The organism is Streptomyces scabichelini (assembly GCF_011045015.1).
Lineage (GTDB): Bacteria > Actinomycetota > Actinomycetes > Streptomycetales > Streptomycetaceae > Streptomyces > Streptomyces scabichelini.
The window spans coordinates 1-53,897 of the sequence record NZ_JAAKZY010000052.1 but is presented as its reverse complement, the minus strand read 5'-3'; the positions used below and the strand labels follow the sequence as shown (position 1 = coordinate 53,897).

The window sequence follows — 53,897 nt, the reverse complement described above, 5'->3', positions numbered from 1 at the left end:
GCGCGGAAGGACGGGGCGCGGTCGGAGCGGCGGTGCCCCCGGAGCCGTAACCACCGCCGAATCCGGACCCGGTCGACCCGGTCGACCCGGTCGATGGGGGCGGCGGCGCCGAACCCCCCGACGTGTCGACGACCGCCTCGATCTTCCACTGCGCGTTGAACTGCTCGATCAATGCCTGCCGCAGTACGTCCTCACTGCCGCTGCTCGCGAAGTTGTCCCGCGCCCCCGCGTTCACGAAGCCGATCTGGAGGGTCGTACCGTCGAAACCCGCCACGTGCGCATTCTGACTGAGCAGGATCCAGGTGAAACGGCGCCGGTTCTTCACCGCCTCAAGGATGTTCGGCCACAGCATGCGGGGATCGAGCCCACCGCTCGCGGAAGCCGGAGGGTTGGCAGGAGCAGCAGAGCCGGCAGGAGCCGGTGGAACCGCGGGAGCGGATGAAACCGCAGGCGTCGGGCCGGTCGAGGCCGGAGCAGTGGGGGATGCGGACGCGGCCGGGGTCTGGCCCCCGCCCGCGGGCGCCGCTGTCGGCCAGCCACCGGGTCGGCGACCGCTGCCCGCAGTCGTCGTGGTGGGCCAGGCGCCGGGTGTTCCCCCGTTGGCAGGAGCGGGCGCAGATGCCGGTGGCGGCTGCTCGGGGGGCGGTGCGGCGGGCGCGGCCTGAGTCGAGGCCGGAGCCGGTCCCGGTCCGGGTCCTGCCTCCCGTGACCCGCCGGCACCAGGAGCAGAAGGTCCCGGCCCCCTCACCGCCGCCCGAGCCGCCTCCGGTCCGCCACCCGGCGGAACAGGCGGAACAGGCGGAACAGAAGGCGCCGCCGCGGAGGCCCCCTGTGCACCACCATGAACATCAGGTCCAGGCACGTAGCCCATGGCAGGCCCGGCCCCGGCCCCCGTGAAGTTGACCCCTCGCTCCAGGCGATCGAGCCGGGCCATGACCGACCGCTCATCGCCGTACGCCGCGGGCAACAGCACCCGCGCACAGATCAACTCGAGCTGAAGCCGGGGCGAGGTGGCCCCCCTCATCTCCGTAAGGCCGTCATTGACGATGTCGGCGGCCCGGCTCAACTCGGCCGCACCGAAGACACCGGCCTGAGTCCGCATCCGGTCCACGACGTCGGCGGGAGCGTCGATGAGCCCCTTCTCACCGGCGTCGGGCACCGCCGCCAGAATCACCAGGTCCCTGAGCCGCTCCAGCAGATCCGCGACGAACCGCCGCGGATCGTTACCCCCCTCGATGACCTGGTCCACGACCTCGAAGGCAGCGGCCCCGTCCCCCGCCGCGAAGGCTTCCACGACGGCGTCGAGCAGCGACCCGTCCGTGTACCCGAGCAGCGAGGTCGCCATGGCATACGTCACACCGTCCGCACCGACCGCGGCCAGCAACTGATCCATGACGGACATGGAGTCACGTACGGACCCGGCTCCGGCCCGCACAACAAGCGGAAGCACCCCGTCCGCGACGGGGATGCCCTCGCGCCCGCAGACCTCGCCCAGGTACTCCCGCAAGGTCCCCGGCGGCACGAGCCGGAACGGGTAGTGGTGGGTCCGCGACCGGATGGTCCCGATGACTTTCTCGGGCTCGGTCGTGGCGAAGATGAACTTGAGGTGCTCCGGCGGCTCCTCGACCACCTTCAGCAGGGCGTTGAACCCCGCCGAGGTGACCATGTGCGCCTCGTCGATGATGTAGATCTTGTACCGACTGCTGGCCGGCCCGAAGAAGGCCTTCTCCCGCAGGTCACGCGCGTCGTCCACACCACCGTGCGAGGCGGCGTCGATCTCGATGACGTCGATGGACCCCGGCCCGTTCCTCGCCAGGTCCCGGCAGGACTGGCACTCCCCGCACGGCGTGGGCGTCGGACCCTGCTCGCAGTTCAGACAACGCGCCAGGATCCGCGCACTGGTCGTCTTTCCGCACCCGCGCGGCCCGCTGAACAGGTACGCGTGATTGACCCGGTTGTTCCGTAGCGCCTGCTGCAGCGGGTCGGTGACATGCTCCTGCCCGATGACCTCGGCGAACGACTCCGGGCGATAACGGCGGTACAGCGCGAGAGACGACACGCATACGAGGTTATAGGCGCCCACTGACAACCCGAACCGCCCGCAGGACAAACCCTGGGAAGCTCCCCCGAAGCGCCTGCCCGTACGGCCACCGGGGGGCGGCCCCAGCCCCCCGGGAACGCCTGCCCCGTACGACCACCCGGGGGGCGCCCCGGGCCCCCGGGAACGCAAGCGCCCCCCACGCACCCGCCAGAGCCGACCTACCCTTGCTGCCTTCCGGCCCTGGGGGAGTTCAGTCAGATAGCGCCGCGTGAGGGGCTCCGCACAGGGTACAGGATCTGACCGGCACGAACGAGTTCGCGACCACTCCCCACCGTCCTGTAATGTTTCCGGCGGAGGATTCGCCTAGAGGCCTAGGGCGCACGCTTGGAAAGCGTGTTGGGGGCAACCCCTCACGAGTTCGAATCTCGTATCCTCCGCCATTGCTCTCACCGGGCAATACGTCGAAGGGCCCCACCGCGAGGTGGGGCCCTTCGACGTTGGAGAAGCTCCTCGCGGACACCATCGTCGCCAGGAGGGTATGACCAACCTGCACCCTCGGGCCCTGGCCGGCGCACAGGCGGCAGAGACGGTCGGCAGACGGAGCGCCGCCGGCCGGTCGGGCCGGACGCCACCTCGTCCGTCATCCCCCGCACTCCTTGATCACCCGGATGAGTGCGTGTCCCGATTCCGCTGTTGCCTCTATTGCGTCTGTTGCGTTTCGTTGCGCCGAGCGCTTGATCGGGCGACGTCAGCCCTGAGCAGCTGTTTTCTCCTCACCCTGCCCTGTCGACGATCAGACGACGGGTCACACGATCGGGTCGAGTTGCCTGTGCAAGGGGCTGTCAGCCTTCCTCCCGGAGTTCACTCCGCTCACAGTGTGATCATGAAGACTTCGCGATCGCACTCTCTGCACCGGTCCCTCGCGCACTCGGCTGCTGCAGCCGTCATCGGCCTCACAGCAGCCGTGGCCTCCGCCTCAGCTGCCACGGCGCACGCCGCGGCAGCGTCTGACCGGGACAGATGCGCAGTGTCCGTCAAGACGAACCATGGCCTTGACAGCATCCTTTGGTCTGTCCTGCTCGGGCCTGTGAAGCCCACCAAGGAGCAGGACCACTGCAATTCCCAGGGTGAGGGCTCCCACAAGCCCGGCTCTCACACGGAGGGCTACATGAAGGGCCACATGAAGGGCCACATGGAGGGCTCTCCGAGAGAGGGATCCCAGAGTGAGGGCGAGGGGTCCCGAAGTGAGGATTCCCAGACCGAGGGATCTCAGGATGAGGGATCTGAGACTGAAGGATCTGAGGCTGAGGGGTCTGAGACTCAGGGATCTGAGACTCAGGGATCTGAAACTGAGGGGTCTGAGACTGAGGGCGCAGGCTGACGGTCGCCGCACCCGCCCTCGAACGCTGTCTGTGCGTGTGGGGGGTGAGGGCCAGTCACTGGCACCGTGGGCACCAAAGCGTGCTGCGGCCCGCCATGCGGGACCGGTGCAGGGGGCTGCCGCAGCGTGGGCAGGTCGGGGACGGGTCGTCGCGGTGGCCGGTGAGCCAGGAGTTGTGGGGTGGTACGCAGCCGGCGGCGACCGCGGAACGCAAGGTGCGCCGCATGTGGGCGTACAGGCGGCGGCGTTCGGCCTCGGTGAGGTCGCTCGCGCGGCTGGCCGGGCTCAGCCTCGCCCGCCACAGGATCTCGTCGGCGAGCAGGTTGCCGAGTCCGGCGAGGACGGACTGGTCGGTGAGGACGGTCTTGACGCGGCCGCGGCGTACGGCGAGCGCGGCCTCGAACTCTTTGCGGTCCACGGACAGCGCGTCGGGGCCCTGTCGGTCCAGCAGCCGTACGACGGCGGAGTCGTCGTCGGCCAGCCAGAGTCCCTGGAGCTTGCGCTGGTCGCGGTAGCGGAGTTGGCGGTCGTCGCCGACGGTGAACAGGACGCGGTCGTGGGGAGCGGGCGCCTCGTCGGGAGGGGCGCAGACCAGCCGGCCGGTCATGCCGAAGTGCAGCAGGAGGGTGGGGCCGTCGCCGGTGCGGGCGAGCAGCCACTTCCCGTGCCGCTCCGGCCTGGTGAAGCGCCGGCCTTCCAGCGCGTCGCGCAGCCGCCATGCGCTCACTCCGTGCAACACACCTGCGTCACGCACGTCGACGCGTTGGATGAGCCTGTCCGTCGCGCATGACTCGAGCACCTTCCGGAATCCCTCGACGTCTGGCAGCTCGGGCATGAGCTGTCAGGGGGATTGGCCGGGCGGGGGCGGCTCGAGGGTCTGTTCCGCCCAGATGGTCTTGCCGTTGGTGGTCTGGCGGGTGCCCCAGTGCTGGGTCAGCTGGGCGACGAGGAGGAGGCCGCGGCCGCCCTCGTCGTACGTGCGGGCGCGGCGCAGGTGGGGAGCGGTGCTGCCGCCGTCGGAGACCTCGCAGATGAGGGTGTTTTCGTGGATCAGGCGGAGTTGGATGGGGGGCTCGGCGTGGCGGATGGCGTTCGTCACGAGTTCGCTGACGACCAGCTCGGTGACGAAGGCGGCGTCGTCCAGCCCCCAGGCCTCGATCTGTGCCACCGCGTCCTTGCGGGTCTGGGCGACGGCGGAGGGATCGGCCGGTACGTCCCAGGTGGCGACCTGGGAGGCGTCGAGTGCGCGGGTGCGGGCGAGGAGAAGTGCGACGTCGTCGGCCGGGCGCTGGGGCAGGAGATCGGCGAGCACCGTGTCGCACAAGGCGTCCAGGGAGGGCGCCTGCCGGGTGAGCAGTTGGCCGAGCCGGTGGACGCCGTCGTCGATGTCGCGGTCACGGGATTCGACCAGGCCGTCGGTGTAGAGGGCTAGCAGGCTGCCCTCGGCCAAGTCGATCTCGGCCGCCTCGAAGGGCAGGCCGCCCAGGCCCAGCGGAGGGCCCGCCGGGAGGTCGACGAGTTCGGCGGTGCCGTCGGGGCTCACCACGAGCGGTACCGGGTGTCCCGCCCGGGCCAGTGAGCAGCGGCGGGAGATCGGGTCGTACACGGCGTAGAGGCAGGTCGCGCCGACCTCGCCGCCGGTCTCCGGGTACCAGCCGGCCGGCTGGTCGCTCCCCGACTCGGTGGAGAGGCGGGCGACCAGGTCGTCGAGGTGGGTGAGCAGTTCGTCGGGGGGCAGGTCGATGTCGGCGAGGGTGCGTACGGCCGTACGCAGGCGGCCCATGGTCGCGGAGGCGTGGAGGCCGTGGCCGACGATGTCGCCTACGACCAGTGCCACCCGGGCCCCGGACAGCGGGATCACGTCGAACCAGTCGCCGCCCACGCCTGCGTGTGCGCCGGCCGGGAGGTAGCGGGAGGCGACCTGCACCGCCGCCTGTTCGGGCAGCCGCTGGGGCAGCAGGCTGCGCTGCAGCATCACCGCCGTACCGCGTTCGCGGGTGTAGCGGCGGGCGTTGTCGATGCAGACGGCCGCACGGGCCACCAGTTCCTCGGCCAGTACCAGGTCGTCCTGCTGGAAGACCTCGGGATGCCGGTAGCGCACGAAGACGGCGACGCCCAGAGTGGTTCCGCGTGCCGACAGGGGCACCGCCATCACCGAGTGGATCCCGAGTTCGCGGACCCGGGCGGACCGGACCGGATCGCGGGCGGTCACCTTGGCGATCTCGGCGTCGTTCATCTCGCGCAGCGTGGCCCGTCCCGACCGGAGAGTCTCGACCGGTGCGGAACCCTCCGGGTACTCGTCCACGTCGCCCAGGGCGACGACCGTCTCCGGGACGCCCGGAGTCAGGGACTGGTGGGCGACACGCCGCAGCAGGACAGGGCCGGCCGTCGTCACGCCGTCCGGGGGCGGCTCATGCAGATCGTGCAGATCATCCAGATCGTCGAGGGAGGTCAGGAGGTCGACGCTGGCGAAGTCGGCGAGTTCCGGGACCATCACGTCCGTCAGTTCCTGCGCCGTACGCATCACATCGAGGGTGCTGCCGATGCGCCGGCCCGCTTCGGCGATCAGCTGGAGCCGCTTGCGGGCCCAGTGCTGTTCCGTCATGTCGTGGGCGGAGAGACAGACACCGTGCAGCTCGCCCGCCCGGTCCCGCAGCGGCGACAGAAAGACAGACCAGGCGTGCTCGCGCTTCTCACCGGGGGCGCGCAGAAAGTTCTCGTTGTACTGCGGCTCACCGGTCTCCAGTACGCGCGTCATGCTCTGTTCCGCCAGCTCACCGGCCGGGTTATCCACGATCTCGTTGACGCGCAGTCCGCGCATGTCGTCCTCGGTGAGGGCCACGGACCGTTCCATCTCCTCGTTGGCCCGCCGCAGCCGGAGCCCGGTGTCGTAGAGCGCCAGCGCGCAGCAAGGAGACTGGGCGAAGCTCCAGCTCACGAGGGCTTCGTCATCCGGCAGGGGCTTCTGCCCGGTCAGCGGGGAGACCAGGAACCACTCGCGGGTGCCGGTCTCCGGTGTCCTGTGGTGCGCGATGACCTTGATCTCGAGGCGTCGGCCGTCGCGGTGCCGGACGGAGACCTTCCCGTGCCATCTCGGCAGGTCCGCAAAAGGTGGCAGGTCCTCCGCGGGGATCGCCTCGGCCAGCAGATCGGCCGCCGGTCGCCCCAGGATCTGGGCCGCCGAGTACCCGAGCAACTGCTCTGCCCCCGCGTTCCACCCGGTCACCGCGCCGCCTTCATCGACGGTGACGCGCGCCGTGAGCGCCTCGCCGACCACATCTCCGAGCGGCCGCGTCGCCCGGCCGGCGGCGATGCGCTGGTCCATGATCGCTCATCTCGCTCTCGCGGAGGTCCACCGGTCTGCGGCCCGCGGTCCGCTCACCTCGGGCCGCCGCTCCCAGGACGTAAGCCATTATCGCCGTATCGTGCGGCTCGGCGCCGGGTGGGACGGGGGGTGCCGTGTCGGCGGAGCCCTGGCCGTGCCGTGCCGTGTCAGCGGTGCCCGGCGGCCGCGGCATCGTCCAGAGGGTCGCCGCGAAGATCGTCCAGGGGGTCGCCGCGAAGAGGCCGCCATGAAGAGCGGGGCCCTCGATGGTCAGGGCTGCAGGCCAACGCCGATCACTCTCCCGCCCCCGCCTCCCACGGCCCCTTCACCGGCGATGACTGGCACTCCACCTTCGCTCTGGGCCTCACGTACCTTTTATGGCGGAAGTTGTCCTGCCCGGGCAGAATGCGCCGCTCCGCGGTCACGGCCGGTGCCTGCGCCTGTGCCTGTGCCGCAGGACGCATACTGCGCATGCTGTGGACACCAGGGGGCGGGGATGAGTGGTCTGGAAGTCGGCGCTGTCGGACCCGGTCACGAATCGGTGGCGCTCCGGCTGGAGGCGCACCGGACCGAGCTGATCGGCTACTGCTACCGAATGCTGGGTTCGGTCTTCGATGCGGAAGATGCCGTGCAGGAGACCATGGTCCGGGCGTGGCGCGGCCTCGACCGGTTCGAGGAACGGTCGTCACTACGGTCGTGGATCTACCGCATCGCCACCAACGTCTGCCTCGACACTCTCGCCGCCGGTAAGCGCCGGGCTCGTCCGATGGACTTCTCCGCCCCGACCAGCGGCGCCACCTCACCAGGCTCTCCGCTGGACGTCAGCCTGTGGATCGAACCGTGCCCGACCGCTCTGGCCCACACGCCGGCCAACCCGGCAGAGGCAGCCGAAGCGGGCGAATCCGTACGCCTGGCTTTCATCGCCGCACTGCAGCACCTGCCGTCCAAGCAGCGCGCGACCCTCCTCCTCCGGGAAGTCCTGGACTTCTCGGCACGCGAAGTCGCAGACCTGCACGGCTGTACCGTCGCCTCGGTCAACAGCGCGCTCCAGCGCGCCCGCGCCACACTGGCCGCCCGCCGCGAAGCGACCGGCGACACGGCGGTGCGGTCGCCCGACGCCGTTCAGCGGGCACTGGCGAAGCGGTATGCCGCGGCCTTCTCCAGCTTCGACATGGAGGAGCTGAGCATGCTGCTGCATGTGGACGCCACCATGTCTCTGCCGCCATACGCCCTGTGGATGCGAGGCGTCTCCGACATCCAGGCATGGCTGACCGGACCCGCCGTCGGCTGCCGGGGATCCCGGCTGCTCCCCACCGTGGCGAACGGCTCGCCGGCCTTCGGCCAGTACCGGCCCAGCGTCACCGGAGCGGGATTCGAGCCCTGGGCCCTTCAGGTCGTCGACATCTCCGGGGACCGGATCACCGACATCCATGTCTTCCGGGACACCGAGCGGCTGTTCCCGCTTTTCGACCTGCCCCCGCACATCGGCGAGCAGGAGGTGTGATGCAGCTCACCTTCATCGACCGATGATTCCGTTCGTGCCCCCTTGGTCCTACCAGCGACGGCACCGAAGCCACAACGGACAGACAGGATGACTGACATGACTGACGCCGTGAAGGGCCCTGCCAGCTACTTCCCTTCCATCGAGAAGAAGTACGGTCGCCCGATTGCGGAGTGGAAGGACCTGATCCGCTCCTCGCCTCTGACCAAGCACATGGAGCTCGTGAACTGGCTCAAGGCCGAGCACGGGCTGGGCCACGGTCACGCCAACGCCCTCGTCGCGCACACCCTCGCCGAGCGATCCGGCAACTGAGCTGCCACGCAGGGGAACACATCGCATGAGGTGGTCCGAGCGCACCTCGTCAACGACGGGGTGCTGTTCCTTGAGAGATCAGCGACGGGCGTCGTAGTCCTCGCGCGCCGCGAGCACCTCTTCGATGTGTTCCTCGGCCCAGCGGCCCAGTGCCTCCAGGGGCATGTGCAGCGTGCGTCCCAGCAGGGTCAGCTCGTACTCGACCCGGGGCGGCACCTCGGCGTAGACGTGGCGGGTGACGAGGCCGTCGCGTTCGAGGTCCCGCAGGGTGTCGGTGAGGACCTTGGCGCTGATGCCGTCGACGGTGGTGCGCAGGTCGCGGAAGCGCATCCTGCCGCTGCTGAGGGCGATGACGACCATGGCGGTCCACTTGTTGGCGATGCGGGCCAGCGACGTGCGGGAGGGGCAGGTCGCGGTCATCACATTGAAATCCGGATGCTGTGGCATGCGTCACACCGGCCCATTGGTTACGTTGAGGTGACTGGTTACCGATGGTGAGTATAGGGCTCCAGCAGCAAGTATCCGATGAAAGAGGGCATCACCATGGAGTCCAACACGCTCGCCGTCGCCCGCCGCTACGTCGACGCGGTGTCCGCCAAGGACTTCGCCGCTGTCGCGGGGTTGTTCGCGGACGACATCGTGTGGCATCAGCCCGGCGACAACGCGGTCTCCGGCACCCACAGCGGCGGCGCTGCGGTGGGCGAGATGTTCGCCGCCCAGATGGCCGCCACCGAGGGAACCTTCGAACTCCAGCTGACCGGCGACCCCATGGTCAACGGCGCGCTGGTCGCGATCCCCATCCACTTCTCGGCCAAGCGCGCCGGCAATGAGATGTCGATGGAGGGGGTTGACGTGCTGAGGGTCGAGGGCGACAAGATCGCGGAGGTGTGGCTCTTCTCCGCCGACCAGCAGGCCGAGGACGCCTTCTGGGGCGCCGGCTGAACACTCGACTGCCCCGAACCCGGAAGTCGCCCGAAGTCGGCGGGCAAGGCCAGTTCGGCCCCTCCGTGATCGGCCCACCCCAACAACCCACCAACACAGTTGGAAAGCGTGGTGGGGGCAATCCCTTCACGAGTTCGAATCTCGTATACTCCGCCAGTGCCTCACCGGGCACGATGTCGAAGGGCCCCACCGTTCGCGGTGGGGCCCTTCGACGTTGTCCGCCTCGGTCGGCTTCCGTCTCAGTCGGCTTCCGTCCGAGTCGGTCTTCGGCGGCTCCCGAGTCACGTCGCCGGTAACTGGTACGGGCGCCGGGACCGGAGGCGGGGGACTGCCCCGGCGTCCGGTCAGCGGGTGGCGAGGAGTTCGAGCGTGTCGATCACGCGGTTCGAGAAGCCCCACTCGTTGTCGTACCACGCGACCACCTTGACGTGGCGGCCGTCGACGCGGGTGAGGGCCGAGTCGAAGATCGCCGAGGCGGGATTGCCCGTGATGTCGGACGACACGAGCGGGTCGTCCGAGTACTCGAGGATGCCGGCGAGCGGCCCCTCCGCCGCTGCGCGGTACGCCGCCAGCACGTCGTCGCGCGTCACGTCGCCGGAGACGGTCGTGTTGAGTTCGACGATCGAACCCACCGGCACCGGTACGCGGATCGAGTCACCCGACAGCTTGCCGTCGAGGTTCGGCAGCACCACGCCGATCGCCTTGGCGGCGCCGGTCGTGGTCGGCACGATGTTGACGCCGGCGGCCCGGGCGCGACGGGCGTCGCGGTGCGGACCGTCCTGAAGGTTCTGCTCCTGCGTGTAGGCGTGCACCGTCGTCATGAACCCGTGTTCGATACCGGCGAGTTCGTCGAGGACCGAGGCGAGCGGCGCCAGCGCGTTGGTGGTGCAGGAGGCGTTCGAGACGATCGTGTGCAGGTCCGGGTCGTACGCGTCGGTGTTGACCCCGAACGCGAGCGTGACGTCGGCGCCGTCCGACGGCGCGCTGACGAGAACCTTCTTCGCCCCCGCGTCGAGGTGGGCGCGAGCGGCCTTGGCCGACGTGAAGCGGCCGGTGGCTTCGAGGACGATGTCGATCCCGAGTTCGGCCCACGGCAGCTGCGCCGGTTCACGCTCGGCCAGCACCGTGATCCGGCGGCCGTCGACGACGAGGGCGTCCCCGTCGGCGGTCACCGGACGCCCGAGCCGGCCGGCCGTGCTGTCGTAGGCGAGCAGCCGGGCGAGAGTGGCGGGCTCCGTCAGGTCGTTGACGGCGACGACCTCGAGAGCACTGTCGCGTTCGAGCAGTGCGCGCAGCACATTGCGTCCGATGCGGCCGAATCCATTGATGGCGATGCGAGTCATGAGTGATGTCCCTTCCCTCGCCACCAGGCTCGCCCGCGGCTCGCGCCGCTGACAGTGGCGGGATCGCCACGGTTCAAAAGGATCCCGCCATGCGGCCATGCGGCCACGCGGTGCCGGGCGGGTTACTCACCCCGGGTGAAGGTGCGCCGGTACTCGCCCGGTGTGGTGCCGAGGATGCGCTGGAAGTGCAGGCGCAGATTCGCGCCGGTACCCAGTCCCACATCGGCGGCGATCTGTTCAACGCTGCGCTGCGACCGCTCGAGCAGTTCGCGGGCCAGGTCGATGCGGGCGCGCATCACCCACTGCATCGGCGTGTAGCCGGTCTCCTCGACGAAGCGCCGCGAGAACGTGCGCGGCGAGACCCCGGCCTGCCGCGCCAGTATGTCGAGGCTGAGGGGCTCGCCGAGCCGGTGCAGCGCCCACTCGCGGGTGGCGCCGAAGCGCTCGCCGAGCGGCTCGGGGACGCTGCGCGGCACGTACTGGGCCTGGCCGCCGCTGCGGTAGGGGGCCGCGACCAGACGCCGGGCCGCGTGGTTCGACGCGGCCACCCCGAGGTCGCCGCGCAGGATGTGCAGGCACAGGTCGATGCCGGAGGCGGCGCCGGCCGAGGTGAGCACGCTGCCCTCGTCGACGAACAGCACGTTCTCGTCGACCTGGACGAGCGGATGCCTGGCCGCGAGTGCCCGCGTGTAGTGCCAGTGCGTCGTGGCGCGCCTGCCGTCGAGCAGCCCCGTGGCGGCGAGCGCGAAGGCGCCCGTCGAGATGGCGGCGAGCCGCGCGCCCCGATCGTGGGCGGCGATCAGTGCCTCGACGACGGCCTGCGGCGGGTCGTCGCGATCCGGGAACCGGTAGCCGGGGACGAAGACGATGTCGGCCCACGCAAGCGCGTCGAGGCCGTGGGCGACGTAGTACGACAGACCGTCGCCGCCGGTCACGAGACCGGGTGCCGCCCCACACACCCGCACCTCGTACGGCATGCTCGCGCGGGTCGTGAAAACCTGCGCGGGAATGCCGACATCGAGCGGCTTCGCTCCCTCGAGCACGAGGACGGCGACGCGATGCAGGCGGGAGGCTGGCACGGGGAAGAGGTTACGTGGGGCGTGACTTCGTCCCTGCGGGACGGCGACTGGCCGTGGCGAGCACCAACCAGCGGAGGCGCGCCTTGCACGCCTTCTGGCTTGCCCGAGTCCAGCTCCAGCAAGGGAAGTTGGACCACGCGTGCCACACGGCGACGGAGGCCCTGGAGCGGGCATCAGCGGTCGAAATGCGCAGCCGTTTCGCGGCGTACCACCCGGGACGCGTTGCGGCGACCTGCACCGAGACCTTCAACGCGGTGTGGGCGGCAGCTACGCCAGTACAGCAGGAAAGGTGACCGTGACACGGACCGAGTACTACGACGATCCGAACGCGCCCAAGCCGAACAGCATGGTCGTAGCGGCCTCAGCGGTCGTCACCGACGAGCAGGGGCGCATCCTGCTCCAGCGCCGGCGGGACAACGACTTGTGGGCATTGCCCGGAGGCGGCATGGAACTGACGGACTCCTTGCCGGGTACGGCAGTTCGCGAAGTCAAGGAAGAGACCGGCCTGGATGTGCAGATCACCGGCCTCGTCGGCACATACACCGATCCCAAGCACATCATCGCGTACGCGGATGGCGAGGTCCGCCGTCAGTTCAACGTCTGCTTCACCGCTCGCGTCGTCGGTGGCCAACTCGCGATCTCCGACGAGTCCACGGAACTGCGCTTCGTACAGCCGGCTGAACTGGCCGAACTGCCGATGCACCACACGCAGCGGCTCAGGCTCCGCCACTTCCTGGAACACCGAGAACAGCCGCACCTTGGCTAATTAGCCAAGGCGCTTTCGACGGTTCGCCGCGCAGTGCCACCCCAAGCCTTTGGGGCCAGCTACGCAGCCGCGCTGCCCTGGTCTCCACTCGCCGGCGTACGTACCCGTGTGGTCACCGAAATCGGCAACCAAGTCCAGCCTGCCGCCGAGTGCCTCCACATAGCGCGCGACGACATCGAGAGTGGCAACCTTGCCGTGCTCAATCTGGGACACGCGGGCAATACTCACCCCCATGCGAGCCGCCACGTCCTTCTGGGCCAGCCCGTACTGCTTGCGTGCCTCAGCCAGTTGATGTCCACGGGCTTCCGCCAGAAGGCGGCGCGATCCGGCTTCCACCTCGACAGGATCCACGCCGGCCGAGTACAGGCTCCGTGTCGCCGGTGTAGTCGCGGTAGAGCTGTTCAGCCAGAGGACTGTTGTCGCGGTACCAGCGCTCCCAGTTTCCAGCTTTGTCGCCCCCGAGGGGCAAGAGAGCCGAACGCGTCGGGTCGAAGGCGAAGATGATCCGGATCTCGGATCGACCGCCCGATCCCGGCCTCAGCTCCTTGAGGTGATGCAGTATCGCCCCAGCAGGCTCCACCAGCCCGGCCTGGACGGCGAACTCTCGCTCGATGACCTACTCGGCACCCTCGGCTCCCACACCTCTACGGCGAAAGACGTGGAACCAATCAGCTCGGTCCTGGAGTGGCACCCCTCCGAGGCCACCGGGATGCTCGCAGCAACAGCCCGATGCGTACGCGGCATCTGCGAGATGCGAGACGCCGGACTCCCCGTTCCCCTCACGCCGCAACCAGCTGTCCCGCGCCATCATGGCAACTACCACACTGGACGAGGTAGAAGCGCCAGGGCTCCGTCGTTCTCGCAATCGGCCGGGAATGATCACGGAGGATCACGTCTGGGCGAGGAGAGCCGGCAGCTCACGCATGTCGTCAAAGACCACTGTGTCCGGTCCGTGCAGCCACTCTGCCGGCGTGAGCCCGCCGCAGTAGCCGAACACCCGCATGCCGGCGGCGCGGGCGGCCTGCACACCGTAGCGGCTGTCCTCGACCACGGCGCAGACCTCGGGATCGAATCCCATCTGCCGTGCCGCGTGGAGGAAGAGGTCGGGTGCCGGCTTGCCGTGGGCCACTTCCGCCGCGCTGTAGATGCGTCCTTCAAAGCGCGGGTACAGCCCGGTCAGACCCAGGGTGTGGCGAAGACCGTCATGGGTGCTGCTGGAGGCTACGCAGGTGGGCAACTGGATCTGGTCGAGAGCTTCCACCACGCCGTCAACAGCGGCGAGTTCGGCTTCCATGGCCTGGTGATACAGCCGGTGCTGCTCCGCCTCCCATCCGTCCCGGAGCCGGTGGCCGAGGTGCTTCTCGACCTCGGCGATCATGTCGGCGTGTGAGCGGCCTACAAAGCGCTCGACGATCTCGGCCTCGCTGAGCGGCCAGCCGAGCAACGCCAGACTCCACGCGTCCACGCGTACCGCGATGCGCTCGCTGTCCACCAGAACGCCGTCACAGTCAAATATCACGAGTTCAATGGGTTTGATCATGCTTGCATGCTATGGGAGGGAGTCGATGAGTTGGTCCGTTATTGCGCACCGTGTCGGCGCGCTCAAAGGGTAGTTGCAACACTTGTCTCCCCAACACAGCCGCGAAGTCTGCGGCTACTCGGAGATCGACTACGAACGCAACAAGGCCGCACGGCAGAACGGGCACGAACCCCAAGACAGAGCTGAACCTCACGAAGTGGGCTGGTTGCCGCGCCGGGTATATCACGACAGATCCAGGCCCCATATCCGGATATCCGGCTACCCCCGTGGCCGTCGTGTTCCTCAGCGAGAACATCGACCTGGATCACCTCTGGCGCGGAATCTCACGCGTGCCACTGCCAATGGCCTTGTGTCTGTGGTCGCCCAGCCGGCCGTGCCAGATCGTGCGGAGAAATACGAGGAACACCGGGGAAACCAGTCGACGGCCCATTGGCCGCCGACGTCGCTCCGCCGCAGGTCAGTAGTGCCTCCGCTCGCTCAATCACAAGCTTCCCAAGCTGAGATCGCCGCTTCGCCAATCTCTTACACGTCTGCGGCAGTTCGGAGCAGGAGGCGGTCTCCTGCAGCCCTGACAGATACGGCGGTGTCACGCCTAACAGGAGTCAACAAGGGGGCACATCCGCCCCTGGCGACCCCACCCGTCGTGGCAGAGCCGGGCTGCGTTCACGTTGGTCTGGTCAGTTTCCATCGACCGTGGTTCGCTGCACGCACGGGCACGGGTCTGCACGGACGGTCACGGGGGGAAGTGCCAGGTCAAATGAACATAGCTAAGTTAGCTCTTGACTACCTGCAGGCTCTCGTTTGGCCGACTCTGCTTGTTTTCGCGCTATTGCTGTTCAGAGGGAGCATCAGAGATTTCCTGAACCGCGCGTCCAGCGAAGGAGAAGAACTTTCAGCATCAGTATTCGGAATCGAACTCAGGGCAAAATTTCGAGAAACCCAGAGAGAGATTGAGAACCTCGCCCATCAGGCAGATTCGGCCGACACTGACCAGCTTCGCCAATCCGTGAAAGAGACAGCACACAGGATCGCTCAAGAGCAGTTTCGCGCCCTTTCTTCTGGCTTCTACGGTACGCCACTGAATGTGCGACAAGAGGTAGCAGAGGAAATTACCCAGGTGGCAAATTCACTCGAATTAGAAGATGTGCTCACCTTTGCGCGTTCCCAAGAGCCGGGACAGCGCGTGGGAGCCGCAATTGCACTTGGAGCTCACATGCAGTCATCGCTTCAGGCGCGAGATGACCCGAAAATCCACTCAGCGCTGCGCATCTTGCTCGGTGATTCACGCTCGCGAGTCCGGTATCGAGCGGTCGAGGCGCTGCAGAGGTGCCCGGATCTTGTTCCGATGTTCGCGAGCGACCTGAGCAGTCTGGCATCTACGGAGACCAACCCAGACGTACGAAACAAGGTGCTGCGGATGCTGCGCTCAGCCGAAAGCTAGCCGTCCTTCTGCGGGAAGAGAGCGATCAGCACCGAGTGCGGGGGTGAAGCGCAGGCAGCCAGAGAGCACGCACGGGATACGAGCCTCGGCGCCCACCTGGGAGCGAGTCGATACGCCTTTCGGTCAAGAAGAGTGCGGCAGACCGCCCAGTACAACCGAACAGAGCGAATGCCTGCTCAGTCAGCCGGTCCCCGCCCCGCAGGGAACGTCACCGCGACGGACAGGCCGCCCTCGGGGCCCGGCCACGCCGTCAGTTCGGCGTCGTGGGCCGTGGCGATGGCGGTGACGATGGAGAGGCCCAGGCCGTGGCCCTCGCGGGTGCCGGTGCGGGATTCCAGGCGTTGGAAGGGGCGGAGCAGGGTGTCGATGTGCTCGTAGGGGATGTCTGGGCCGCTGTTGGAGACGTGGAGGATCGGTTGGCCGGCCTCCATGCCCGTGGAGATGCGGAGCCAGCCGCCGAGGATGTTGTGGCGCAGGGCGTTGTCGGTCGGGTTCCAGGGAGCGGTCGAGTTCCTGTGCGAGTCGATCCTGCTGTCCGCGCTGGGCGGTGTCGGCGGAGTACTGCTGGGCATCGGTGTCACCATCGGTTACGCGTCCTACCAGGGCTGGCCCACCGTCGTACCGGTGTGGGCGATGGCCGGCGGAGTCGCCGCCACGCTGGTCATCGGCGGCCTGGCGGGCTTCTATCCGGCGGTACGGGCCGCCCGGCTGGCCCCTACGGAGGCGCTGGCCGCGAGCTGACCGAGCCGACCAAGTCGACCGAGATGACCGTGCCCGCGTTCTCGAAGCCATTCGCAGCCACCGCCGGAGGAGGGGTACTCGGAAGACGGACGCAAGCTGTCGGAGGAGGTGACTTCGATGGCCCGGCTGGTCGTCGACCGAGAGGACGTCGTCGTCCGCCTGAGCGGACGGGAGAGGCTCCTCGCCCGGCGCCGCGAGCTCCGCGTACCGCTGACGGCCGTCAAGGACGTACGGGTCGAACCGACCTGGTGGCGCGCTCTGCGCGGCAGTGCGCGGCCCGGCCGGTGCAGTCCGGGCCGGTACTGCCTGGGCGAGTGGCAGCACGCGGGCGGCCGGGACTATGTCGCGGTACGCGCGGACCTTCCCGTGGTGCTCGTGGACCTCTGGCCGTCCGCGCCGTTCGCCCGCCTGGCCGTCTCCGTACCCGACCCCGAATCTGTCGCCCAGGCGATCCGACGCCGCCGGGACGAGCAGGCCCGGGCGCGGCAGCGCTGAGCGTGCGTGGCTGCGCATGTTCGTTCAGGATCCGCCCGGCCCCGATCCGCCCGACCCCGTGACCTCCACATAGGCGGGACGCAGCAGGCGGTCGCCGAGCCGGTAGCCGGGGCAGAGGATCTCCGTGCAAGTCAGGCGGTCCACGTCCAGCGAGATGTAGTGCCGTATGGCTTCGTGCCGCGTGGGCTCGAACGGGTCGCCCTCCTCCCCGAACGACTCAAGCCCCAGCGAACCGTGCTGGGTCTCCAGCGTGTCGGCGATGTCCTTCAGGCCGGGTGTCAGGGGCTCGTACTTGCGCGTGCGGTCGACGGCGTCCAGCACCGGCAGGAGGGCGCGCAGGACGTTGGCCGCCGCGATCTCCCGTACGCCAGGCGGTCCCGCCGTACTCGCTTGCGGTAGTTGTCGTACTCGGCCTTCACCCGCTGGAGGTCGGTGGTGCGCTCCTGCACCGGGCGCTCCAGCTCCGCGCTCCGCGGCCCAGATCCCGCGCGGTGCCGGTGACGCCCCGCCTCTGCACCGCCCCCACCTCCTCGCACGCTGCGGGTTTGGGCCTAACCTGCTCACTTGTCTGAATAAAACTTGAGCTTCCTCTTGTCAAGGGCGGGCAGGCGGGGTATAGGAATTCTTGAAGGCACTCCGGGCTCCCGGAGCCCGGAGGGACAGACACCGCCAGGCGAAGGGAGTTGAACGATGGTCCTCATGCGTACGGACCCCTTCCGGGAATTCGACCGGCTCACCCAGCAGATGTTCGGCACCCTCGCCAGGCCGGCCGTCATGCCGATCGACGCCTACCAGACGGGCGATTCCTTCGTTGTCCACTTCGATCTGCCCGGCGTCGACCCGGACACCGTCGACCTGAACGTGGAGCGCAACCTCCTGACCGTACGGGCCGAACGCCCGGCTCCGGACGCCAAGGACGCCGACCTGCTGGTCAACGAGCGCCCGCACGGAGTCTTCAGCCGTCAGCTGTTCCTGGGTGAGTCCCTCGATCTGGAGAAGGTCAGCGCCGACTACAACGCCGGTGTGCTCACGCTGCGCATCCCGGTGGCGAAGGAGGCCAAGCCGCGCCGGATCGAGATCAGCCGGGGCGAGCAGGGGGCGAAGCAGATCACCACGTGACACCGTCGAACGCGGGGAGCGAATGGCCATGACGCTGTTTCTGGCGTCGCGCCGGCAGAACGACTGGATCGTGACGGAGGTCAGAGGGATCCTCGACAGCGAGAGTGTCCCGGAGCTGCGCGACGGCGTGATCTCCATGATCGGGGAGAAGGCTCATCCCCTGCACGTGATCGCTGACCTGTCCGAGCTGTCCTACTGCGACGTCGACGGGCTCAGCGCCCTCGCGGCCATTCGCACCCTGCTGCACGATGGCGGGGGTGAGCTGCGGCTGGTCTGCCCCGAGGGCCGTGTTCTGCGGATCCTGCGGATCAGTGGTCTTGCTCATGCGTTGCCGGTGCATCCCACGCTCGACGCGGCGGTTCGCTCCGCGGGTAAGGCGGGATGAATGCGGGTCGTTCGAAGGCTGCGGGCCGGTTGTGGCTGGTCGCGCAGTTCCCCGCGCCCCTAAAGGGGCGCGGGCCCGTCGTCGAGATCCCGTTCTCGTCCGGAGGACCTCGCCCGGGCCTCGGCCAAGTCGTCCTCCAGGGCCTCTACTCGGTCCCGTAGGGCGAGTACCTGGCGTACTCCGGCGACCGAGACGCCCTCTGCCGTCAGGGTCATCACCTCGGCCACCCGGTCGATCTCGCGTCGCGAGTAGCGGCGTTGGCCGCCTGCGGAGCGGGCCGGTACGACCACGCCCTGGGCGTCCAGCCGTCGCAGGAACGCGACCTGTACGTCCAGCATCTCGGCGACCTGGCCGATCGTGTAGAGCGCGGCATCGGCATCGTCGATGGAGAGGGAAGCCATCCTCGACTCCTTGGCTCCTCGGTCGGTCCGACCTCAACCTCTTTCTCACCGTACAGATTTCCTGCTTGCTCCAGAACAGGTCCGGCGGACCGGAAGCACCTGAGCCCGGCCGCCGCCGGTCGGACTCACGGCGCGATCTGCACCTTCCTGGACTCCGTCACCTGGTCGATCTCCGACGTGCGGACCGTGACCTTCATGGTCCAGGTGCCGGGGCGCGGGAGGTTGAGGGAGTTCGTGCCCCAATAGCCGCCCTGGTCGGTGAGTTCGGCGTCGATGGGGCCGATCTTCTCGGAGGCCAGGGTGAAGGTGAGGCGGATTTCGGGGACCGTGGCGACGCCTCCGTCGGGGCCCAGGACCAGCGCCTGGACCGTGTTCTCGTTCACGCGGCCCGGTTCCAGGACGATCTGTACCTTGCCCCGGCCGTTGGGGGTGCCGACGTCGAAGGGAATCAGGGTCGCCGACGTCGGGGGCTGACCGGCCGGCGCGGTCGCCGCGGCCGGGGTCTCGGTGGCGGCCCGGCCCGGCTGGGTGCCGGTGAGGATCGTCGTGATCACCAACACCGCGACACCCACGAGGACTTCGGCCAGCACCGAGCGACGCAGGGTTTGGTGATGGGACTGGTGATGGGTCTGGTGATGGGACGGCGCCTTGACGGGCTCGTCCGGATTGCCGGACCCAACGGACCCACTGGCCCCAACGGCATTGAGCTGATCGAACTCATTGAGCTCATTAGACCCGGTGGATCCATTCGACCTATTAGACCCATTCGCCCCAATAGACCCAGCAGACCCAATAGACCCACCGGCCCCACCGGAGCCACCGGACTCGTCAGGTTCGGACGCCGACCCCGTGCCCGCGGAGGCACCGGCACCGCCACCCGTAGTCGCTCCGACCGTCTCCAGCTCCCGTACCCGGAACACCGGCTCTTCGGCCGCGAGCAGTCCCGTCGTCCAGCGACGCGAATACGCCGCCGCCCCCAGCAACAGCACCACCGCACACACCTTGGCGATCAGGATCCGGCCGTACGACGTACCGGTGAGCGCGTCCCAGGAGCCGAGCCCCCGCCAGGACTGGTAGACACCCGTGGCCACCAGGACCGTCACCGAAGTGAACGCGAGCCGGGAGAAGCGGGCCACCGACGAGGCCGGGAGCGGGATTTCGGGACGGTGGAGCGTGGCGAGCAGCGCGGCGAGGCCGCCCAGCCAGACCGCCATCGCCAGCAGATGCAGTACGGAGGAGACCATCGCCAGGGGGACCTGGATCCCCGCGGACGCGTGCTCGGCGGCGGCCCACGTTCCCGTCAGGGCCACGGCGAGGAGGCCGCCCGACGCGAGGACGGCGGGCTTCGGGTACTCCTCCCGCCGGTATCCGAGGCCTCCCAGTCGTCCGTCCAGTCGTAGGAGGAAGATCGCCGCCACCCCGGCCAGCACCAGCCTCGCCAGCAGCGCCCACCCCGGCCTGCCGCTCAACGTGTTCTGGAGGAGGGAGGGGTCGAAGGCCGTCGAGGGGCCGGTTCCGCGGGCGTACGGGCCGCGCAGGAACAGCAGCGCGACCGTGGACAGGAGCAGGGTCCACCAGCCGATGCGGAAGAGCTTCCGGAGGGGTGCGGTGGTGGGCGGGCGGCAGGCGAGGACGAAGGTGGCCGCGCCGATGAGCAGGGCCACGGCGCTGTACGCGGCGTACCGGGCGATGTCGTAGAGCGCACCGGAGGCGGGGTTCACGGCGGGGTCGGCGGAGACGCTCGCGGTGGTCTCGGAGGGTGCGCCGACGGAGAACGTGAACGCGCCCGAGATGGGGTGGCTGTCCGCCGAGACCACCCGCCAGGCCACGGTGAAGGTGCCCTCGGGCAGGTCGTCCTGGAGCCGTACGCGCGCGGTGTCGGAGCGGCCGGCCGCGTGTTCCGTGTCACCCGCGTTCATGCGGCGGTTGTCGGGGCTGAGGACCCGGATCGAGTCGTCGGAGAGTCCGACCGACTCGGTGAAGGTCATGGTGACCTGTTTGGGGGCGGTCTTGAGGACGGTCCCCTCGCGGGGGTCGGTGTCGCGCACGGAGGAATGCGCGGAGGCGGTTCCGGCGCCGCCCAGCAGGAACAGCGTGCCCAGCAGCACGACGAAGGCCACCGCCCGGCGCGGCGCCGCCATCCGCGGTATTCGGCCCACGTTGCCTCTCCCTCTCCGTCTCCCCGCGTATCCGTTCCCCGCGCATCCGGATGCCTCGGGCGGCCGGACACCCCGGGGCATCCGGCTGCCCCGCGTATCCGGCCGCCCGGCATCCGGCCCCGCGTGGGGATACGAACGTACGCGGCATCCTGCTCAACACCGCGCACGGACGGACTCAACGCCGCGCACGGACGGAGCCGCCCGGCCTCACCAGGTCGGTCGCGCCGACACCCCGCCGTCCACGACCAGGTCGTGCCCCGTGATCCACGAGGCCATCGGGGAGGCGAGGAACACGCAGGCGTCCCCGACGTCCTCCGGGCGGCCAAGGCGGCCGGTGGGAACGGCCTGTTGCCAGCGCTGTACGCCGTCCGGCCATGCCTCCGCCAGTCCGGCGCGGTCGATCAGGCCCGGCGAGACGGTGTTGACGCGGATGCCGTACGGACCGTACTCCAGGGCCGCCGACCGTGCGTGCATGACGACGGCCGCCTTGGACGCGGAGTAGTGGGCGTGCAGCGGGGCGGGGTGCGTGGCCTCGATGGAGGCGATGTGGGTGATGCTCCCGCCGTTGCCCTCCCGCATCACTTCGGTGGCTGCCTGCGTGCAGGCGAACACGCTCGACAGGTTCGTGTCGACCACCGCCCGCCAGTCGGCCACGGTCATGCCGGGCAGTTCCTGGACCGGCTGTACGCCCGCGTTGTCGACCAGTGCCGTCAGGGTGCCGCCGCCCCAGTCCGCCGCCTCGCGCACCAGACGGTGACACTCGGCCTCGACGGAGAGATCGGCGTGCAGGGCGATCGCGCTGCCGCCCGAGTCCTCGATGAGAGCGACGACTTCGCGGGCCCCCTCCTCGTCCGTACGGTGGTGAACGGCCACCGCCGCCCCCGCCTCGGCGAACCGCAGCGCGATCCCCCGCCCGATGCCACCGGAGGCCCCGGTCACCAGCGCCACCTGTCCCGCGAGCAGCCCGTTCACGGTCGGCTCAGCTCGGCGATCCGCGCCGCCTCCGCCGGGTAGCGGGCGGTCAGCTCGGCCGCGTCCCCGTGCTCGTACCCGCCGAACGTGAACCCGGGCGCCATCGTGCACCCGAAGAACGACCAGGCGCCGCCCGGTACGACCCGCGCGCCCATCCAGGTGCCCGCGGGCACGGTGTACTGGATGTGCTGCTTCCCACCGAGCACATCCGGGCCGAGGACGATCGTGCGGGACGTACCGTCCGGGTCGAGCAGCAGCATCTCCAGCGGATCGCCGAGGTAGAAGTGCCAGATCTCGTCGGTGGGAAGCCGGTGCATCGCCGAGAAGTCCTCCGGTTCGGAGGTCAGCAGCACGACGATCGCGGTTCCCTCGGGCCGGCCGTCGGCACGCTCGGGTCCCGCCCAGGTCTCCCGGAAACGCCCGCCCTCCTTGGGAATCGGCTCCAACTGGTAGTGCGCGACAAGGTCTTCAGGAGTGATGTCATAAGCCACAGGCCCACCTTGCCCTAACAGGAGTCACTGATGCATCACGCGCCCCGTGAGGGGGCGTTCAGAACCTCTTTCCTCTGACGGGTCCCCTGACGGGTCCTCGGACGAGGAAGGCGAGCCGCGCCCGCTTCTCCGGCAGGTACACCTCAGGCAGATCAACCGCAGGCAGCACGATCTCGGGCCCGAGCTCAAAGCCCTGCCGGACCAGACGTTCAATCGCCTTCACATTGCGCACATCCGGCTCGACGACGACACGCGACCTGCCGAGCCCGCGCAGCACAAACGTGGTGAAGGCGTTGATGAGGCCGGATGAGTAGCCAGTCCGCTCCCCTCGCCGAACGGGACCTATGAGCAGGTGGACGCCGATGTCACCCGGCTCGGGCTCGTAGCACTCGCTGACCCGGTCGGCCTCCGGTTCGTACGTCTGGAAGAGCGCGGCCGGCACACCGTCCAGGACCGCGAGAAACGCGTGGTGCGTGTCCAGCGAGTCCAGATGCTCGTACGTCTCCAGGACCTGCTCCTTGCTGAACCCGCCCATGCCCCAGAACCGGGCCCGCTCCGCGGTCACCCACCCATGGATCACGTCCAGGTCGGCCTTCGGCTCGACAGGCAGGACGCGGACCGTGCCGAGTCCGCCGACGACCTGCTCGTGCACAGGCCGACGGCCCTTCCCGTACGGCTCAGTCGTCATCGTTCTCCTTCTCCCTGGTCAGCTGATCGAAGTCGGTGATCACGGGGGCGAGGTCTCCCGTGAGCCACAGGGGGAGCTGGTCCCGCTCGTGCGGTGAGCCCGGGACGCCCGACGCTCCGAACGGGACCACCCAGAGGCTGTTCTCCCGGCGCGCGACGTCCCATACGTAGCGGGCGGCGGGGCCGCGCGCGGCCCGGTCGGTGATGCCGGGGACGGCGGAGGTGCACAGGACACAGTCGTGATCGCCGGAAAGGGCGGGTTCCTGGTCGTCTCCTTGGTCGTCTTCCTGCTCGTCTTCCTGTTCGTCCTCGTCGTCGTACGCCGCCGGGTCCGGGAGCGCGCGCCAGGCGGCGAGGCGGTGTGTGTCGCCCCAGGTGCGTTTCGGGGCGTCCGCGGCCGTCTCTTCCACGGCCTTCTCTTCCGCGGCCACCTCTTCCACGGCCGCGCGTACGACTTCGGCGCGGTCGATCCCGTACAGCTCCTGCGCGGTGAGGAGGTTTTCGAGGGCGTAACCGACGCGGGGAACGAGGTCGAGCCAGGGGCGGAGGACCTCCGGGTAGGGCGGAGGGTCGGTGAGACAGGCCAGTGCCGGGTGCGCGGCGAGGCGTCGTACGACGGCGCTGCGGAGGGCCGCGTACGTCGCCGCCTCCGTGCTGTCGGACTCCATGTGGCGGTCCCAGCGCAGGAGCCGGTCGCGCAGGGCGGCGGCGTCCGGGGTGAGGCCGTCGAGGGCGGTGACCTGGTCCAGCAGGGGCTGGGCGGAGGCGAGATGGGTGTCCGTGTGGAGGGCGCCCATGTCCTCGGTGGACCAGTCCTTCCTCTCCTCCAGGAGATGGCGCAGGCGCGCGGCCCGGTGCGGTGCGGCGAACTCGACGCCCAGCGGGGTGGCGGGGCCGCGCTGGTTCGCCATCACGGCGATGCCGTCGTCGACGGTGCCGCGCGGCATGGGCGCGTACCAGCCGCGCCACGCGTGGCCGGGCTCCCAGGCGGACACGATCCGGACCCCGTTCTGCCGGCCCCGCAGCGGCACCCGGCCCGCCACCCGGTGCAGCAGGCCGCCCTCGGTGTCGGCGGCCAGGACGACGTTGACGGGCTCGGCCCAGTCGTCGAACGCCCGGTCCACGTCGGCGACTCGGCGGGCGCGGAGGAGGGGGAGGAGCGCACTGAACCCGAGGTCTTCGGTGACGCGGGGTGGATAGCGGAGGCTGACGGGCCCCTCGTCGTCCTTGCCGCCGTCCTTGCCGCCGAGTGCGCCGTCGACCGCGCCACCGATTGCGGCACCGATCGCGCCGTCGATGATGACGGGGCCGCGGTCGGTCTCGACGACCTCGACCTCGACGGGGTCGCCACCGGCCACCTCGACCAGCTCCACGTGCCGGAGCACGGGCCGCCACTCCCCGTCCGGGCCGAGCGCCTCCACCTGCTCCCCGGGCTCTTCGCGCTCCCCGAACCCTCCGTGTTCCCCGTACTCCCCGGTCCTGCGCAGCCGCTCCCGGTACAGGTCCTGGTAGTCGGCCATCGCATTGGTGATCGCCCACGCCACCGTGCCCGTGTGCCCGAAGTGGGCAAGGCCGGGGACGCCCGGCACGGCGAGGCCGACGACGTCGAACTCCGGGCAGGACAGGTGGACTTGCTGATAGATGCCGGGGGCCTCGATGAAGCGGTGGGGATCGCCCGCGATGACCGGCTGCCCGGTGGTAGTGCGCTCGCCGGTGACGAGCCAGCCGTTGCTGCCGGAGGTGCCGGGCCCGTCGGCGGCGAACAGCCCGACCGCCTCCGCACCCAGCCGCCGTACGACCTCCTCCCGCCACAGTTTGGCGGGAAAGCCGGCGAAGAGGATGTGAGCGCCGAGCCAGACGCCCAGCGGGGTCCACGGCTCCCAGCGGCCGGGCGCGAGGCCGACCCTCGCGAACTCGGGGCTGCGGCGCGCCCCTGCGGTCAGGCCCTCGTTGACCCCGTCCACGTACGCCCGGACCCAGGCGGCCGTCTCGGGGTCGCGTCTCTCCAGGGCCGCGAAACAGCGTCTCGCGGTGTCGTCGAGCCGGGCCTGTCTCGCGAACCGGTCCCAGGGGACGGCGTCGGCGCCGAGGAACGCGGCCGAAGTGCCCTGCGACCGGTGTCGCTCGAACTCGATCTGCCAGGCGCGGTCGACGGCGGCGTTGCGTCCCTGCGCGAAGGCCAGCTCGTGCGCGCTGTCCGCCCGCAGGTGCGGGATCCCCCAGGCGTCGCGATAGGTTCCCGGGTTTCCCGGGACTCCCGGGCTCGGGCGCTTCCCGGCGTTCCTCGGGGGCTTCCCAGCGTCCACAGTTCCTCCACAGCTATTAGGTTAGGCTAGCCTAACTACGACCGGATCAGAGTCGTACGGAGGGTGGACGCCATGGCGCAGGGTCACGGCTGGGAGGGCGCGGTCCTCAAGCTCCTGCGGGGCAAGGACTTCGTGTTCACGGTCACGGGGTCCGAGCAGGTCACCGAGCACTACCGGCGGATCCACCTCACCGACGGCGGCATGCTCGCCGCGACCGGCGTCCACCCCACGATGTGGGTACGGCTGTGGTTCGACAACGCGGGCAAGCCGCATCAGCGTGCGTACACGCTCGTCGACCCGGATCCGGCGGCCGGCACCTTCGGCCTTGAGTTCGCACTCCACGACGGGTGCGCCAGTGACTGGGCGCGGGCGGCGAAGCCCGGGGACACCATCGAGGCGACGGTCCAGGGCACGGGCTTCCAATGGCCCGAGCCCGCGCCCTCGCACGTCTTCGCGATCGGCGACCCGGCGTCGCTGCCCGCGCTCAACTCCCTCATGGACGCGGTCGGTTCGGCCCCCGCCACGGTGTGGTTCGAGACGCCGTACGACACGCTCGACGGGCTTCCGCTGCGCCTGGACCCGTCCCGTCACGACCTGCGTACGGTGCCGCGGGTGGGCTCCGGGGCCGAACTCGTCTCCCAGGTACGCGCGACCCTCCCCGGCCTCCTCAAGGACAGGGACCCGGCAGAGACGTACGTCTGGATCGCCTCGGACACGGCGACGACGCGATCGCTCGCCGCGTACGTCCGCAAGGAGATGTCGGTGCCGAAGCAGCGAGTGCACGCCTTGGGGTACTGGCGGGAAGGGTCCCGCGCCCCTTAGGGGCGCGGGGCTGTGACATATGCGGCTCCGCCGCGGGGCGCGACCAGCCACGACGGACCCGCAGCTTCGAACCGAGTTTCCAGCGGAGCGCCATCGTGGGCGTGAAGGGGCGCACGGAGGCGCACGGAGCGATCATCAGGGTATGGACGTGACCCTTCACCTCGCTCAGCAGCCCGACGCCGACGAACTCCTCGGGCGCAGTCCGCTGGCCGCGCTGGTCGGGATGCTGCTGGACCAGCAGATTCCGATGGAGTGGGCGTTCGCGGGCCCGTACGCGATCGCCCAGCGGATGGGCGCGGACGATCTCGACGCGCACGAGATCGCGGCGTACGACCCCGACGCCTTCGCCGCGATCCTCTCCACCAAACCGGCAGTGCACCGCTACCCCGGTTCGATGGCCAAACGGATCCAGCAGCTGTGCCAGTACCTCGTGGAGCACTACGACGGAAACGCGGCCGCGCTGTGGGAGGACGTGGACAGCGGTGCGGAACTCCTCAAGCGCCTCAAGGCCCTCCCCGGCTTCGGCACCCAGAAGGCCCAGATCTTCCTCGCCCTGCTGGGCAAACAACTCGGCGTACGGCCGGAGGGCTGGCGCGAGGCCGCCGGCGCGTACGGCGAGCCGGAGTCGTTCCGCTCGGTCGCCGACATCACCGGTCCTGAGTCGCTGGCGCAGGTACGGGCGCACAAGCAGGAGATGAAGGCGGCGGCCAAGGCGGCGAAGGCCTCCGGCAAGTAGAGAGCGTCTGAGGGGAACGATCACCGGGTTCACGCGGCGCCCGCCCTCGCCCCGTACGGGCCGTACGGGCGGAAATACATTTTCGCCGGGCTGTTTCGACCCCCTAGCTTCGCCCGTATGACGACCTCGTTCGGGCCCGCCATCGACACCCGTCCCTTGTTCGTACGTGAGCGGCGGGCGTTGCTCGACCTGCTCGGCTCGCTGGAGGCCGAGGACTGGGAGCGGCCGACCGTCTGTCCGGGCTGGGACGTACACGATGTGGTCGGCCATGTCCTCAACGACTACATGCGCCGCCTCTCGGGCATCCGGGACGGACACGGCGGTGCGAAGTTCGCCGACGACGAGACGCTGCCCGCCCACCTGGCGCGCGTCAACGGCGTCTTCGTCGAGGCGACTCGCCAGTGCAGCCCACGCCTGCTGACCGAACTGCTCGCTCACCTCGGCCCGCAGCTCGACGAGGTCTGGGCTGCCGCCCGGCTCGACGCGCCCGCCGGTCTCGACGTGTCGTGGGCGTCCACCGACGAGCCAAGTCCCGCCTGGCTGGACATCGCCCGCGAGTACACCGAGTTCTGGGTGCACCAGCAACAGATCCGCGATGCCGTGGGCCGTCCCGGCGCCGACGCCCCGGATCTGCTCGGTCCGGTGATCGACACGTTCATGCGCGCTCTGCCGCACACACTCCGCACCGTGGACAGGCCGCGGGGGACCACCGTGCGTTTCGACGTCACCGGCCCCGCGGGCGGCACATGGTGGATCGCCCGCGGCGCGGACCGCTGGTATCCCGAGGCGCCCGACGCGCCCGACGCGCCCGGCGTGGAGGCCGCGGCGCATGTCTCGATGCCCCAGGACACGCTGTGGCGGCTCGCCACCCGGGGCATCCTCCCCGAACAGGCCCGACGCCACTCCGCACTGGCCGGAGACGAGTCTCTGACCACGGCCGCGACCACGCTCCTCGCGGTGGTCGCGTAGTGCCGGCCCCCACGGAATTACCGTTTTGCTCGGCTTTACGGCGTGTTTTCCAGGGGCGACTACGCCGTCATGGCTGCGCCCGGAAGGTCATGACCGGTAGGCTTTCCGTGTGATCTTCAAGCGCATCGGAAACGGCCGGCCGTACCCCGACCACGGCCGGGAAAGCACCCGGCAGTGGGCGGACGTCGCGCCGCGCCCGGTCCGCCTCGATCAGCTGGTGACGACCAAGGGGCAGCTCGACCTGGAAACACTGCTCGCCGAGGACTCGACGTTCTACGGCGACCTCTTCGCGCACGTCGTGAAGTGGCAGGGCGATCTGTACCTGGAGGACGGCCTGCACAGAGCCGTCCGCGCCGCCCTCCAGCAGCGCCAGGTGCTGCACGCCCGCGTCCTCGAACTCGACTGAGCGGGCCCAGGGGCCGAGAAGGTCGACGGGCGCGGATTCCCCGTTGGGCCTTTCGGGTTGGACTGAGCATCAGGCAATGATCGTCTAGTAGGCATTGCCACCCAGGCGCACTACGCTGCGCCCATGAGCATGCTGACTCCCCCTGGCATGGGCGGCCAGTACAAGATCACGGGGGACAAGTTCCCGCGGATGCGCAGAAACCGGGGGCGCCGCAGGCTCGTGTTCGCGGTCATCGCCTCGGTCGCTGTCATCGGTCTGCTCGGCTGGGGAACGATGCAGCTCATCGACGTGTTCACGGGCGGCGGCAAGGCCACGGCCGCGGGCTCGGCGGCGGACTGCGCGGCCTCTCCGTCACCGTCCGCGACACAGCCGGTCAAGTCCCTCCCCAGGCCCGGCCAGATCACCGTGAACGTCCTCAACGCCACCCCCCGCAGCGGCCTCGCCAAGAACACCGCGGACGAGCTCAAGAAGCGCGGCTTCAAGATCGGCACGGTGGGCAACGCGACGAAGGAGTACGACAAGAAGGTCAAGGGTCCCGGAATACTGCTCGGCGCCGAGGCGGCCGGCAGCGCCGCGCTCCCCGTGCTCCAGACCCAGTTGGCCGGCGCTCAGCTGAAGACCGACGCCCGCCCGAAGCCCGCCGAGATCGACCTCATCATCGGCAACGGCTTCAAGCAGCTGGCGAAGAAGGCGGACGCCGACAAGGCCCTGACCACACTGGCCAGGCCCGCGCCGACGCCCTCACAGACGAAGAACAACTGCTGAGAACCGCTGAGAACAACTGCTGAGAACAACTGCTGGGAAGAACTGCTGACGAGCCGTATGAGGGTCGGCCGTATGAGGGTCGGCCGTATGAGGGTCGGCCGTACGAGCGTCGGCCGTACGAGGGTCGGCCATATGGGGGTCGGCCATATGGGGCGCTGTGAGCCTTACTCGGCAAGCCCGTACATCCGGTCCCCCGCATCTCCGAGGCCCGGCACGATGTACCCGTGCTCGTTGAGCCGCTCGTCGACGGACCCCGTCACGACGGTCACCGGCGTACCGGCCAGCTCACGCTCCATGACCTCGACGCCTTCCGGCGCGGCCAGGAGCACCACGGCCGTCACGTCGTCGGCGCCGCGCTTGATCAGTTCCTGGATGGCCGCGACGAGGGTGCCGCCGGTGGCGAGCATGGGGTCGAGTACGTACACCTGACGGCCGGAGAGGTCTTCCGGCATGCGGTTCGCGTACGTGGACGCCTGGAGCGTCTCCTCGTTGCGGATCATGCCCAGGAAGCCCACCTCGGCGGTCGGCAGCAGGCGCACCATGCCGTCGAGCATGCCGAGGCCTGCCCGCAGGATCGGTACGACCAGGGGGCGCGGGTGGGACAGCTTGACGCCGGTGGTCCCGGCCACCGGGGTCACGATGTCGACCTGCTCGGTGCGCACGTCACGGGTGGCCTCGTAGGCGAGCAGGGTGACCAGTTCGTCGGCCAGCCGCCGGAAGGTCGGGGAGTCGGTGCGCCGGTCGCGCAGCGTGGTGAGCTTATGGGCGACCAGAGGGTGGTCGACGACATGAAGACGCATGCGGCCAGGGTATCCGGGCCTCCGCCGCCCACCAGTGCCCTGTTATGGGGCTCTGTCCCGAGCCCCCTCAAACCCGAACCGGCATCAAACCGCTCATCAGCGGGAAGGTGGGAGGGACGAACTGGGGTGGTGGGCCTATGCGGAACCGGGAACGGAACCAGAAAGCGGACCAGCCTCCCCGACGGGGAACCTCCGGTCGGGGCGCGACGGCGGAGGCCGCGAGCCGCTCCGCGCCGCGAGCGCCCGCCGGTCGGGGAACAGCTGGCGAGCCCGCAGGCAGCTCAGCGCCACGAGCGCCCGCCGGCTGGGGCACGCCGCGGGAGACCTCCGGCCAGGCCGGTCAGGTAAGTCAGGTAAGTCAGGCCGGTCGGGTAGCGCGCCCGCCGGGAACGGCCGCCGGAGGCCCTCACCCCGAAACGCCCGCCGACGGTCAGGCGCAACAGGTCGCCGCCGGAGGCGTCGGCGGCGCGCCCGAGAGTGATTCCGCGGGTGATTCCGAGAGTGCTGCCGAACGGCGTAGGCGGCGGGCGCAGTTCCTGCGGGATCTCACGGAGGCGCGCGAGTTGCGTGACCGGGTGCAGCCGCGCCGCGCCAAGGCGGCACGATTGCGCCACGCCATGCGCATGCGCACGTTCCGCTGGTAGCCGGTGGGCCACGGCAGACCCGTACAGGTCCAGCCACTGGAGGGGTGTCCGGGGCGGCATCGGGAAGCCGTGTGCATGGCTGAGCCGTCCTCGGCGTACGATCCCGCTGACGGCGGGCGCCGAGCGCCCCAGGTGAGGTGCCACGCGTACGGACGCGGAGACGCGACCGGGACACAGCGAGCCGAAGACCTCTCCTGAACGCTCTGTTTCTGCCACGATTCCGAGTGGGCGGGGCTCGGAGCAGCACTCCCCGTCCGCAACCTCCGCCGGGGGGACCCCCAACCGGCACGCCTATGACCAGTGGGAGAGTCACGGTGTACTTCGCCGCACTGCTCGCGCGCACCGAAGACGGGTGGGAAGCGAGCGACACAGAGCTCGACGATGTGGAGACCCTGTCGGATCTGGCCGACCTGGCCCGCGAAGCCTCGACCGACGACGACACGGTCCTCGTACTCATCGAGCAGGAGGACGCGTGGTTCGGCGTCGTCCGCGTGGACGGCGAGGAGGACCCTCGTATCTACGTCTCGGACGCCGCCGCCGCTGCCCGCAGCTCGTATGGCGAGATCCTGCTCACGGACGAACTACTCGGAAGGGAGCCTGGGGAAGACGATGTCGCGGACCTGGACTCCCTCGACCTCGACGGCACGGAGGACGGTGAGCCCGAGACCGATTCCGACGACGATGACGACGTCGCCGGCACCGCTTCGGGCGAGGCCGTGCCGATCGGACCCATCGGAGACCGCGAAGTCCTCGCCGACCTGGGCGTGGACGAGAAGGAACTGCTCGCCCTGGACAGCAACGACGCACTGAACGAGATCGCCGACGTCCTGGGCGCCGCGGAGGTCCTGGAGACCGTCCGCTGAACGCTCAGGAAGAGCACGACGCTCAGGAGGAGTACGACCCCGTACGCGACCGCTGGCGGGCCGCGATGCGGCTCGCCCTGGACGAGGCCGAACTGGCCGTCCGGGGCGGGGATGTCCCCGTCGGCGCCGTTGTGCTGTCCGCGGACGGGACGACGGTGCTCGCCACCGGACGCAACGAACGCGAGGCCACCGGCGACCCGACGGCGCACGCCGAGGTCCTCGCCATCCGCCGCGCCGCCGCGAAGCTCGCGGGGTGGCGGCTCACCGGCTGCACGCTCGTCGTGACCCTCGAACCCTGCACGATGTGCGCGGGCGCGATCGTGCAGTCCCGAGTGGACCGCGTCGTTTACGGCGCCCGCGACGAGAAGGCCGGCGCGACCGGTTCCCTCTGGGACGTCGTACGCGACCGGCGCCTCAACCACCGCCCCGAAGTGATCGGCGGCGTACTCGACGAGGAGTGCGCCCGCCTGCTCACCGACTTCTTCCGCACCCGCTGAACCGGCCGGTCACCGAACCCGCCCCGAACCGGCGGCCGAATACGGATTTCAGAGCACGCCCCGATGTGGGCTAGGATCTCTCCCGGTAGCGTGTCCGAGCGGCCGAAGGAGCTCGCCTCGAAAGCGAGTGTGGCGCAAGTCACCGAGGGTTCAAATCCCTCCGCTACCGCTTCGGAAGGGCCCCGTCGAGAGACGGGGCCCTTCGTGCGTGTGGAGACATGCGTGTGGAGACGTGCGTGGCGACACGCGTGTGGAGACATGTGTGCGAAGACGTGCGCGTGGAGACGTACTTGCGGAGAGTGCGTGCGTAAAAACGGTGTTCGGACAAGTGCCCGAGTTACACTCACCGCCGGCAAACACCGGCAAACAGGGGTCCCGGCGGGGCAGCAGGTACAGGGGAGGCCGCGGTGGCGGTGAATTCGAAGAAGATCGCCGTCTATGCGCTCGTGGTCTTCGTGCTCTACGTGATCATCACCGACCCGGCCAAAGCCGCCGACTACGTACAAATAGGCTTCGAGGGCATTTCCAACGCCGCCCAGGCCGTCGGCGACTTCATGTCGTGGATCGCCGACGGGGCCAAAAACTGAGCCATACGTCGACACATACAGCCCCGCACCGGAATGGTGCGGGGCTGAAATGCGTCTTATGCCCCAACTTGCAACCAACACGACTCTTTGCGGTGCTTGCGCACAGTGGACATGTCTTGTGATGCTATGACCGCTTTTGACGGATGAGTTGATGGACAAAGAGGTGGCGTTGACCGTGTCGGCCAGTACTGCGCCGCCCCAGGAAGAGGCCCCGGTCCCGGCGACCGCCCCCACGCCTGCCCCTGCCCCCGAGAAGCGCCGCGGCGCCGACACCCGGGCGCTCACACAGGTGCTCTTCGCCGAGCTGAAGCAACTGCGGCCGGGCACGCCCGAGCACCACCGCGTACGCAGCGCGCTCATCGAGGCCAACCTGCCGCTCGTGCGCTACGCCGCCGCCCGCTTCCGCAGCCGCAACGAACCCATAGAGGACGTCGTCCAGGTCGGCACGATCGGGCTGATCAACGCGATCGACCGGTTCGACCCGGACCGGGGCGTGCAGTTCCCGACCTTCGCGATGCCCACCGTCGTCGGCGAGATCAAGCGGTACTTCCGCGACAACGTCCGCACCGTGCACGTACCGCGCCGGCTGCACGAGCTGTGGGTGCAGGTGAACAGCGCCACCGAAGACCTCACGACGGCGTTCGGGCGCTCGCCCACCACCGCCGAGATCGCCGAGCGGCTGCGGATCGCCGAGGAGGAGGTGCTGGCCTGCCTCGAGGCCGGGCGCTCGTACCACGCGACCTCCCTGGAGGCGGCCCAGGAGGGCGACGGGCTGCCGGGTCTTCTCGACCGGCTCGGTTACGAGGATCCGGCGCTGGACGGGGTCGAGCACCGGGATCTCGTACGCCATCTCCTCGTCCAGCTCCCCGAACGGGAGCAGCGAATTCTGCTGCTGCGCTATTACAGCAATCTCACCCAGTCGCAGATCAGCGCCGAACTGGGTGTCTCCCAGATGCATGTGTCAAGGCTCCTCGCCAGGAGCTTCGCCCGGCTGCGATCCGCAAATAGGATCGAGGCATAACTCGCGGGAGCGAATCGCCCTTAAGGGCATTTCCCGACAGTTCTGGGTCGAAAAACAGCCAGACCCTCTTTATCCAGGGCCGATTCACCCTCTCCATGTCGACATGTCACTACAGCGTGTTGCCGACATGTGACATTCTGCCGGAAGCGCGTTTGCCGCAGCTCCGCCTCCGGTATTCAGGTGGAGGCTGCGTTCCTTCGACGGGAGCGCCCGCCGCGACCGTCCGCGACCCAAAGGGGGTGGCATGTCCGCAGATCAGGGCAGCTCGAAGGTGCTCACGCTCGCGCAGAGCGAGTCCGCGCCCGACGCGCTTCACAGTGTCGATGTACCGGTCCTCCCGGCTCCTCCGGCCCCGCCCCTCCGGGCCTCGGAGGCCATCGACACTCGCACCCTGTCCCGCTCCCTGTTCCTGCGGCTCGCCGCACTCGACGAGAACAGCCCGGAGCGCGCCTACGTCCGAGACACCCTCATCGAGCTCAACCTCCCGCTCGTGCGCTACGCGGCAGCCCGCTTCCGCAGCCGCAACGAGCCGATGGAGGACATCGTCCAGGTCGGCACGATCGGCCTGATCAAGGCGATCGACCGCTTCGACTGCGAACGGGGCGTGGAATTCCCGACGTTCGCGATGCCGACGGTCGTGGGCGAGATCAAGCGCTTCTTCCGCGACACCTCGTGGTCGGTGCGGGTTCCGCGCCGGCTCCAGGAGCTGCGGCTCGCGCTGACGAAGACGAGCGACGAGCTCTCCCAGAAGCTGGACCGCTCCCCGACGGTGACCGAACTCGCCGCCGTACTGGGCGTGTCCGAGGAGGACGTGGTCGACGGCCTGGCGGTCGGCAACGCGTACACGGCGTCCTCGCTGGACTCCCCGGCCCCCGAGGACGACGGCGGCGAGGGTTCCCTGGCCGACCGGCTCGGCTACGAGGACACGGCCCTGGAGGGCGTCGAGTACCGCGAATCCCTCAAGCCCCTGCTCGCCAAGCTCCCGCCCCGCGAGCGCCGCATCATCATGCTCCGCTTCTTCGCGAACATGACCCAGTCCCAGATCGGCGAGGAGGTCGGCATCTCGCAGATGCACGTGTCGCGGCTGCTGACTCGGACGCTGTCGCAGCTGCGCGAGGGCCTGATCTCGGACTAGGCGGACTTGTCGAGGTCTCGCGCAGTTCCCCGCGCCCCTAAGGGGCGCGGGGAACTGCGCGATCAGCCACAAACAACCCGCGGCTTACGAACGACCCGCAGGACCCGCAGGGCCCGCAATCACCCGGCCAACTCGCGGAGCACCCGCCTGCCCGCCGCCGACTCCTCCAGCGTGTCCCAAAGCTTCGCGGACCCGGTGTACGTGTACACACCCGGCGCACCCTGCTCCGCACACCCGTCGCCGTACGACACTATGCCGACCTGGTACACGCCCTTGCGTCCCTGCAGCTTGCGGAAGATCGGTCCGCCGCTGTCACCCTGGCAGGAGTCCTTGCCCTCGACGCCCGCGCACATGTTGACCTTGCTGTCGTACTGCGGATACGACGCCTTGCACTCGATGTGCGACACGATCGGGACGTCCACCGCGCGCAACCGGTCCGGATGGGTCGGCACCTCGGTGTTGGTGTTGCCCCAGCCGATGACCGTGGCCTTGGCGCCCGGCCGGATCAGCGCGTCCGTGCCCGCGGTGGGCAGATGGACCGGGGCGATGCCGGTGACGGGCCTGTCCAGCATCAGCAGCGCCATGTCGTACGCCCCCTCGCCCTTGGCGTAGCGGGGGTGGACGACTATCTCGGTGACCTTGCGCAACTGGCCCTGGTTCTTCTTCGACAGCACGGTCCGGCCGACGACGGTCTCGATGTCCTTGGCCTTCGTGCCCTCGACGCAGTGCGCGGCCGTCATCACGACCCCGGAGTCGAGCAGGCTGCCGCCGCAGAACTGCCGGTCCTGGGGGTTGGCCGAGCCCTTCTCCAGCAGCGCCGCCATGAACGGCTGCGAACCGTCGGACTGCTCGACGCCGCCGATGATGCGGGTGCCCGGGCGGCCGCGGTCCGCCGAATCCGCGGCGTGGGCCGGTCCGACGGACGCGGCGGCGAGCCCGAGTGCCGCACCGGCCGCGACCACGGCGGTGGTGATCCGCCGGGCCGCTGTTCTGTGAGTGGGGGAAAGACGCATGTGGGGGTGTCTCCAGACGTTCTGAACTCACCACCCCGGCCGGACGCACCCTCGCGCATCGACTTGCCCGAACCGCAAGGGAGTCACCCGACGGAAGTGGCATGGCGTTCTGTGAGACGGGATATCCGGGACAGGGGTTCACTCCCGAGTTCACTCAAGGCCCTCCCCTCCCTTTCTATCTGACGTGCCGTCAGCCACACTGGCGCGATGCGTCAGGCGACTTGGATACGTGGCCGCCGGGGCGCCGTGGCCGGTGCCTCGGCGGTGGTGGTGTGTTTGGGCGGAGTGCTCGCCGCGTGCGGGGGCGGCGGGACCGGTGACGGGTACGTCGCGGTCGGGGCGGCCGGTGGTTCGCCTCCGGCTTCCAGTACGGCGGTCGCGCCGACGGGGGACGTATCGCTGGTGCCCTTGGACGAGGCGTCGGGCTCCAAGGGGGCCGGGAGTGGCGGAGGTTCGCAGGGCGCGTCTGATCCCGGTGGAGCCCGGAAGCCGGGCACGGAACCGGCGGCGAGTCCGTCCGCCTCCGCGGGACAGCAGGCACCGCCGCGGGACGAGAGCGGCTCCGGCCGTACGGAGGGGCGCGCAGAGGGGCGTACGGAGGAGAGTTCGCCGCCTTCGTCGTCTTCCGGTTCGTCGTCTTCCGGCGGGAGCGATACGTCGCCCGGTGGGCCCGCGAAGCTGACCGTGAGCGACCCCGAACGCGAAGCCACCGACAAACGCTGGTGCGAAAAGGTCACCGTCGGCTTTCACAACACCGGGGGCAGCGCGGTGCGTTCGGGCACGGTGACGTTCGAGACGCACATCATCGGCGCGCTCGGCATCGACTGGGCGACGATCAAGTCGGCCGAGAAGCTTCCCGCACCGGTCGCCGCCGGTGCGCGGAAGGAGAAGACCTGGACGGTGTGCGTCGAAGCGTGGCGCGTGCCGCTGGGCATGCACATCGAGACGCAGGACGTGTCCGTCCGGTGGGAGTAGGGCTTCGCCGTATTTGAGTTACTGCGTACGAGAGTTACTGCGTACGGGAGTTATGCCGTACCCGAGTCACATGAACGCGAGCCAGGCCACGCCGGCCACGACCGCGACGGCGACGATCACGCCGATGATCACGCCCATACGGGGTCCTGCGGGAGCCGCCTGCTGCCGGCGGCCCTGCGGGGTCTCGTCGACGAAAGCGCGGAACATCTGGGTGCTGCCAGCGGGGTCGTTGTTGCTCTGAGGGCCCTGGGTGTTTGCCATGGCCCAGGACCCTAGCGAATGCCTCCGGCTTGCCCAAGTGCCGGGTGCCGTCTCCCGTGCCAGGTGTTGCCCTCCTGGGGCTCCGCCCCGACCCGTTCAGGTCGACCGCCGCCCGCCTTTACCAAGGTTTTAGGCCTCCACCACCCCCTTCCATTTGCCTGTAGCAACCAATCATCTTTATGGTTGCCTAGAGCAACAAAGGAGGATGCGATGGCCGCTCAAGGTCAGTACGAGGAGCTGGCTCGGCAGCTCAGTGGCATCGGGGCTGTGAAGCGGGGCCTCGGCCGGGTGCTTCCGCAGGAGTGCCCCGCGGGCTCCGCCGCCGTGCTCACGCTGGTCGAGCGGCACGGGGAGATGCGGATGAGCAGGCTCGCGGAGCTGCTCGCCATCGACATGTCGGTGACCAGCCGGCACGTCGCCCATGTCGCGGAACGCGGCTGGATCGACCGCTCCCCCGACCCCGCCGACAAGCGGTCGCGCATCCTGCGGCTCACTCCCGCGGGACGGGACATGCTCTCCGAGCTCTCCGAGCGCTACACCAGCACGCTCGCCCACTACCTGGGGGACTGGTCCGACGACGAGGTCGACCAGCTCAACTCCCTGCTCGGACGGCTGCGCGCCAGCTTCGACGACTGCCGGCCGGCCGCATCGTCCGCGACGGGCGTGGCGGGGGCAGCCGGCGCGGCAGGTGCCACAGAACAGACCACCCGTACACCCGCTTAAAGCAACGTAAGAAAAGGAAGCCCATGGCTACGACCACACCAACCGGTGTGCGGGGCTCACACGCCAAGCCCTCAGGAGGCGCCTCCCACGACGCTCCGATGACGCACCGGCAGATCATGGAGGCGCTGACCGGGCTGCTGCTCGGCATGTTCGTCGCGATCCTGTCGTCGACGATCGTCTCCAACGCCCTGCCCAGGATCATCGGCGACCTCGGCGGCGGTCAGAGCGCCTACACCTGGGTCGTGACCGCGTCACTCCTGACGATGACGGCGTCCACCCCACTGTGGGGCAAGCTCGCCGACCTCTTTTCCAAGAAGCTGCTGATCCAGTTCGCCCTCGTCGTCTTCGTCCTGGGTTCGGCGGCGGCCGGTCTGTCGCAGAACCCCGGCACGCTCATCGCATTCCGCGCCGTCCAGGGCATCGGCATGGGCGGGCTGTCCGCGCTGGCCCAGATCATCCTGGCGGCGATGATCTCCCCGCGCGAGCGCGGGCGGTACAACGGCTACCTCGGTGCCACCTTCGCCACCGCGATGGTCGGCGGTCCGCTGATCGGCGGTGTCATCACCGACACCAGCTGGCTGGGCTGGCGCTGGTGCTTCTACGTCGGTGTGCCGTTCGCCATCGCGGCCCTCATCGTGCTGCAGCGCACCCTGCACCTTCCGGTCGTCAAGCGGAAGGTCAAGGTCGACTGGGCCGGCGCCTTCTTCATCACCGCCGCGGTCTGCCTGCTGCTGGTCTGGGTGACCTTCGCCGGTGACAAGTACGAGTGGGTGTCCTGGCAGACCTACGCGATGGTCGGCGGCTCCGTCGCCCTCGGACTGCTCTTCGTCCTCATCGAGGCGAAGGCGAGCGAGCCGATCATCCCGCTGCGGCTGTTCCGCAACCGCACCATCACGCTGGCCTCGCTGGCCTCGCTGTTCGTCGGCGTCGCGATGTTCTCCGGAACCGTCTTCTTCAGCCAGTACTTCCAGCTGGCCCGGGACAAGACGCCGACGATGTCCGGCGTCATGACCATCCCGATGATCGCCGGCCTCTTCGTCTCCTCCACCCTCTCCGGTCAGGTCATCACCCGGACCGGGCGCTGGAAGGGCTGGCTGGTCGGCGGCGGTGTGCTGGTGACCGCGGGCCTCGGCCTGCTGGGCACGATCCGGTACGACACCGCGTACTGGCACATCGCGATCTTCATGGCCCTGCTGGGCCTCGGCGTCGGCATGATGATGCAGAACCTGGTGCTCTGCACGCAGAACCAGGTGGACCCCAAGGACCTGGGCGCCGCCAGCTCCACGGTGACGTTCTTCCGGTCCCTCGGCGGTGCCATGGGCGTCTCGGCACTGGGCGCGATCATGGCCACCCGGATCACCGACTACGTCAAGGACGGCCTCGCCGGTCTCGGCGCCCAGGGCGAGGCCCTCGGCCACGCCGGCACGGGCAACGGGAACATCCCCGACCTCGCCACGCTGCCCGCGCCGGTCCGCACCGTCGTGGAGAGCGCCTACGGCCACGGTGTCGCGGACGTCTTCCTCTACTCCGCGCCGCTCGCGCTGCTCGCCCTCCTCGTGACCTTCTTCATCAAGGAGGTCCCGCTGAAGACGAAGGGCGCCCTGGCGCAGGCCGCCGACGAGAAGGGCGGCGCTCCGGCTGCCGCCGACGCTTCCGCCCCGGTCGGGCAGGAGGTCCCGGTCGAGCAGAAGGCTCTGGGCGAGCATAGGGTCCTGGGCGAGCAGAGGGCCCCGGTCGCCACGGCCACGGTCGACGCCGGTGAGTCCGTCGCCGGTGAGTCCGTCGCGGGTGAGTCCGTCGTGGGTGGTGGGATTCCGGTACGCGGTTACGTGCGCGGTGCCGAGAGCGTGCCCGTCCCGCAGGCCGCCGTCACGCTGATCTCCCTGGCGGGACGGCAGCTGGGCCGCTCGGTCGCACGGGCGGACGGTGCCTACGCGCTGGACGCGCCGGGCGCGGGCTCGTACGTCCTGATCGCGTCGGCCGACGGTTTCCAGCCGCAGGCCTCGACGATCGTCGTGAACGACGAGCCGGTCACCTACGACATCCTCGTGAGCGGCACGAGCGGGCTCAGCGGTGTGGTGCGGGACGCCGAGACCGGTACGCCGGTCAAGGACGCCACGGTCGTCGTCACGGACGTACGCGGTGATGTGCTGGCCACCGGAACGACCGGCGAGCAGGGCGAGTTCGACTTCGCCGAGCTGGTCCCGGGTCCGGTGACCGTCGCAGTGAACGCGGCGGGCCACCGTCCGGCCGCCCTGCCCGTCGAGGTCGGCGGCACCGGTGTCACCCGAGTCGACGTCGACCTCACGGCGGGCGCCCGGCTCCGGGGCACCGTACGGGCGCCGCACGGCCCCCTCGCCGATGCCCGGGTCACGCTCGTCGACGCGGCGGGCAACGTGGTCGCCACCGCGACGACGGGAGCGGACGGGGCGTACGCCTTCGCCGACCTGGACAGCGGGGAGTACACCGTCATCGCGACGGGTTACCCGCCGGTGGCGACGGCGCTGACCGTGAACGGCCGCGGCGTCGACGGCCACGACATCGAACTCGCCCACCCCGGCGAGTAGTTCGAGAATCCCGGCCCGTGGGGCGCGTCCCGAGGTTCGGGCGCGCCCCACGGGCCGGTTCCATTACGAGCAGCAGTCGAGTCAGGGCAGGCCCTGCCACCGAACGCGTCAGGCGTTCGGCGTCCGTTCGTCCTAGGCTGCCTCCATGGCACCGAACATCGCGACGAACACTTCCGTCTCCCTCGACGAACTGCTGGACTTCGTACGCCCCCGTCACCGCGCCATCCTGCTGACGCGGCGCGGTGACGGAAGTCCTCAGGGCTCTCCTCTGACCTGCGGTGTGGACGACGCGGGCCGCATCGTCGTCTCGACCTACCCGGACCGGGTCAAGACCCGCAACGCCAAACGCGACGAGCGGGTCAGCCTCATCGTCCTGAGCGACGAGTGGAACGGCCCCTGGGTCCAGATCGACGGCACCGCCGAGGTCATCGACTCCCCGGACTCGGTCGAGCCGCTCGTGGAGTACTACCGCAACATCGCCGGCGAGCACCCGGACTGGGACGAGTACCGGGCAGCGATGACCAAGCAGGGCAAGTCCATCATCCGGGTCACGCCGACACGATGGGGACCGGTGGCGACCGGCGGCTTCCCGGCGAGGCTGGCTCCGCAGGAGTAGTAAGTCCGGTGAGGGCGCCCCGTCAGGGGCACGGGGCTGCATTTAATATGCGGCTCCGCCGCGTGGGCGCGACCAGCCCCCACCGACCCGCACCCGACCCACCGGCCTCACGATTCCTCGCGGAGCACCATCGCCTCGATGCCCGCCACCAGCAGCTCCAACGCGAAGGCGAAGTCCCGCTCCCGCATCTCCTCCACCGTGTCGCCCCCACGGGCCTCCATGAGATCCGCGGCATTCTCGAAGTTCTCGGCGAAGTCGGGCTGATCACGGACCGTGCTCATGGCCTGGTGGAAGTACTCGTCCTGCGACATGCCGGCCGAGGCGCACCGCTGCACGAAGTGCCCCTCGATCGTCCCGAACCCGTACACGAACTGGAAGACGGCCGCGATGGCGCCCATCTGCCCGTGCAGCGGAAGTCCCGTGGTGCGGATCACCTGCTGCACGGACAGCGAGAACGCCATCGAGTGCGGGCCGATGTTGAGGAAGTTGCCGATGAGCGGTGACACCCAGGGGTGGCGGACCAGCAGCGCCCGGTACCCGGTGGCGAGCGCGCGGAGCTGGTCGCGCCAGTCCTCGCCCGACTCCGGGTCGGGCAGCTCGAGTTCGCCGAAGACCGCGTCCAGGGCCAGTTCGAGCAGGTCGTCCTTGGTGTCCACGTACCAGTAGACCGACATCGCCGTCACGTTCAGCTCGGCGGCCAGTCGTCGCATGGAGAACTTGGCCAGCCCCTCGGCATCGAGCAGCCGCACCGTCACCTGGGTGATCCGGTCCCGGTCGAGCCCGGACGGCTGGCCGCCGCGCGCCGCCCGTTCCCTGCCCTCCAGCCAGACGCTGGTCCGCGCCGGACGCTTGGCCCGGTCGGCTGCCCTCACCATGGCGCACCTTCCTCGGAACTTGATGGAACTCGATGGAACTGGATGGAACTCGATAGCGCTCGTATCACTGTCGCCTGATGTTATGCGTGCCTCAGCCAGGACATCGTTACGCCGGTTCCCATCTGCGGGTCCGTTGTGGCTGGTCGCTCCCCCACTCTCGGCTTCGCTCGAGCGGGGGGACCCCCATCGCGGCGAAGCCGCAAATCGATACAGCCCCGCGCCCCTAAAGGGGCGCGGAGTCCGCCCTCTCCGCGCGCCGCAACAGCACGGCCGCCAGCAGGCCTCCGAGCAGTACCGCGGCGGCTCCCACCAACTGGCTGGTCTCCAGGCTGGAAGCAAACGCGTCGGCGATCTGTGCCTTCTCCTCGGGTCCCTTCGCCGCCGCGATCGCCGCCGGCAGTGAGGCTGCGGAGACCGCGACGAGCGAGGCGAAGCGGGAGTTGAGCACGGCGCCGAGGACCGCGACGCCGAGGCCGTTACCGAACTCCGCGAGCGTGCCGTTGATGGCCGCGCCCACGCCTGCCCTCTCGGGCGGGATGGCGCTCATGATCGCGTTGGTCATGGCCGGCATGGACAGCGCCACACCCACGCCCATCACGACCAGGCCGAGCAGCATCCCGCCGTACCCGTGCCGCCCGCCGAGCACGGCGATCGCCGCGAGGCCGCCGGACACCAGGGCCATACCGAGGGCGATGGCCCCAGGGGTGCCGAGCCTGACCGTCAGCCGCGTGCCGACCCCGGTGACGTTGAGCACGACGACGGTCAGCGCCAGCGGGGCCGTACGCAGACCGGCGTCCAGCGGCCCGTAGCCGAGCACGAACTGGAGGTGCTGGGTGAGCAGGAACAGCGAGCCCGTCATGCCGAAGGCCACGAGGATCACGCCCGCCACCGCGCCTACGAACCTCTCGTTGCGGAAGAAGTGCAGGTCGAGCATGGGGTACTCGATGCGCAACTCCCACAGCGCGAAGAGCCCGAGGACGACCACGCCGATCAGCGCGGAGACCACCACATGGGCGGAGGTCCAGCCGTGCTCGGGGCCGGTGATGATCGCGTACACGACTGCCGTCATGCCGATGGTCGACAGCAGCGCGCCCACCAGGTCGGGCCGGTCGCCCGCCTTGTGCCTGGATTCGGGTACGAGCGCGCCGACCGCGACCAGGCCGATCACGGCGACCGGGATGTTGACCAGGAAGATCGCGCCCCACCAGAAGTGGTCCAGCATCACACCGCCGATCAGGGGCCCGGCCGCGAAGCCGAGCGAGCCGATCGTGGACCACAGCGCGATGGCCTTCACGCGCTCGCTGTCGTCGAAGATCTGCACGACGACGGCGAGCGTCGTGGTCATCAGCAGCGCGCCTCCGATGCCCATCCCCGCGCGGGCCGCGATCAGCTGCGCGGAACTCTGCGCCAGTCCGGCCGCCAGCGAGCCAAGACCGAAGACCGCAAGCCCGGAGATCAGCATCAGCTTGCGGCCGTAGCGGTCGGCGGCGTTGCCCGCGGTGAGCAGCAGACCCGACTGGACCAGGGAGTAGGCGTTGATCATCCACTGGATGTCCGCGGTGGAGGCGTCCAGCTCCGTGGTGAGGGAGGGGATCGCCACGCTGAGGACGGTGTTGTCCAGCACCACGGTGAGCTGCGCGAGACAGATGACACCGAGGATCAGCCAGCGTTGGGGGTGTCCCTGCGGAGGTGACTGGGGGGCGGTCTCGGCGGTCGTCGCGGCTGTCATACGCGTCCCTTCTACGGTGTATGGGAGGTAGTTGCCTTACACCGTAGAACACTTCCCTTACGCCGTACAACAGGAAGCCGTACAACACGAAAGGGCGGTGGCCGGGGCACTCTCGCCTCAGCCACCGCCCTCGGGAGAAGCCGACCGTCAGCTACTCGTCGGCTGCGTCAGGTCATAGAAGGTGGACGAACCCGCCGTCACCTCCTTGAAGTTCTCCTGCACCCACTCACTGATCTGCGACGAGGTGCCGGAGCTGTCCCTGCCGCCGCCGCCCATCCCACCGCCGGAGATGAAGTAGTGGATCTTCCCCTCCGCCACGTACTGCTTGAACTCGGCCAGCGTCGGCGACGGGTCGCTGCCGTTGAAGCCGCCGATCGCCATCACCGGGTCGCCGGTGGAGAGCTGGTAGCTCGCGGCGTTCTGGGCACCGACGGCCGCGGCGGCCCAGGTGTAGTCGCCGGAGTTCTTCTCGAGGAGTTCCTTGGCCTCGTCGCTCACGGTCGCGCCGTTGAGCAGGCCGCCCATGCCGCCACCGCCGGCCATGCCACCGCCGTCGCCCGTCCGGCCGCCGGGCACGCCGCCCTGCTGGTTCTGGCCCTGGGTGTTGCCGTTGCCAGGGAAGCCGCCGGGGAAGCCTCCGGTCGGAGGCCGGCCCGTCTGACCGTTGCCGTTCTGCTGCTGGTTCTGGCCGGGCATACCGCCCCCGCCGGGACCGCCGCCCATGCCGCCACCGGGACCGCCGCGGCCGCCCGCGACGGCCGGACCGGCCGTGACGATCGAGCCGGAGTGCCCCTCGTTCAGCGTGGTGAGGGTGTACGCCGTCGGGCCCGCGAGGGCGGAGACGAAGCTCAATCCGACGATCCCCATGGCCAGTTGACGACCGAGCTTGTTCACGAAGATCAGGCCGAGCGCGGCGACCAGGCCGCCGACCAGGACGAGCCACTTCAGCCACGGCAGATAGTCGGAGGAACGGTTGAGGAGGACGTACCCCCACACCGCTGTCGCCGTCGTCGCACCCGCCAGCGTGAGCGACACCCACGCCTTGCCGCGCTCCTCCCAGAGCACGACCGCCCCCATGCCGATCAGCGGCGCGATGTAGGGGGCGAGGGCCACGGTGTAGTAGTCGTGGAAGATGCCCTGCATGTAGCTGAAGATCACCATGGTGATCAGCAGCGAGCCGCCCCAGGCGAGGAACGCGGCGCGGGCGGTGTCGGTCCGCTTGGCCCTCCAGGTGAGAACCACGCCCGCGGCGAGCAGGATCAGCGCGGCCGGGATCAGCCAGGAGATCTGGCCGCCGCTGGTGGCGCTGAACATCCGGTCCCAGCCGGTCTCGCCCCAGCCGCCGCCCATGCCGCCGCCGCCACCGCCGACGCTGCCGGTCTCCTCGCCGTTGATGCGGCCGAGTCCGTTGTAGCCGAAGGTCAGTTCAAGGAAGGAGTTGTTCTGCGAGCCGCCGATATACGGGCGGGAGGAAGCGGGCCACAGCTCGACGACGGCCACCCACCAGCCGCCCGCGACGATCATCGAGAGGCCCGCGAGGAGCACCTGGCCGATGCGCCTGCGCAGGGTCGTCGGCGCGAACACGACATAGAGGAGCGCGAGCGGCGGCAGGATCAGAAAGGCCTGGAGCGTCTTCACCAGGAAGGCGAAGCCGACCGCCGCACCCGCCCACACCAGCCACTTCGTCTGGGCCTTCTCCATGGCGCGCAGCACGCAGTAGACCGTGACGGCCATCAGGAGCGCGAGCATCGCGTCCGGGTTGTTGAAGCGGAACATCAGCGCGGCGACCGGGGTCAGCGCGAAGACCGCCATCGTGATGAAGCCGGCCGCGGCACCGAAGCGGCGGCGTACGGCCGCGTACAGCACACCCGCCGTGGCCACGGCCATCAGGACCTGCGGGAACAGGATCGCGAAGGAGTTGAGGCCGAGCAGCCGTACCGACAGGGCCATCGGCCACAGCGAGGCCGGGGGCTTGTCGACGGTGATGGCGTTGGCCGAGTCGAGCGAGCCGAAGAAGAAGGCCTTCCAGGACTGGCTTCCGGCCTGAACAGCCGCGGAGTAGAAGGAGTTGGCGTACCCGGAGGCCGTGAGGTTCCAGGTGTACAGCGCGCCGATCAGCAGCAGCGTGCCGAGGAACGCGGGCCGCACCCATCGGTGGTCCCCGGGCCGGCCGCGCCACAGGCGGCGCACGAAGGGCTGCTTGGGGCTGCCGTCCTCGGGGGACAGGGTGGGGTCCGGCGGAAGCACGGGCTTCTGCACGGCAGTTGACTGAGTCACGGTAGTTGGCTGAGTCGTCGTCATCGTGCGTTCCTCGGATCGTGATCGTGCGGGCGCACCGGCTGCATCTGCACGGTCGCGTCCCCCCAGCTCTGGTTGGCGTACGGAGAGGTCTGGCTGTCGTACGGAGATTGAGGCGCCGTCGCGCAGACCGGCGAGGCAGCGTTGCGCGAGGTGACGACGGTCGACGGCAAGTCGCCTTCCCTGTGGTCGCCTTCCCGGTGGTCGTCGTCCCGGTCCGGGAACACCCAGGCCCGGAAGAGCAGGAACCGCAGCACGGTCGCCGCGAGGTTGGCGGCGATCAGCACCGCCAGTTCGGTGGAGTGCGCGGGTTCGGCCGTCGCCGCGTTCAGGGCGACGAGCGAGCCGCTGGTGAGGGCGAGGCCGATGCCGAAGACGACCAGGCCCTGCGCCTGGTGCCGCATCGCCCGGTCCCGGCCGCGGACGCCGAAGGTGAGGCGCCGGTTGGCCGCCGTGTTGGCGACCGCCGACACGAGCAGGGCGAGCGCGTTGGCGAACTGCGACCCCGTGAACGTACGGAAGCCGCTGTAGAGCAGCAGATAGAACAGCGTGGACAGAGCGCCCACGACGCAGAACCCGACGAGTTGGCGGGCGAGTCCCGTGGGTACGCCGGTCAGGTCGCGGTCGCGCGGGTCGTCACCGAAGGGCCGGGCGAGCCGGTCGAGCGGCAGTGAGCCGGTGGCGAGGGCGCGGCCGATGCGCCACACGCCCAACAGGTCGTCGGTGGCGGTCTTCACGATGTGCACGGTCGAGTCGGGGTCGTCGACCCAGTCGACCGGCACCTCGTGGATGCGCAGGCCCGCCCGTTCGGCGAGGACCAGCATCTCGGTGTCGAAGAACCAGCCGGTGTCCTCGATCAGCGGCAGCAGCACCTGCGCGACCTCGCGCCGGATCGCCTTGAAGCCGCACTGGGCGTCGGAGAAGCGGGCCTGCAGCGAGCCCCGCAGGATCAGGTTGTACGTACGGCTGATGAACTCCCGCTTGGCGCCGCGCACCACCCGAGAGGAGCGGGCGAGACGCGAGCCGATCGCGAGGTCGGAGTGGCCCGAGATCAGCGGGGCCACCAGCGGGAGCAGCGCGTTGAGGTCGGTGGAGAGGTCGACATCCATATAGGCGAGGACCGGGGCGTCCGAGGCCGACCAGACGGTCCGCAGGGCCCGGCCGCGGCCCTTCTGCTCCAGCCGGAAGGACCTGACCTCCGGGATCTCCGCCGCCAGCCGCGTCGCCACCAGCGGGGTGGTGTCCGTGGACGCGTTGTCCGCGACGGTGATGCGGAACGTGTAGGGGAAAGTGCGCACGAGGTGCTCGTGCAGTCGGCGCACACACTGCTGGAGGTCCTTCTCCTCGTTGTAGACGGGGATCACTACGTCCAGGACAGGCGTACCGGCATTCCCGGCCGGGAGGTGCTCCCGCGCCGGCAGGGTGCCGGGAGAAGGTTCGGTTTGCATGACGACGACTGTCGTCAAGCGGCCTGTTACACCCGTGTGGTGGTGCTGTGCTGTGCCTGTGAGTACGTTTGCGAACTTGTTTCCGAAATGAAGGCCTCATGAGAATGGGGCGCTTCGGCCGCCGGCGCGGGCAGATGCACGGTAAAGACGGTGCGTCCGGGCACGCTGTCGACGGTCACGGCTCCGCCGTGCGCGGCCGCGACGGCCTGCACGATGGCGAGCCCCAGACCGGTCGACCCGGAGGCGCGTGAGCGCGACGAGTCGCCCCGCGCGAACCGTTCGAAGACGCGTGGCAGCAGATCCGGCGGAATCCCGGGCCCATCGTCCTGGACGTCCAGGCACACCCAGGAGCCCCGCCGGTGCACGCGTGCCGTCACCGTGGTGCCGGAGGGTGTGTGTGTACGCGCGTTCGCGAAGAGGTTCACCATGACCTGCTGTATGCGGGCGGCGTCGGCCTGCACGAGCGCGGGTTCGTCCGGCAGCTCCAGGCGCCAGTTGTGATCGCGCCCGGCCGCGCGGGCGTCGCTCACGGCATCCACGACCAGCGGGGACAGGTCGGTGTGCTCGTAACTCAGAGGCCGCCCGGCGTCGAGCCGCGCGAGCAGCAGCAGGTCCTCGACGAGGCCGGTCATCCGCCCGGCCTCGGACTCGATCCGGCCCAGGGCATGTCTTGTGTCGGGACCGGTCTCTTCCCTTCCCCGTCTGGTGAGTTCGGCGTATCCGCGGATGGACGCGAGTGGCGTACGCAGCTCATGGCTGGCGTCCGCGACGAACTGCCGTACCCGCGTCTCGCTCTCCTGGCGCGCGTGCAGCGCGCCGTGGACGTGGTCGAGCATGCGGTTGAGGGCGGCGCCGACCTGCCCGACCTCCGTGTGCGCGTCGGTCTGGGAGGCGGGGACACGCTCGTTGAGGGTCACCTCGCCGCTGTGCAGGGGGAGTTCGGAGACGCGGGTGGCGGTGGCGGCGACGCGGCGGAGGGGGCGCAGGGCGACGCTCACGATGGTGGCGCCGGCGAGGGAGGCGGCGGCGAGACCGGCGGCTGTGACGCTGAGCTCGACGATGATGAGGGTGTTGAGGGTCCCCGTGACGTCCTTGGTGGGCATGCCAACGTAGAAGTCGCCGTCCACGCCGGTCTGGAACTGGACGCGGTACTCGCCGAGGCCCGGAAGGTCGACGGTGTGCGGCTTGCCGTCCCGCACCACATCCTCGAGGGCGGTCTGCTGCGCCGCGGTGAGCGACTCGGGGTCGACGTCGGTCACCCCGTTCTCGCCCTCGGTCTTCTTGCCGACCTTGGCCTCGGTGATGCTGCCGTCCTCGAGCTTCGCGGCGACCGTGCCGCCGGCGCTGGGCCCCGGGCCCCGCTTGACGAACTCCGACAGCGGCGGCTTCGCTTTGCCGATCTCGTCGGGGCCGAGCCGGGCGGCGACCGACTTCGGAGGGCCGGCCGCCCGCATGGCTGCCTCTTTCACGGAGCCGTCGAGCTGCTCGTACAGATGGGAGCGGAGCGCGATGGTGGTCACCGTACCGATCACCGCGCACACCACGGCGATCAGCACGACGGACGCGACGACGAGCCGCGTCCGCAGCGTCCGAGGCTGTCGGCGCCGCCGCTTCCGCAGCTGTCGTCGTCCGCTCATGACGCGGCGGGCTTGATCAGATAACCGGCTCCGCGCCGCGTGTGGATCATCGGCTCGCGCCCGGCGTCTATCTTCCGGCGCAGGTAGGAGATGTAGAGCTCGACGACATTGGCCTGGCCGCCGAAGTCGTACGACCACACGCGGTCGAGGATCTGCGCCTTGCTGAGCACCCGGCGCGGATTGCGCATGAGGAAGCGCAGCAGCTCGAACTCGGTGGCCGTGAGGTGGATGTTCTGCCCGGCCCGCGACACCTCGTGGCTGTCCTCGTCGAGGGTGAGGTCGCCGACGACGAGCGTGGAGTCGGAGCGGCGGTCGGCGGCACCGGAGCGGCGGATCAGCCCGCGCAGCCGCGCGACGACCTCCTCCAGGCTGAACGGCTTGGTGACGTAGTCGTCGCCGCCCGCGGTCAGACCGGCGATACGGTCCTCGACGGCGTCCTTGGCGGTCAGGAAGAGAACCGGCACGTCGGGCAGCTCGCGCCGCAGCCGGCCGAGGACGGCAAGGCCGTCCATGTCGGGCAGCATCATGTCGAGCACCACGGCGTCGGGCCGGAACTCCCTGGCGGTCTGCACCGCCCCGGTCCCGTCGCCCGCGCTGCGGATCTGCCACCCTTCGTAACGCAGGGCCATGGACAACAGCTCGGTGATCGACTGCTCGTCGTCCACCACAAGCACGCGGACGGGGCTCCCGTCCGGCCTCAGCAGTTCGGTGCGCCCCTGGGGCGAGGTCGTGGTCATATCCCACACAGTGAGGGGCGGCTCTGAGAACACTCTTGCGGAAACCTGTGAATTACCTGAGAAACACACAGGAGCCACTCAGGGAACTCCTGGGAAGCCCGGCCGGCTGCCCCTCCCGCATCCTGCATCCCGCGCTCACAGCCCGAAGAGTCGCGCCCCGTTCCCGTAACAGACCGCCCTCAGCCAGTCGTCCCCGAGCCCCAGCCCCTCCAGTGCGTGGAGTTGATGGACGTATGCGTACGGGATGTTCGGGAAGTCGGTGCCGAGCAGGATCCGGTCGCCGAGGGCGTCCAGCCGGGGCAGCGCCCGGCGCGGGAAGGGCGCGAACCGTTCGCTGAAGTCGGTGAACGCCATCGTCGTGTCGAGCCGCACCTCGCCGTACCGCTCGGCCAGGCCCAGGAAGTCCTCGTACTCGGGCATGCCCATGTGCGCGACGACGAGCCGCAGCCGGGGGTGCCGGGCGAGCACCCGCCGGATCGGCTCGGGCCCGGTGTGCTTGCCGGGCGCGGGCCCGGACCCGCAGTGGATCACGACGGGTATCCCGGCCTCGGCGAGCAATCCCCAGGCTGGATCGAGGAGTTCGTCCGCCGGGTCGTACGCACCCACCTGGACGTGCGCCTTGAAGACCCGCGCCCCTTCGTCCACCGCCCTTCGCACGTACGCCGCCACGCCCGGCTCCGGGAAGAGGGTCGCCGTGTGCAGACAGTCAGGGGTCCGGCGGGCGAACTCGACGGCCCACTGGTTCAGCCACTCGGCCATGCCCGGCTTGTGCGGGTAGAGCATGGCGGTGAACGCGCGCACACCGAACTGCCTGAGGAGGGCGGCCCGTTCACCCTCCTCGTCCCGGTAGGTGATGGGCCACTCCATTCCACCGCCGGTCATCGGGCCGAGCGCGTCGAAGTACGCCCAGACCTTGCGCAGGACACGCTCGGGCATGAAGTGGGTGTGGACGTCGATGAGCCCGGGGAGTCCGAGCCGCTCCCAGAACTGCCGGACTTCGGCGCTTTCTTGAGCCGACCGGCCCTCAGCGCCGTCCTGCGAAGGCCCGGCCGCCCGGTCCTCCCTCTGCCCCTCAGCCCTGCCCACGCCGGAACCCGTAGCTTCGCTCGACCTTGGCGACATGGACGGTGTAGCTCTCGTACCAGTGCTCACGCCCCCGCTTCTGCGCCACCCGGTGCTCCATGTCGCTGCGCCACTCGTCGATGGCCTCGGCATCCCGGAAGTACCCGACGGTGATCCCGAGCCCGCCCAGCGTCCGTGCCGAGTCCATCCCGAGAAACCCCGGAATCCCCTTCACCAGCTCTTCCATCCGCTCGGCGGTCTCGCCGTATCCGTTGTCCCCCTCCGTCCGCACGGAGGTGAACACGACGGCGTAGTACGGCGGTTCGTGCGCGGCGACAGGCGCAATAGGGTGTTCGCTCATGTCGCCACTCTCGGGCCGGGACCCGCACCACGTCCAGAGCCTTTCAGAAGAGCCCGTCCTGCCGGCCTCCGAACTCCCGCATGGGCACCGTCACCGCACCAGCCGGTTCACCATGACCGACGGCACTCAACTCCCACCCCCTCATCAGCCGCGTATCCAGCACGACGACCCCACGCTCGCCTGCCAGATGCAGATCGGGCCCGGCGGCAGCCACCAGCTCCCCCGCCACGACACCCCCGGGCACGAGCTCGCTGACGACACCCACCGCCGCCGGCAACGAGCCGAGCCCGAACACCCCGGCATGATCGACGGCCACGAACGGCATCCGCTCCAGAGCCTCCGGCCACCCACCGAGCCCCACGGCCTTCGCATGCATCGCCTCGACCTCGGCCACCCGCACCGCGGCCTCCGGCAAGGCACTGCGTACGGCCCGCTTGGCGTCGTACGCGATCCGGTCCGGCACCCCCAACGCCGTACGCAACAACTCCTCACTCCGCCGAGCGGCCATCAGCGGCCCACGCCCGAGCCAGCTGAAGACGACGGCCCCCTGCTCGAGCAGCCTCGCCTCCCCTCTCTCGACAGCCGTGATCCCGACCTTCACCATCCCGCTCCCGAACCACGCGAGATACACGTGATACGGCCGCGGATCATCGGCGACGGTGTCAGCGGCAACGGAGTGCGCCCGCTCCAGCCGCGCGCACTCCTCACACTGCGCCCCGACACTCCGCCCGGACACGGCAGCCCTCACCGGACAGCTGTTTCCCCGCGCCCCCACACAGGTCCGCACACCCCCTGTCACCACCCCAAAGGCCACCCGCTTCCCCCATGGCAGAGCACTCCTCCGCCCGCCTTCCCAGACCAACTGGGGCTCCGCACCACCCCACCGCAGCCCTGTACATCTCCACGCCTGTGCCATCGCTCACGAGAGTAGGCGGCACCACTGACATCGCCCCTGACATCGCCACTGACATGGGTATGGGGAGGCGAGCTCCGGTGGTCGTGACTCTGTGAGTGGGGTTGCCCTACGGGTGGCGGCCGGTTATGGCCACTATCCGGTCGAGGATCGGGGCCTCGGCGGGGACCTCGACGGCCGGCCCCCACAAGCCCTCGACAGGAGCATTGGGTACGAACACGGCCACGTGGTCGAAGCAAGCCCGCAGCGTGTCATCGGGAAGGCCGAAGGGCTGGCCGGTGGCCCTGGCGATGTCCCAGCCGTGCACCACGATCTCGGTGAGCGCGACCTTGCCCCATGTGTCGTTCGGCAGGTTGACGCCCGCGCCGTCGGTACTGCCCTGCCAGGACGTCGGGTCGTCCCAGGCATCGCCGAGCGCCCGCACGTTCTTGGCGACGCGTTCCCGCCAGTCGTCACCAAGACCGGCGGCCGCCTCAGCGCCGGGATCCGGGTCGGCGTCCTCGCCGGCGTCCTTGCGAGCGACGGCGACGAACGCCCGAGAGACATCGTCGACATGGTCGATGAGGTCCCGGACGGTGTACTCGGTACAGGGAGTTGGACTGGTGAGTTGCTCGTCGCCCACGCCTGCCAGGAGGTCGATCATCTGGCGACAGGCCGGCTTCAGGTCGATCATGAGTTCTCCTCCTCGGTCGCGCGCGATGCGGTCACACAGTGCAGACGACTGGGGAAACGAGAACTCATCGGCACGCCACGAGCCCTCATCGGGAAACCGACGAGGGCTCATGAACGATCGAGGCCGGCCTAACGCTGTCAGTCCTTGGGGATGTAGACCACACACGTAGAGGTCTGGAGTGGATTGGTCTGCACACATCCGAACAGTGCGCTCCACCGGCTGCTGGTGTCTTGGGCGCCCTGAACCACCGCCGTGCTGCACGACGGATCAGCGAGCCCCGAGAGAGACCCCTCGGGCCAACCAGCGACACGCGTTGCGCTCTCTATTTTCTCGATACAGGCCGCGGGTGGATTGTGCCGCTTGACTTCCCGCAGGAATTCCAGATACCGGGAATTCTTGAGCGATTCGTTTAGCTCGTCCAGCGTTCTCGTCGCGTCGTTCAGCTCCTTCTCCGACGACTTCGAGTCCTGGACTACCACCAGCGCTTTGGTGGTCTTTTCCACGAGCTTCGGGGGAGACTGGGCACCCTTTCCAGTTGGAGAGGGTTTCGTGGTCGGCGTCGTCGGCGGCGGTGTCGTCGGCTTCGTCGGAGTCGTCGGTGGTGTCGGCGGCTTCGTCGGAGTCGTCGGCGGTGTCGGCGGCTTCGTCGGTGGTGTCGGCGTCACCGGAGGAGGCGGCGGCTTCGGCGTCACCGGAGGAGGCGGCGGCGGCTTCGGCGGCTTGGGCGTCACCGGAGGAGGCGGCGGCGGCTTCGGCGGCGGCGGCTTGGGCGGCGGGTTCGGGCAGAGAATCGGTATCGGTGCGAAGTTGCACAAAACATTCCTACCAGTGCCTAGCCAGTCCCCCAACGGGCCTAGAAAACCGGCGTATTTCTGCGCCAAGGGCTTTCCGCCAGGGCTGAAAGCCACAATCACATTGCCCGCTATCTTCTCGTACGCGGCCCGGTCCGGCTGCGATATCTCAGGAACCTGGCTTATTGCCAGCGCTTCGTTGACGTCCGTCAGGGCTGTCGTGTACACGGCCCGGTCCTCGGGCTTCGTATCCGGGTCCTGGATTGCGTCCACCGTCCTGGCCAGCGTCTTCTCCAGCTGCTGCTTCTCCTTCTCCGGGAGGTTCGTTTCCTTTATCCCCTCCACTGCTGCCTGGCCCAGCGCTTCGGGCTCCGTCGGTTCTTGGGTCCCCGGCGGGGGCTGTTGCGTCTCCGCGGGCGGGGGCTGCTGCGTCTCCGCGGGCGGCGGCTGCTGCGTCTCCGCGGGCGGCGGCTGCTGCGTCTCTGCCGGCGGGGGCTGTTGCGTCTCCGCAGGCGGCGGCTGCTGCGTCTCCGCCGGTGGCGGGGG

The 53,897-nt window shown here is 69.4% G+C and carries 53 protein-coding genes, 2 tRNA genes, 1 other RNA gene and 3 pseudogenes; 26 read left to right on the top strand and 33 right to left on the bottom strand.

Going from position 1 to position 53,897, the window contains the following annotated elements; all coding sequences use genetic code 11:
- Together G5C60_RS18500 and ffs are read right to left on the bottom strand one after the other, a co-directional pair.
- On the bottom strand, window positions 1–2,059 hold a 2,059-nt coding region (locus G5C60_RS18500), incomplete at its 3' end, for a DNA polymerase III subunit gamma and tau (protein WP_165260586.1).
- A 164-nt stretch (window positions 2,060–2,223) separates the two neighbouring features.
- Window positions 2,224–2,322: signal recognition particle sRNA small type (ffs, locus tag G5C60_RS18495), an RNA gene on the bottom strand.
- A gap of 71 nt (window positions 2,323–2,393) precedes the next feature.
- On the opposite strand from ffs, the gene G5C60_RS18490 reads away from it, so the two are divergent.
- Window positions 2,394–2,481: transfer RNA gene (locus G5C60_RS18490), tRNA-Ser, on the top strand.
- Window positions 2,482–3,477: 996 nt separating this feature from the next.
- Here G5C60_RS18490 and G5C60_RS18485 read toward each other — a convergent pair.
- Window positions 3,478–4,257, bottom strand: coding sequence for an Fpg/Nei family DNA glycosylase (locus tag G5C60_RS18485; RefSeq protein ID WP_165260584.1), 780 nt, complete (start codon window positions 4,255–4,257; stop codon window positions 3,478–3,480).
- A gap of 6 nt (window positions 4,258–4,263) precedes the next feature.
- Window positions 4,264–6,747, bottom strand: coding sequence for a SpoIIE family protein phosphatase (locus tag G5C60_RS18480; protein WP_165260582.1), 2,484 nt, complete (start codon window positions 6,745–6,747; stop codon window positions 4,264–4,266).
- A 496-nt stretch (window positions 6,748–7,243) separates the two neighbouring features.
- On the opposite strand from G5C60_RS18480, the gene G5C60_RS18475 reads away from it, so the two are divergent.
- Both G5C60_RS18475 and G5C60_RS18470 read left to right on the top strand, forming a co-directional pair.
- Window positions 7,244–8,251 carry a sigma-70 family RNA polymerase sigma factor gene (locus tag G5C60_RS18475; protein ID WP_165260580.1) on the top strand — a complete coding sequence of 336 codons (1,008 nt, stop codon included), beginning with the start codon at window positions 7,244–7,246 and terminating at the stop codon, window positions 8,249–8,251.
- Between the two features lie 96 nt (window positions 8,252–8,347).
- On the top strand, window positions 8,348–8,560 hold the full coding sequence (locus tag G5C60_RS18470; RefSeq protein WP_165260578.1) for a DUF4287 domain-containing protein: 213 nt from the start codon (window positions 8,348–8,350) through the stop codon (window positions 8,558–8,560).
- A gap of 78 nt (window positions 8,561–8,638) precedes the next feature.
- On the opposite strand, the gene G5C60_RS18465 is transcribed toward G5C60_RS18470, so the two are convergent.
- Window positions 8,639–9,007 carry a winged helix-turn-helix transcriptional regulator gene (locus tag G5C60_RS18465; RefSeq protein ID WP_165260576.1) on the bottom strand — a complete coding sequence of 123 codons (369 nt, stop codon included), beginning with the start codon at window positions 9,005–9,007 and terminating at the stop codon, window positions 8,639–8,641.
- 78 nt (window positions 9,008–9,085) lie between these two features.
- Between G5C60_RS18465 and G5C60_RS18460 the strand changes: the two genes are divergently transcribed.
- Complete coding sequence (locus tag G5C60_RS18460) at window positions 9,086–9,502, top strand: nuclear transport factor 2 family protein (protein WP_241266899.1); 417 nt, start codon at window positions 9,086–9,088, stop codon at window positions 9,500–9,502.
- A gap of 344 nt (window positions 9,503–9,846) precedes the next feature.
- On the opposite strand, the gene gap is transcribed toward G5C60_RS18460, so the two are convergent.
- Window positions 9,847–10,845, bottom strand: coding sequence for a type I glyceraldehyde-3-phosphate dehydrogenase (gene gap / locus G5C60_RS18455; protein ID WP_165260574.1), 999 nt, complete (start codon window positions 10,843–10,845; stop codon window positions 9,847–9,849).
- Window positions 10,846–10,967: 122 nt separating this feature from the next.
- Window positions 10,968–11,924: a helix-turn-helix domain-containing protein gene (locus G5C60_RS18450; protein ID WP_165260572.1), complete on the bottom strand. Its 957-nt coding sequence runs from the start codon at window positions 11,922–11,924 to the stop codon at window positions 10,968–10,970.
- 295 nt (window positions 11,925–12,219) lie between these two features.
- Here G5C60_RS18450 and G5C60_RS18445 point away from each other — a divergent pair, with 295 nt between their 5' ends.
- Complete coding sequence (locus tag G5C60_RS18445; RefSeq protein WP_165260596.1) at window positions 12,220–12,690, top strand: NUDIX domain-containing protein; 471 nt, start codon at window positions 12,220–12,222, stop codon at window positions 12,688–12,690.
- Here the strand turns inward: G5C60_RS18445 and G5C60_RS18440 are convergent, their stop codons facing one another.
- On the bottom strand, window positions 12,691–13,041 hold the full coding sequence (locus G5C60_RS18440; protein ID WP_206439686.1) for a helix-turn-helix domain-containing protein: 351 nt from the start codon (window positions 13,039–13,041) through the stop codon (window positions 12,691–12,693).
- The gene (locus G5C60_RS54180) at window positions 12,971–13,270 is read right to left on the bottom strand and encodes a type II toxin-antitoxin system RelE/ParE family toxin (RefSeq protein WP_420907383.1); all 300 of its coding nucleotides are present in this window, start codon (window positions 13,268–13,270) and stop codon (window positions 12,971–12,973) included. The genes G5C60_RS18440 and G5C60_RS54180 overlap by 71 nt, the downstream gene beginning before the upstream one ends.
- 3 nt (window positions 13,271–13,273) lie before the next feature.
- On the opposite strand from G5C60_RS54180, the pseudogene G5C60_RS54445 reads away from it, so the two are divergent.
- Window positions 13,274–13,532, top strand: a pseudogene (locus G5C60_RS54445) (DUF1152 domain-containing protein); the annotation flags it as partial.
- 47 nt (window positions 13,533–13,579) lie between these two features.
- Here G5C60_RS54445 and G5C60_RS18425 read toward each other — a convergent pair.
- Complete coding sequence (locus G5C60_RS18425; RefSeq protein ID WP_165260570.1) at window positions 13,580–14,230, bottom strand: HAD family hydrolase; 651 nt, start codon at window positions 14,228–14,230, stop codon at window positions 13,580–13,582.
- Window positions 14,231–14,987: 757 nt separating this feature from the next.
- Between G5C60_RS18425 and G5C60_RS18420 the strand changes: the two genes are divergently transcribed.
- A complete protein-coding gene (locus G5C60_RS18420) occupies window positions 14,988–15,671 on the top strand; it encodes a HEAT repeat domain-containing protein (protein ID WP_165260568.1) in 684 nt (227 codons plus the stop codon).
- A gap of 176 nt (window positions 15,672–15,847) precedes the next feature.
- On the opposite strand, the gene G5C60_RS18415 is transcribed toward G5C60_RS18420, so the two are convergent.
- The gene (locus tag G5C60_RS18415; protein ID WP_241266898.1) at window positions 15,848–16,243 is read right to left on the bottom strand and encodes an ATP-binding protein; all 396 of its coding nucleotides are present in this window, start codon (window positions 16,241–16,243) and stop codon (window positions 15,848–15,850) included.
- On the opposite strand from G5C60_RS18415, the pseudogene G5C60_RS18410 reads away from it, so the two are divergent.
- Both G5C60_RS18410 and G5C60_RS18405 read left to right on the top strand, forming a co-directional pair.
- Window positions 16,176–16,412, top strand: a pseudogene (locus G5C60_RS18410) (ABC transporter permease); the annotation flags it as partial. The gene G5C60_RS18415 and the pseudogene G5C60_RS18410 sit on opposite strands and share 68 nt — an antisense overlap.
- 117 nt (window positions 16,413–16,529) lie before the next feature.
- Window positions 16,530–16,907 carry a hypothetical protein gene (locus tag G5C60_RS18405; RefSeq protein WP_165260564.1) on the top strand — a complete coding sequence of 126 codons (378 nt, stop codon included), beginning with the start codon at window positions 16,530–16,532 and terminating at the stop codon, window positions 16,905–16,907.
- Window positions 16,908–16,931: 24 nt separating this feature from the next.
- On the opposite strand, the gene grpE is transcribed toward G5C60_RS18405, so the two are convergent.
- A complete protein-coding gene (grpE, locus tag G5C60_RS18400; RefSeq protein WP_338145858.1) occupies window positions 16,932–17,228 on the bottom strand; it encodes a nucleotide exchange factor GrpE in 297 nt (98 codons plus the stop codon).
- A 369-nt stretch (window positions 17,229–17,597) separates the two neighbouring features.
- Between grpE and G5C60_RS18395 the strand changes: the two genes are divergently transcribed.
- Entirely contained in the window at window positions 17,598–18,026 is a 429-nt protein-coding gene (locus G5C60_RS18395; protein WP_165260562.1) for an Hsp20/alpha crystallin family protein, read from the top strand.
- A gap of 22 nt (window positions 18,027–18,048) precedes the next feature.
- Window positions 18,049–18,411 carry an STAS domain-containing protein gene (locus G5C60_RS18390; RefSeq protein ID WP_165260560.1) on the top strand — a complete coding sequence of 121 codons (363 nt, stop codon included), beginning with the start codon at window positions 18,049–18,051 and terminating at the stop codon, window positions 18,409–18,411.
- Window positions 18,412–18,470: 59 nt separating this feature from the next.
- Here the strand turns inward: G5C60_RS18390 and G5C60_RS18385 are convergent, their stop codons facing one another.
- From G5C60_RS18385 to G5C60_RS18360, 6 genes are all read right to left on the bottom strand, one after another.
- A complete protein-coding gene (locus G5C60_RS18385) occupies window positions 18,471–18,812 on the bottom strand; it encodes a MerR family transcriptional regulator (RefSeq protein ID WP_165260558.1) in 342 nt (113 codons plus the stop codon).
- Window positions 18,813–18,937: 125 nt separating this feature from the next.
- On the bottom strand, window positions 18,938–20,953 hold the full coding sequence (locus G5C60_RS18380; RefSeq protein ID WP_206439682.1) for a copper resistance CopC/CopD family protein: 2,016 nt from the start codon (window positions 20,951–20,953) through the stop codon (window positions 18,938–18,940).
- 225 nt (window positions 20,954–21,178) lie between these two features.
- Complete coding sequence (locus tag G5C60_RS18375) at window positions 21,179–21,943, bottom strand: glucose 1-dehydrogenase (protein WP_165260556.1); 765 nt, start codon at window positions 21,941–21,943, stop codon at window positions 21,179–21,181.
- A complete protein-coding gene (locus G5C60_RS18370) occupies window positions 21,940–22,422 on the bottom strand; it encodes a cupin domain-containing protein (protein ID WP_165260592.1) in 483 nt (160 codons plus the stop codon). Before G5C60_RS18370 ends, G5C60_RS18375 begins: the two co-directional genes overlap by 4 nt.
- Window positions 22,423–22,492: 70 nt before the next feature.
- Window positions 22,493–23,122: a GNAT family N-acetyltransferase gene (locus G5C60_RS18365; protein WP_165260554.1), complete on the bottom strand. Its 630-nt coding sequence runs from the start codon at window positions 23,120–23,122 to the stop codon at window positions 22,493–22,495.
- Complete coding sequence (locus tag G5C60_RS18360) at window positions 23,112–25,427, bottom strand: penicillin acylase family protein (RefSeq protein WP_165260552.1); 2,316 nt, start codon at window positions 25,425–25,427, stop codon at window positions 23,112–23,114. Before G5C60_RS18360 ends, G5C60_RS18365 begins: the two co-directional genes overlap by 11 nt.
- Window positions 25,428–25,499: 72 nt before the next feature.
- Here G5C60_RS18360 and G5C60_RS18355 point away from each other — a divergent pair, with 72 nt between their 5' ends.
- From G5C60_RS18355 to G5C60_RS18335, 5 genes are all read left to right on the top strand, one after another.
- Entirely contained in the window at window positions 25,500–26,249 is a 750-nt protein-coding gene (locus G5C60_RS18355; protein ID WP_165260550.1) for a siderophore-interacting protein, read from the top strand.
- 142 nt (window positions 26,250–26,391) lie between these two features.
- Window positions 26,392–26,985: an HhH-GPD-type base excision DNA repair protein gene (locus G5C60_RS18350; RefSeq protein ID WP_165260548.1), complete on the top strand. Its 594-nt coding sequence runs from the start codon at window positions 26,392–26,394 to the stop codon at window positions 26,983–26,985.
- 117 nt (window positions 26,986–27,102) lie between these two features.
- Window positions 27,103–27,954 (top strand): maleylpyruvate isomerase family mycothiol-dependent enzyme, encoded by an 852-nt coding sequence (locus G5C60_RS18345; RefSeq protein ID WP_165260546.1) that lies wholly within the window; start codon window positions 27,103–27,105, stop codon window positions 27,952–27,954.
- 109 nt (window positions 27,955–28,063) lie between these two features.
- Window positions 28,064–28,360: a type II toxin-antitoxin system VapB family antitoxin gene (locus tag G5C60_RS18340; RefSeq protein ID WP_003999914.1), complete on the top strand. Its 297-nt coding sequence runs from the start codon at window positions 28,064–28,066 to the stop codon at window positions 28,358–28,360.
- A gap of 123 nt (window positions 28,361–28,483) precedes the next feature.
- On the top strand, window positions 28,484–29,125 hold the full coding sequence (locus tag G5C60_RS18335) for a LytR C-terminal domain-containing protein (RefSeq protein ID WP_241266897.1): 642 nt from the start codon (window positions 28,484–28,486) through the stop codon (window positions 29,123–29,125).
- Between the two features lie 164 nt (window positions 29,126–29,289).
- Here the strand turns inward: G5C60_RS18335 and upp are convergent, their stop codons facing one another.
- Window positions 29,290–29,925: a uracil phosphoribosyltransferase gene (upp, locus tag G5C60_RS18330; RefSeq protein WP_165260544.1), complete on the bottom strand. Its 636-nt coding sequence runs from the start codon at window positions 29,923–29,925 to the stop codon at window positions 29,290–29,292.
- Window positions 29,926–30,206: 281 nt separating this feature from the next.
- Window positions 30,207–30,539 carry a hypothetical protein gene (locus G5C60_RS51165; protein WP_206439676.1) on the bottom strand — a complete coding sequence of 111 codons (333 nt, stop codon included), beginning with the start codon at window positions 30,537–30,539 and terminating at the stop codon, window positions 30,207–30,209.
- 344 nt (window positions 30,540–30,883) lie between these two features.
- On the opposite strand from G5C60_RS51165, the gene G5C60_RS18325 reads away from it, so the two are divergent.
- From G5C60_RS18325 to G5C60_RS18300, 6 genes are all read left to right on the top strand, one after another.
- The gene (locus G5C60_RS18325; protein ID WP_165260588.1) at window positions 30,884–31,432 is read left to right on the top strand and encodes a tRNA adenosine deaminase-associated protein; all 549 of its coding nucleotides are present in this window, start codon (window positions 30,884–30,886) and stop codon (window positions 31,430–31,432) included.
- A gap of 65 nt (window positions 31,433–31,497) precedes the next feature.
- A complete protein-coding gene (tadA, locus tag G5C60_RS18320; RefSeq protein WP_165260542.1) occupies window positions 31,498–31,929 on the top strand; it encodes a tRNA adenosine(34) deaminase TadA in 432 nt (143 codons plus the stop codon).
- Between the two features lie 84 nt (window positions 31,930–32,013).
- A tRNA-Ser gene (locus G5C60_RS18315) sits at window positions 32,014–32,098 on the top strand.
- A 238-nt stretch (window positions 32,099–32,336) separates the two neighbouring features.
- Entirely contained in the window at window positions 32,337–32,516 is a 180-nt protein-coding gene (locus tag G5C60_RS18310; protein WP_165260540.1) for a hypothetical protein, read from the top strand.
- 151 nt (window positions 32,517–32,667) lie between these two features.
- Window positions 32,668–33,537, top strand: a complete 870-nt coding sequence (locus G5C60_RS18305; RefSeq protein WP_165260538.1) for an RNA polymerase sigma factor SigF — start codon at window positions 32,668–32,670, stop codon at window positions 33,535–33,537.
- Between the two features lie 244 nt (window positions 33,538–33,781).
- On the top strand, window positions 33,782–34,672 hold the full coding sequence (locus tag G5C60_RS18300) for an RNA polymerase sigma factor SigF (protein ID WP_165260536.1): 891 nt from the start codon (window positions 33,782–33,784) through the stop codon (window positions 34,670–34,672).
- Window positions 34,673–34,791: 119 nt separating this feature from the next.
- Here the strand turns inward: G5C60_RS18300 and G5C60_RS18295 are convergent, their stop codons facing one another.
- A complete protein-coding gene (locus tag G5C60_RS18295) occupies window positions 34,792–35,685 on the bottom strand; it encodes a S1 family serine peptidase (RefSeq protein WP_165260534.1) in 894 nt (297 codons plus the stop codon).
- A 207-nt stretch (window positions 35,686–35,892) separates the two neighbouring features.
- Between G5C60_RS18295 and G5C60_RS18290 the strand changes: the two genes are divergently transcribed.
- Window positions 35,893–36,660, top strand: coding sequence for a hypothetical protein (locus tag G5C60_RS18290; RefSeq protein ID WP_165260532.1), 768 nt, complete (start codon window positions 35,893–35,895; stop codon window positions 36,658–36,660).
- Between the two features lie 66 nt (window positions 36,661–36,726).
- Here G5C60_RS18290 and G5C60_RS18285 read toward each other — a convergent pair whose 3' ends face one another.
- On the bottom strand, window positions 36,727–36,921 hold the full coding sequence (locus G5C60_RS18285) for a hypothetical protein (RefSeq protein WP_165260530.1): 195 nt from the start codon (window positions 36,919–36,921) through the stop codon (window positions 36,727–36,729).
- Window positions 36,922–37,131: 210 nt separating this feature from the next.
- Here G5C60_RS18285 and G5C60_RS18280 point away from each other — a divergent pair, with 210 nt between their 5' ends.
- The 3 genes from G5C60_RS18280 to G5C60_RS18270 all read left to right on the top strand — a co-directional run bounded on the left by G5C60_RS18280 (window position 37,132) and on the right by G5C60_RS18270 (window position 40,827).
- Window positions 37,132–37,644, top strand: coding sequence for a MarR family winged helix-turn-helix transcriptional regulator (locus tag G5C60_RS18280; protein ID WP_165260528.1), 513 nt, complete (start codon window positions 37,132–37,134; stop codon window positions 37,642–37,644).
- 98 nt (window positions 37,645–37,742) lie between these two features.
- Window positions 37,743–40,211 (top strand): MFS transporter, encoded by a 2,469-nt coding sequence (locus G5C60_RS18275; protein ID WP_478503328.1) that lies wholly within the window; start codon window positions 37,743–37,745, stop codon window positions 40,209–40,211.
- A 145-nt stretch (window positions 40,212–40,356) separates the two neighbouring features.
- Window positions 40,357–40,827, top strand: coding sequence for a PPOX class F420-dependent oxidoreductase (locus tag G5C60_RS18270; protein ID WP_165260524.1), 471 nt, complete (start codon window positions 40,357–40,359; stop codon window positions 40,825–40,827).
- Between the two features lie 107 nt (window positions 40,828–40,934).
- Here G5C60_RS18270 and G5C60_RS18265 read toward each other — a convergent pair whose 3' ends face one another.
- The 11 genes and pseudogenes from G5C60_RS18265 to G5C60_RS18215 form a co-directional block, all read right to left on the bottom strand.
- The gene (locus G5C60_RS18265; protein ID WP_165260522.1) at window positions 40,935–41,702 is read right to left on the bottom strand and encodes a TetR/AcrR family transcriptional regulator; all 768 of its coding nucleotides are present in this window, start codon (window positions 41,700–41,702) and stop codon (window positions 40,935–40,937) included.
- 223 nt (window positions 41,703–41,925) lie between these two features.
- On the bottom strand, window positions 41,926–43,431 hold the full coding sequence (locus G5C60_RS18260) for an MFS transporter (protein ID WP_165260520.1): 1,506 nt from the start codon (window positions 43,429–43,431) through the stop codon (window positions 41,926–41,928).
- 147 nt (window positions 43,432–43,578) lie between these two features.
- On the bottom strand, window positions 43,579–45,732 hold the full coding sequence (locus tag G5C60_RS18255; protein WP_165260518.1) for an ArnT family glycosyltransferase: 2,154 nt from the start codon (window positions 45,730–45,732) through the stop codon (window positions 43,579–43,581).
- Window positions 45,729–47,177 (bottom strand): bifunctional glycosyltransferase family 2/GtrA family protein, encoded by a 1,449-nt coding sequence (locus G5C60_RS18250; RefSeq protein ID WP_165260516.1) that lies wholly within the window; start codon window positions 47,175–47,177, stop codon window positions 45,729–45,731. The genes G5C60_RS18255 and G5C60_RS18250 overlap by 4 nt, the downstream gene beginning before the upstream one ends.
- A gap of 26 nt (window positions 47,178–47,203) precedes the next feature.
- On the bottom strand, window positions 47,204–48,814 hold the full coding sequence (locus tag G5C60_RS18245; protein ID WP_165260514.1) for a sensor histidine kinase: 1,611 nt from the start codon (window positions 48,812–48,814) through the stop codon (window positions 47,204–47,206).
- The gene (locus tag G5C60_RS18240; protein WP_165260512.1) at window positions 48,811–49,551 is read right to left on the bottom strand and encodes a response regulator transcription factor; all 741 of its coding nucleotides are present in this window, start codon (window positions 49,549–49,551) and stop codon (window positions 48,811–48,813) included. Before G5C60_RS18240 ends, G5C60_RS18245 begins: the two co-directional genes overlap by 4 nt.
- A gap of 135 nt (window positions 49,552–49,686) precedes the next feature.
- A complete protein-coding gene (locus tag G5C60_RS18235) occupies window positions 49,687–50,673 on the bottom strand; it encodes an amidohydrolase family protein (RefSeq protein ID WP_165260510.1) in 987 nt (328 codons plus the stop codon).
- Entirely contained in the window at window positions 50,624–50,974 is a 351-nt protein-coding gene (locus G5C60_RS18230; RefSeq protein ID WP_165260508.1) for an antibiotic biosynthesis monooxygenase family protein, read from the bottom strand. Before G5C60_RS18230 ends, G5C60_RS18235 begins: the two co-directional genes overlap by 50 nt.
- 43 nt (window positions 50,975–51,017) lie before the next feature.
- Complete coding sequence (locus G5C60_RS18225; protein ID WP_165260506.1) at window positions 51,018–51,890, bottom strand: DUF2797 domain-containing protein; 873 nt, start codon at window positions 51,888–51,890, stop codon at window positions 51,018–51,020.
- A gap of 106 nt (window positions 51,891–51,996) precedes the next feature.
- A complete protein-coding gene (locus tag G5C60_RS18220; protein WP_165260504.1) occupies window positions 51,997–52,560 on the bottom strand; it encodes a TIGR03086 family metal-binding protein in 564 nt (187 codons plus the stop codon).
- 137 nt (window positions 52,561–52,697) lie between these two features.
- Window positions 52,698–53,897, bottom strand: a pseudogene (locus G5C60_RS18215) (hypothetical protein); the annotation flags it as partial.

Coding starts and splice junctions, on each gene's coding strand:
- G5C60_RS18425 (WP_165260570.1), bottom strand. CDS start 14,230: ATGATCAAACCCATTGAACTCGTGATATTTGACTGTGACGGCGTTCTG.
- G5C60_RS18480 (WP_165260582.1), bottom strand. CDS start 6,747: ATGGACCAGCGCATCGCCGCCGGCCGGGCGACGCGGCCGCTCGGAGAT.
- G5C60_RS18280 (WP_165260528.1), top strand. CDS start 37,132: ATGGCCGCTCAAGGTCAGTACGAGGAGCTGGCTCGGCAGCTCAGTGGC.
- G5C60_RS18240 (WP_165260512.1), bottom strand. CDS start 49,551: ATGACCACGACCTCGCCCCAGGGGCGCACCGAACTGCTGAGGCCGGAC.
- G5C60_RS18225 (WP_165260506.1), bottom strand. CDS start 51,890: ATGGCACAGGCGTGGAGATGTACAGGGCTGCGGTGGGGTGGTGCGGAG.
- G5C60_RS18285 (WP_165260530.1), bottom strand. CDS start 36,921: ATGGCAAACACCCAGGGCCCTCAGAGCAACAACGACCCCGCTGGCAGC.
- G5C60_RS18470 (WP_165260578.1), top strand. CDS start 8,348: ATGACTGACGCCGTGAAGGGCCCTGCCAGCTACTTCCCTTCCATCGAG.
- G5C60_RS18420 (WP_165260568.1), top strand. CDS start 14,988: ATGAACATAGCTAAGTTAGCTCTTGACTACCTGCAGGCTCTCGTTTGG.
- G5C60_RS18260 (WP_165260520.1), bottom strand. CDS start 43,431: ATGACAGCCGCGACGACCGCCGAGACCGCCCCCCAGTCACCTCCGCAG.
- G5C60_RS18350 (WP_165260548.1), top strand. CDS start 26,392: ATGGACGTGACCCTTCACCTCGCTCAGCAGCCCGACGCCGACGAACTC.
- G5C60_RS18415 (WP_241266898.1), bottom strand. CDS start 16,243: ATGCCCAGCAGTACTCCGCCGACACCGCCCAGCGCGGACAGCAGGATC.
- G5C60_RS18295 (WP_165260534.1), bottom strand. CDS start 35,685: ATGCGTCTTTCCCCCACTCACAGAACAGCGGCCCGGCGGATCACCACC.
- G5C60_RS18235 (WP_165260510.1), bottom strand. CDS start 50,673: ATGTCGCCAAGGTCGAGCGAAGCTACGGGTTCCGGCGTGGGCAGGGCT.
- tadA (WP_165260542.1), top strand. CDS start 31,498: ATGCGGCTCGCCCTGGACGAGGCCGAACTGGCCGTCCGGGGCGGGGAT.
- gap (WP_165260574.1), bottom strand. CDS start 10,845: ATGACTCGCATCGCCATCAATGGATTCGGCCGCATCGGACGCAATGTG.
- G5C60_RS18380 (WP_206439682.1), bottom strand. CDS start 20,953: ATGGCGGCGCCGCGCCGGGCGGTGGCCTTCGTCGTGCTGCTGGGCACG.
- G5C60_RS18250 (WP_165260516.1), bottom strand. CDS start 47,177: ATGCAAACCGAACCTTCTCCCGGCACCCTGCCGGCGCGGGAGCACCTC.
- G5C60_RS18345 (WP_165260546.1), top strand. CDS start 27,103: ATGACGACCTCGTTCGGGCCCGCCATCGACACCCGTCCCTTGTTCGTA.
- G5C60_RS18265 (WP_165260522.1), bottom strand. CDS start 41,702: ATGGTGAGGGCAGCCGACCGGGCCAAGCGTCCGGCGCGGACCAGCGTC.
- G5C60_RS18230 (WP_165260508.1), bottom strand. CDS start 50,974: ATGAGCGAACACCCTATTGCGCCTGTCGCCGCGCACGAACCGCCGTAC.
- G5C60_RS18335 (WP_241266897.1), top strand. CDS start 28,484: ATGAGCATGCTGACTCCCCCTGGCATGGGCGGCCAGTACAAGATCACG.
- G5C60_RS18385 (WP_165260558.1), bottom strand. CDS start 18,812: ATGGCTTCCCTCTCCATCGACGATGCCGATGCCGCGCTCTACACGATC.
- G5C60_RS18365 (WP_165260554.1), bottom strand. CDS start 23,122: ATGACGACTGAGCCGTACGGGAAGGGCCGTCGGCCTGTGCACGAGCAG.
- G5C60_RS18275 (WP_478503328.1), top strand. CDS start 37,743: ATGACGCACCGGCAGATCATGGAGGCGCTGACCGGGCTGCTGCTCGGC.
- G5C60_RS18220 (WP_165260504.1), bottom strand. CDS start 52,560: ATGATCGACCTGAAGCCGGCCTGTCGCCAGATGATCGACCTCCTGGCA.
- G5C60_RS18475 (WP_165260580.1), top strand. CDS start 7,244: ATGAGTGGTCTGGAAGTCGGCGCTGTCGGACCCGGTCACGAATCGGTG.
- G5C60_RS18485 (WP_165260584.1), bottom strand. CDS start 4,257: ATGCCCGAGCTGCCAGACGTCGAGGGATTCCGGAAGGTGCTCGAGTCA.
- upp (WP_165260544.1), bottom strand. CDS start 29,925: ATGCGTCTTCATGTCGTCGACCACCCTCTGGTCGCCCATAAGCTCACC.
- G5C60_RS18270 (WP_165260524.1), top strand. CDS start 40,357: ATGGCACCGAACATCGCGACGAACACTTCCGTCTCCCTCGACGAACTG.
- G5C60_RS18405 (WP_165260564.1), top strand. CDS start 16,530: ATGGCCCGGCTGGTCGTCGACCGAGAGGACGTCGTCGTCCGCCTGAGC.
- G5C60_RS18290 (WP_165260532.1), top strand. CDS start 35,893: ATGCGTCAGGCGACTTGGATACGTGGCCGCCGGGGCGCCGTGGCCGGT.
- G5C60_RS18460 (WP_241266899.1), top strand. CDS start 9,086: ATGAAAGAGGGCATCACCATGGAGTCCAACACGCTCGCCGTCGCCCGC.
- G5C60_RS18390 (WP_165260560.1), top strand. CDS start 18,049: ATGGCCATGACGCTGTTTCTGGCGTCGCGCCGGCAGAACGACTGGATC.
- G5C60_RS18305 (WP_165260538.1), top strand. CDS start 32,668: ATGGACAAAGAGGTGGCGTTGACCGTGTCGGCCAGTACTGCGCCGCCC.
- G5C60_RS18300 (WP_165260536.1), top strand. CDS start 33,782: ATGTCCGCAGATCAGGGCAGCTCGAAGGTGCTCACGCTCGCGCAGAGC.
- G5C60_RS18395 (WP_165260562.1), top strand. CDS start 17,598: ATGGTCCTCATGCGTACGGACCCCTTCCGGGAATTCGACCGGCTCACC.
- G5C60_RS18465 (WP_165260576.1), bottom strand. CDS start 9,007: ATGCCACAGCATCCGGATTTCAATGTGATGACCGCGACCTGCCCCTCC.
- G5C60_RS18355 (WP_165260550.1), top strand. CDS start 25,500: ATGGCGCAGGGTCACGGCTGGGAGGGCGCGGTCCTCAAGCTCCTGCGG.
- G5C60_RS18255 (WP_165260518.1), bottom strand. CDS start 45,732: ATGACGACGACTCAGCCAACTACCGTGACTCAGTCAACTGCCGTGCAG.
- G5C60_RS18245 (WP_165260514.1), bottom strand. CDS start 48,814: ATGAGCGGACGACGACAGCTGCGGAAGCGGCGGCGCCGACAGCCTCGG.